The organism is Marinovum sp., assembly GCF_048263515.1.
Lineage (GTDB): Bacteria > Pseudomonadota > Alphaproteobacteria > Rhodobacterales > Rhodobacteraceae > Marinovum.
Map to the genome: position 1 here is coordinate 1 of NZ_JBLXEC010000023.1, position 54,282 is coordinate 54,282.

Here is a 54,282-nt window from a genome sequence, read left to right on the forward strand (position 1 = left end):
GCGCCCATATCGAAGCCTCGCAACGTCTGCGCATCCGCGCCCTGCGCGAACGCGACCGTGGCCAGGACGAGACCTGAAAGGACCCAGATGACCGACAGACCCGAGCCCTGTGACATCGCCGTCATTGGCGGCGGCAATGCCGCGCTCTGCGCTGCGATCACCGCGGCCGAGGCCGGCGCCCGCGTGCTGATCCTCGAGACCGCGCCGAAGCCCTATCGCGGTGGCAACTCCCGCCACACCCGCAACTTCCGCTGCATGCACCAAGGCCCGCTCGGCCCGCTGGTCGAGAGCTACAGCGAAGAGGAGTACTTCGGCGACCTGATGAAGGTCACCGGCGGCAAGACCGATGAACACCTCGCCCGCCTCGCCATCCGCACCTCGGAAGAGTGTCTGCCGTGGATGGAGGCGCACGGCGTGCGTTTCCAGCCTTCGCTCTCCGGCACGCTGTCACTGGCGCGGACCAATGCCTTCTTCCTCGGCGGCGGCAAGGCGCTGGTGAATGCCTATTACCGCACGGCCGAGGCGCTTGGCGTTCAGGTCGAATACGAAGCCGCGGTGACGCATCTGGAGCTTGACGGCGACCGGATCGTCCATGTCGACTACACGCAGAATAGCGAAAGCCATCGCATCATGCCGAAATCCGTCGTCGTGGCCTCGGGCGGGTTTCAGGCGGACACCGACTGGCTGGCCCGCGCCTGGGGGCCGGCGGCAAAGAACTTCCTGATCCGCGGCACGCCCTACAACCGCGGCGTGGTGCTGGCCGATCTGCTGGATCAAGGCGTCGAGCAAGTCGGCGACCCGACCCAATGCCACGCCGTGGCCATCGACGGCCGCGCGCCCAAGTTCGACGGCGGGATCGTCACCCGGCTGGACTGCGTGCCGTTTTCGATCGTCGTCAACAAGGACGGTGACCGCTTCTACGACGAGGGCGAAGACGTCTGGCCCAAACGCTACGCCATCTGGGGGCGTCTGGTGGCGGCACAGCCGGACCAAGTGGGCTATGTTGTCATAGACGCCAAGTCGCTGGAGCTGTTCATGCCTTCGGTCTTCCCGCCGATCAAGGCCGGCACCTTGGAAGATCTGGCTTTAAAGATGGGCCTGCCGCCCGACAAGCTTCGCGCCACGGTCGACACCTTCAACGCGGCCTGCGGCGATACCTCGGGGTTTCACCCCACGGAACTGGACGGCGTTTCGACCACTGGCCTCACGCCCCCGAAGACCAACTGGGCCCGCCCGATCACCGAGCCGCCCTTCTACGGCTACAGCCTGCGCACCGGTGTCACCTTCACCTACCTCGGGCTCAAGGTCGACGAAAACGCCCAGTGTCACGCAAACGGCAAACCCATCGCCAATCTCTGGGCCGCGGGCGAGACCATGGCGGGCTCGATCCTCGGGCAAGGCTACCTCGCCGGCTTCGGCATGACCATCGGCACCGTCTTCGGACGCATCGCAGGCAAGGAGGCCGCCGCCCATGCAAACTGATCTGCTTCAGGAAGCCCGCCGTCAGGCCGAGATCTGCAACGCCTGCCGCTATTGCGAAGGCTATTGCTCGGTTTTTCCGGCGCTCCACCGCGAACGCGCGTTCTCCGACGGGGACCTCACGCAACTGGCGAACCTCTGCCACAACTGCCGGGGCTGCTACTATGCCTGTCAGTACACCGCACCGCACGAGTTTGACCTGAACCTGCCGAAAGCCCTCGCCGAGGTGCGTCAGGACAGCTGGAAGGCTCACGCATGGCCGCGCGTCTTCGCCGATCTCTTCGACCGCTCCGGCGTGCTGATGGCCGCCGGGCTGGTGCTGGGCTTTGCGCTGATCTTCGTTCTTGCGCAAGCGATGCAACCCGAGAGCAGCGAGGGCTTCTATGCCTACATGTCGCACGGGCTGATGGTTGCGATCTTTGCTCCGGCCTTCCTGCTGCCGCTGGCCGCCATCGCGGTCTCGCTGCGCGGCTACTGGCGCACGGTGGGCGGCGGGACGTTGCGGCTTGGCGATGTCTGGCGCGCGATGCGGTCCGCCGGTCGCATGAAGAACCTCGAAGGCGGTCACGGCGACGGCTGCAATTTCGAAGATGAAGACCGATTCACCCACGCCCGCCGGCATTTCCATCAGGCGGTGCTCTATGGCTTCCTGCTGTGCTTTGCCTCCACCGCCAGCGGTACGCTGATGCATTACCTGCTGGGGTGGGAAGCGCCTTATGGCCTGTTCAGTCTGCCGAAACTGCTCGGTCTTCCGGGGGGTGTGCTGCTCTGCATCGGCACCGCAGGGCTGGCAGCGCTGAAGCTCAAGGCCGACCCGCAGCTTGGCGCGCCTGCGGCCTGGGGCGGTGAGATGGCGTTCATCCTCTTGCTCTTCATCGTCAGCGCGACCGGGTTGCTGCTCTTTGCGGCTACGGGAACGCAAATGGTTGGCTGGCTCTTGCCGCTTCACCTTGGCGCGGTGCTGACCTTCTTCCTGCTGACTCCCTATTCCAAGATGGCGCATGGCTTCTATCGTCTGGCCGCGCTGGCCCGGGAAGAAGCAACAAAATCGACGCGTCAGGCTCAAAGCGCCTCATGAGGTTCGGCGCCGACGCTTCCATTTCAGGTTGGCATGCTCGGCGAGCAGGGACTTTCAATCGCCCTCGGCCCCCTTCGGGGACCTCCTTGGGCTAGTCACTCCCGCGCCAACGCCCCGTTCGACAGCACCGTGAGCAGCGGGCAATCCGGTGTGTCAGACCCGCTGCATTGCGAGATCGTCTCTGCCAGCGTGGCCTCGATGTTCTGGAGATCGCGGATCTTGGCGCGCACCACGTCCAGATGATGCCGCCCGCGCTTTTCAACCTCGCCGCAGGTGTGGCTGCCGCGGTCGACCAGGCTCAGCAGGCCGCGGATTTCCTCCATGGTAAAACCCAGCTCGCGCGCTCGCATGATGAAGCCCAGCCGTTCGACATGCGCGGTGCCGTAGCGGCGGTGCCCGGCGGGGCTGCGCGGCGGATCGGGCATCAGGCCCACACCTTCGTAGTAGCGGATGGTCTCGAGGTTGCAGCCGGTCAGCCGCGCCAGGTCCGAGCGTTTGAGAGCGCTCGCAACTCCGTGATCCTCCGGCATCGGGTTTCTCCTTGATCCTGTAGCAGCTACAGACCCTATCTTGCCTGTCATCACTCCGCAACGCAGAGCAGGCCGATGACAGATCACACCATGGCGACCACAGAGCAACAGGAGGACCGGTCCGGCTGGCTTGCCACCGGCGCCGGTGTGATTGGCGCGCTGGCCATGACGTCCTGCTGCATCCTGCCGCTGGTTCTGGTCAGCCTCGGGGTGACCGGGGTGTTCATCGGTCAGCTCACCGCGCTTTATGCCTACAAATGGCTCACGCTGAGCTTTGCGGGGGCGGCGCTGGCCTACGGGTTCTGGAAGGCCTATCGCCCGGTGCCCACCGAGGCCTGCGCCGATGGCACCTGCGCCCGGCCCGTCGACCGCCGGGTGATGCGCGGGCTGCTCTGGGGCGCAACGGGCGTCGTGCTGCTCGCCCTGATCTTCCCGATGCTGTCGCCCTTTCTTCTGACATTCTGATCATGAGGTCCGCCATGAAGCTGCTTGTATCCACCACTGCCCTTCTCCTTTCTGCCAGCGCGGCGCTGGCGGCTGAGGCCACCACTCACATCGCCGTGGAGGGGCTGACCTGCCCCTCCTGCAGCTTCATCGTCACCACCACGCTGAAGCGGGTGGAGAGCGTCCAGATCCTCGAATTTACCGAGGGTGAGGCGGATACCGGTCTATATGTGGTGCGCTACGACGATGCGCTGACCGACCCCGCGGCCATCGTCGCTGCCGTGACCGGCGTGGGCTACGGCGCCAGCGTCGCCACGGAGACCGGCTCATGAAGGACGCTGACGCACCTGCTGGTCGCGACGGTTTGCTGAAGGTCGGGCTGATCGGCACGGTCGTCGTTGCGCTCTGCTGTGTCACGCCGGTGCTGGTGATCCTGCTCGGCGCGGTCGGATTGTCGGCGCTCTTGGGCTGGCTCGATTACGTGCTGCTGCCGGCGCTCGCGCTCTTCATCGGCATCATGATCTACGCGCTCTGGAGGCGCCGCAGCTCGGAGACCCCGTCATGAAAGACAGCAAGACACCTGAACGCGGGGCCTATGACATCGCCGTGATCGGGGCCGGGTCCGCCGGTTTTTCCGCCGCCATCACCGCCGCCGAGGCCGGGGCCCGCGTCGCGCTGATCGGGGCCGGCACGCTTGGCGGCACCTGCGTGAACGTCGGTTGCGTTCCGTCCAAGGCGCTGATCCGCGCCGTCGAGAGCCTGCATCACGCGCGGACCGTGACCCGCTTCCATGGGCTCGAGGCCGAGGCGCGCGTGGCCGACTGGGCCGCCACCGTGGCGCAGAAACAGGCGCTGGTCGATGAGCTGCGCCGGGCGAAATATGCCGATGTGCTGCCGCAACACGAGGGGGTGGACTACATCGAGGGCAGGGCGCGGTTTGACGACAACGGGCGGCTGACGGTCGATGGCAGCCTCTTTCCGGCGGCCAAGGTCATCCTTGCCACGGGTTCCCGCCCGCATGTTCCGGCGATCCCGGGGATCGAGGCGGTCGAGACGCTCGACAGTACATCGGCGCTGGAATTGACCGAGCTGCCAGCCTCGCTGCTGGTGCTGGGCGCCGGTTATATCGGCGTCGAGCTGGCGCAGCTTTTCGCCCGGGCCGGTGTCGCGGTGACGCTGGTCAGCCGCCGGGGTGTCCTGCCCGAGGCCGAACCGGAGGTGTCGGAGGCACTGGAGGGGTATCTGGCGGAAGAGCGCATCCGGCTGGTGCGCGCCAGCGGTTACGAACGAGTGTCGCAAGGCTCCGGCGGCACCTCGCTGCATCTGACCTCGGGGGAGGTGCTGAGCGCCGAGCGGCTGCTGCTGGCCACCGGCCGGGTGCCCGACAGTGACGGGCTGAACCTTGCCGCCGCCGGAATTGCCACCCGCGCGAACGGCGGCGTCGAGACCGATGCGCAGATGCGCACCGCCAATCCAGACGTCTGGGCCGCGGGCGATGTCACCTGCCGCGACCAGTTCGTCTACATGGCGGCCTACGGCGCCAAGATCGCGGCCCGCAACGCCGTGGCCGGCGAGGCGCGAACCTATGACAACGCCACCGTGCCCTGGGTGGTGTTTTCCGATCCGCAGGTGGCCGGTGTCGGGTTGAGCGCGGCGCAGGCCGGCGCCGCCGGTCATGAGGTCGTGACCTCGGTCCTGCCGCTCGACGCGGTGCCGCGCGCGCTGGCGGCGCGCGATACCCGCGGGCTGATCAAGCTGGTGGCCGACGCGCACAGCAAACGCCTGCTCGGCGCGCAGGTCCTCGCGCCCGAGGGTGCTGACAGCATCCAGACCGCGGCGATGGCGCTGAAGGCCGGGCTGACCTACGAAGAGCTCGGCGACACGATCATGCCCTATCTGACCACGGTCGAAGGGCTGAAGCTCGCGGCCCAGACCTTTGAAAAGGACGTGGCGGCGCTGTCCTGCTGCGCCGGGTGACGCGATGAGCGAACCCGCCGCCAAGGACCTGCTAGCAACCATGCTCAGCCGCATATTGGCCTGGTGGCTGCCGCTGGCGGCCATGCTTCTGGCGATCCCGCTGGGCGATGGCCCCAAGACCGTCGTCTGGTGCCTGGCGCTGGCGTGGATGGGCGGCGCGTGCCTTGCCAATGCCCGGCGTTGCGGGCGGGTGCATTGCCGCTACACCGGCCCCTTCCTGCTGGCGATGATTCTGCCGGTGCTGGGCCATGGCACCGGCGTGCTGTGGCTTGGCGACCAGGGCTGGCTCTGGCTGGGCGCGGCCACGGGCCTCGGGGTGGCGGCGATCTGGTGGCTCAGCGAGCAAATGCTCGGAAAATATCGGTAGGGCCCGATAGTGCCGCAGGGATCAACGCGTCAGGCGTAGAGCCCCGCAACCCGCCCGCGCAAAGCGATGAGCGAAAGCACAATGTCCAGCGTCGGGGTCGGCGTGTCGGTCAGCCGGCCGAGCTCCTGCACCGAGGCTACCAGCGCGTCGATCTCCATCGGCCGGCCGGCGTTCAGGTCCTGCCACATCGAGGTGCGATGCGCGCCCACCGCCGCGCCGCCGTCGATGCGGCGGTCGACGTCGATCGGGAACTTCACGCCCAGCTTTTCGGCGATCTCCTGCGCCTCGAACATCATGGCGCGGGCCACCGCGCGGGTGCCGGGATCGGTGCAGAGCACGTCGAGCGTGGCATGGGTCAGCGCCGAGATCGGGTTGAACGACAGGTTGCCCCAGAGCTTGACCCAGATCTCGTCGCGGATGCGGGGGCGGACCGGCGCCTTGAGACTGGCCGCCGAGAGTGCCTTGGAAAGCGCCAGCGCGCGGTCGGATTTCGAGCCGTCGGGTTCACCCAGCGAAAAGCGATTGCCCTCGATGTGCTTGATCACGCCGGGCTCGATCACCTCGGCGGCGGGGTAGACCACGCAGCCTAGCACCCGGTCGGGACCGAAGCCGTTCCACTGCGCGTCGCCGGGATCGACCGAGGCCAGCCGTGTGCCCTCGAACGCGCCACCGTGCTTGTGGAAGTACCACCAGGGCACGCCGTTGACGCCGCTGACGATGGTGGTCTCGGATCCGATCAGCGGCTGCATCCGCTCGACCACTGGCGGCACCGAATGTGCCTTGAGCGTGACGATCACGTAATCCTGCACACCCAGGGCTGCCGGGTCGTCAGAGGCGGTGACCGGCACGGTGACCGGGTCATTGCCCTCCTCATGCAGTGTCAGACCGTTGGCTTGCATCGCCGCCAGATGCGGGCCACGCGCCACAAGGCTGACATCGGCCCCGGCCTGCGCCAGCTTGACCCCCATGTAGCCGCCGATGGCACCGGCGCCGAAGATGCAGATCTTCATGGTCAGGCCTCCGTCAGGCCCAGCTTCTCGGCCATGCCGATCCGCTGGATCTTGCCCGTCGCGCCCTTGGGGATCTCCTCAAGCAGGATCACCCGGCGGGGCACCTTGAAATCGGCCAGCCGTTCGGCGGCAAAGGCGCGGATGCCGGCTTCGTCAAGCGACGAGCCGTCCGACAACACTGCCGCCGCCGCGATCTCTTCGCCGAGCTTCGGATGCGGCACCGCGAAACAGACGACTTGCGCGATCTCGGGGTGCGACAGCAGCGCGGCGTCGACCTCGAGCGGGCTGATCTTCTCGCCGCCGCGGTTGATGATCTCCTTCAGCCGGCCGGTCAGCCGCAGGTAGCCCTCTGCATCGAAGGCGCCCTGATCGCCGGTACGGAACCAGCGTTTGCCATCGGCTTCGAAGAAGTTCTCGGCATTGGCCTTGGCGTTGCCCTCGTAGCCCGGGGTCACGTTGGGTCCGCTGATGACGATTTCGCCGGTGGCAGAAGCGTCGAGCAGCCGGTTCTCGCCCTCGTCGGCGATGGCGACCTCGGGGCCGGCGGCGATGCCTACCGATCCGGGCTTCTGCGCGCGGGGTGGCAGAGGGTTGCAGCACATCTGGTGGGCGGCCTCGGTCATGCCATAGGCCTCGATCACCGGCGCGTTGAAGGTTGCGACCAGCTCCTCCATCACCGGCGCCGGCAGCGAGGCGGAGGACGAGCGCAGGAAGCGCAGCGGCGCGCGGTCGATGATCTCGCGATTGCGGGCGGCGCGGGCGAGGATCGCCTGGTGCATGGTCGGCACGGCGGTAAACCACGTGGGGCGGACCTCGTCGAGCTGGGCGAAGAACTTTAGCGCGTTGAAGCCCGGCGCACAGCTGATACGGGCGCCGGCAGCCAGCGAGGCCGAGACGGCTGCGATCAGCCCGTGGATGTGAAAGAGCGGCATCACGTTCAGGCAGCAATCGGCGGGGGTCAGGGCCAGCGAAGCGCTGACGTTCTGCGCCGAGGCGGCGACGTTGGATTGCAGCAGCGGCACGATCTTTGGGCGCGAGGTCGTGCCCGAGGTGTGCAGGATCAGCGCGATGTCGTCACCGCCCGGGGCAGATGTGTCGCAATCACCCGCCGCGCCTTCGGTCGACAGGGAGAAGTGGCCGGCGGGGCCGCTGTCTGAAGGGGTCAGCCGCAGCACGCGAATGCCGAACCTTGCGGCGGCGGGCAGGGCAGGGCCGTCGTAATCGTCGGCCACCACCAGCGCCTTGGCCTTGAGGTCTTCGAGGTAGAACTCGTATTCCTCCTGCCGATAGGCCGGGTTCAGCGGTGCCGAGGTCGCGGCCCCGGCGATGGTGACAAAGGCGGTGGCCATCTCCGGCCCGTTGGGCAGCACGATGGCCACCCGGTCGCCGCGGCCGATGCCCTGGGCGTGCAGCGCGCCGGTCACCTCGGCGCTCAACTCACGCAAGCCGCCGTAGGTCAGCCAGTCGCGCCCGGGCGCGCCGATGGCGGGGGCAGAGGCGTCATGCGCCGCGATCAGGGTGGCGAGGGTGTGGCTCATGGCAGGCTCCGCTTGTAGGTGGACCGCCCCGAGGGCGGCCCTGTCTGGCAATGCGGCTGAGGTCAGACGACCGGGATCTTCAGGCTGCCGAGGCCGTCGATGGTCAGCTCCATCACATCGCCCTTTTCAACCGGGCCGACACCGGCGGGGGTGCCCGACAGGATCACATCGCCCGGCGCCAGTTCGAAGTATTCCGAGAGGTAGGAGATCATTTCCGGCACCTTCCAGATCATCTGGTTCAGGTCGCCTTCCTGCTTTGTCTCGCCGTTCACCGTCAGCTCCAGCCGCCCCTCAGAGGGGTGGCCCACCTGCTCCACCGGCAGGATCGGCCCGATGGGCGCCGAGCGTTCAAAGGCCTTGCCGACCTCCCAGGGGCGGCCCTTCTTCTTGGCGGCGCCCTGCAGGTCGCGCCGCGTCATGTCGAGCGACAGGGCGTAGCCGAAGACATGGTCCAGCGCCTGGTCGAGCGGGATGTTGGTGCCGCCCTGCTTGAGCACCACGGCCATCTCGGCCTCGTAATGCACATCGTCGGACTGGCTGGGGTAGGGAAACTCGCCGGAGGGGTCGAGGTTGTCGGGGTTTTTCTGAAAAAAGAACGGCGGATCGCGGTCGGGATCATCACCCATCTCGATCGAATGCGCGGCGTAGTTGCGCCCGATGCAATAGACCCGGCGGACCGGGACAAGCGCATCGCTACCGGCGACCGGCAGCGCCACGGGCTGCGGCGGTTCGAAGACATATTCGGGCATGGATCCTCCAGGGATTTCGATTCGTTACCAAAAGTCATAGGCTCAGATCAATTTCGGATCAATCCGAAGGCGTCGCAATAATATCGATTTTATTTCTTGCAATGTGACATTGATCGGCCATACTCGCTGTAATACCCCCTGATTGGTAGACCAATATCGGGGTAAAGACGTAAAATGGACCAACCAATGCACATCAGCCGCCAGGCCAGCGTGGACAGTCTGAAAGCCTTCATCGACGCCGGTGGATATGCTCCGGGCGACCGGCTTCCGGCAGAGCGCGACCTGATCGGCGCATTGGGCATGTCGCGCACCAGGCTGCGCAAGGCGCTCGATGCGCTGGAGCGCGAGGGGCTGATCTGGCGGCACGTGGGCAAGGGCACCTTTCTGGCCGTGCCGGAGGACAAGCCGATCGTTCCGGAGATGCCCGACATCGGCCACCACCTGACACCGGTCAAGGTGATGCGCGCGCGGCTGAGCATCGAACCGGCTATCGCCCGCGAGGCGGCGGTCAATGCCTCGGGCAAGGCGGTGTCGCAGATCCTGCGCGCCGTCGAGGCCTGTGAAGAGGCCGAGACCTGGGCGGAATACGAGGCGCATGACGATGCCTTTCACCACGCCGTCGCGGTGGCTTCGGACAACCTGCTGCTGGTCACGCTCTACGACCAGATGAACAAGGTTCAGCGCAACGTGGCCTGGCGCCGGGTGGTGCGCGACAACATCCGCCCGCCGCGCAGCCACACCAGTTTCGAGGAGCACAGGAACATCGCCGCCGCCGTCGAGGCGCGCGATCCGATGGCGGCGCATGATTCCATGCGCCGGCACATCGGGTCGGTGTCGGCGCGCCTGTTCGGGGAGATCTGAGAGCAGGCCGGGGGCCGGAAGACGGAAAATCCGCGCCAGCCCGCCGGCAGGACCCAGAAACAAAAACCAAGGGAGGACAAGATGAAACATTTCTTTCGCAAGACCACGGCGTTCATCGCCGGGGCGGTGATGGCCGGCAGCCTGATGCTGCCCGCCGTGGCCCAGGCCGAGACGATCAAGATCGCCTTGGCCGAAACGCCGTCGGACGAACTGGCGGCCTTTTTCGTGGCGCTCGACCGGGCCAAGGCCAACGGCCTGGACTATGAATGGACCGCCTTTTCCGACGAGGAACTGGCAATCCAGGCGGTGCTGAGCGGCCAGATGGACATCGGATTCGGCACGCCCTACGCGGCGATGCAGCGCTCGAAGGCGCCGATCCGCATCATCTTCCAGCTGTCGAAGCTCAAGTTCTTTCCGGTCACCACCAAGAAATACGAAAAGCTCGAGGATCTGGATGGCGAGCCGATCCTGCTGCACTCGCGCGGCGGCGGCACCGATTCCATCGCCAACGTGATCGAGGACCGGCTCGGCATCAAATTCGGCGCCCGTTCCTACGTGCCCGGCTCATCCAACCGCGTGGCGGCGCTGCTGGGCGGTCAGGCCGATGCCACGATCATCGACCTGTCGAACACCAACAAGTTGATGCGCGGCCCGGCGGCCGACCGCTTCAACGTGCTCGAGATGTTCGAGGTCGAGGCTTCTGACGAGGCGCTCTTTGCCAACCTCGACTGGATCAAGAACAACGAGGAGGACGTCGAAATCTTCGTCAACGCGCTGCTCAGCGTCTATCGCGACATGCACGAGGACCCGACGATCATCCGGCGCGAGACCAACCCCGACGGCCCGATCGGCCAGCTGCCGAAAGAGATCCTCGACGAGCTTGACGGCTTCTACAGCGATGCGGTCGAGGCCGGGCTCTATTCGAAAAACGGAGGCGGCAAGGTCGCGGCGATGGCGGATCTCGAGTGGTACTCGGCCGCAGGCCAGCTCGAAGGCGACCCGTCCGAGCTGAACATCGAGGACTTCTGGTACATGGCGCCGCTCGACAAGGCGATGCAGTAAGGCCCGCGGCGACCGGGCCGGGCACAACCGGCCCGGTCGCCCCTTCTCCTTCCATGACACGGGACCACACCCCATGGCGCACCGCTCACTCTTTCTGAAATTCCTGTCGGCCTTCATCATCTTCGGGGCCTGGGAAATCGCTGGCCGGATCCCTGTCAGCTATGCCTTCCCGACCTTTCTCGAATCCATGACGGCGCTGGGCGAGATGGCCCTGGATGGCCGGCTCTGGCACGCCTATGCCGAAACCCTGAGACCGCTGGTCGTCGGCGTCGCGATCTCGACCGTGCTGGGCATTGCGCTGGGGCTCTGGATCGGGCTCAGCAAGTTCTTCGACTGGCTGGTGTCGCCGATCTTCATCGTCATGCAGTCGGCCCCGCTGGCCGCTCTGATCCCGCTGCTGGTCATGGCCTACGGCATCGGGCTGACCTCCAAGGTCTTCGTGGTCTGCATCATGGCCATGCCGGTGATCGTGCTGAACACCGCGGGCGCCGTGCGCCACACGCCGGAATCGATGAAGGAGATGTGTAAATCCTTCCTCGGCTCACGCACCGACATGCTGATCAAGATCATCATTCCCGCCGCTTCGCCGCTGATCTTCTCGGGTCTGCGTCTCGGCGTCTCGGCCGGCTTCATCGGCGCGATCCTGGCCGAGCTCAAGATCACGCCCACCGGCGTCGGCGACATCATCACCTTCAGCCGGTCGATTGCCGATTATCCCAGCATGTATGCGGCGATCTTCTCGATCATCGTGCTGGCCGTCCTGTTCCTGAACTTCCTGGAGCGCACCGAAAAATCTCTCTTCAAAGGACACGACCGTGGATATGTCACTGACTAAGGAAGCCACTGCCAAGGCAGAACCCGCCCTGAGCGAGATCGCAGTCTCGGTTCGCAACATTTCGAAGAACTACGGTGCGGTGGAGGCGCTGAAGGATCTGTCGCTGGAGTTTCCCCGCGGCCAGCTGACCTCGCTGCTGGGGCCCTCGGGCTGCGGCAAGACCACGCTGCTCAAGATCATCGCCGGTCTGCTGGATCCCACCTCGGGCGAGGTCGAGGTCAACGGCAAGCCGGTCACCGGCCCCGGTCCCAACCGCGCCTTCGTCTTTCAGGACTTTGCGTTGCTGCCCTGGGCCTCGGTCATGCGCAACGTGGCCTTCGGGCTGGAGTTGCGCGGCGTCAACAAGTCCAAGCGCGAGGATATCGCCGCGCGCTACATCAAGGAGGTCGGGCTGGCGGGCTTCGAGAACAGCTATCCGCACGAGCTGTCCGGCGGCATGCGCCAGAGGGTGGGTCTGGCGCGCGCGCTTTCGGTCGATGCCAAGGTGCTGTTGATGGACGAGCCGTTCTCGGCCGTCGACGAACAGACCCGCCGCAAGTTCCAGGAGGACCTGCTGGGCCTCGTTCAGAACGAGAACAAGACCTTCATCTTCGTCACCCACTCGATCGAAGAGGCGGTCTATGTCTCCGACCAGATCGCCATCCTGCTGCCACGCCCCAGCCGCGTCTCCGAGATCATCCGACCCTCGGGCTTCCGCCACAAGGAGATCAACAAGATCCGCCGCGACCCGGAATACCTCGATATCGTCGACGATATCTGGGCCTCGCTGCGCAGCTACGTGGAGTGATGTCATGAAGATCTACGGCTACACCCTGCCGGGCATGTCCTCGCTGATCATCTGGGGCCTGTTGTGGGAACTGATCGGCCAGCTCGATGCGACCTTCTTCATTCCACCGCTCTCAGAGGTGCTGGCGACACTGTTCGAGATCATCGGCACGCCGGCCTTCCTCAAGGCGCTGGGCGAGACCGCCTATGCCTTTTCGCTGGGGGTGTTCTTTGCCGTTGCCATCGGCATCCCGGTGGGCATCCTGATGGGCCGCTCGCGGCTGCTGGACGAGCTGCTGCTGCCCTGGGTCAACGTCTTTCTCAGCGCGCCGCTGACGGCGCTGGTGCCGGTGCTCATGGTGCTCTTCGGCTTCGGCATGAAGTCGATCATCATCACCACGACGCTGTTTGCGATCTGGATCATCATCCTGAATTCGCGCGCCGGGGTGAAGCAGATCAACCGCTCGCTGGTCGAGATGGCCAAGTCCTTCGGTGCCTCGCCCACCGATGCCTTCTTCAAGATCTACTTCTGGGCGGCGCTACCGGAAATCCTCGGCGGCGTGCGGATCGGCGTGATCCGGGCGGTCAAGGGCGTGATCATCGGCCAGTTGCTGATCTCTATCGTGGGTTTCGGGGCGCTCTTCGAACTCTATTCCTCGAACTTCCTGATGGCGCATTTCTGGGCGGTGCTGATCGTGCTCTTTGCCCTGGCCTTCGTCATCTCCGAGGTGCTGGCCTATCTCGAACGGCGCGTCGCCTATTACGCGGCCAAGCGCTGAAACCCGGTCCCCCGGCGGCGTCAGCCTCCGGGGGATGCGGCAGAGCCGGCCAGAAGCCCCCCGTCGATCGTCAGTTCCGCGCCGGTCATGTAGGCGGCCTCGTCAGAGGCCAGCAGCACCGCCAGCGCCGCCACTTCCTCGGGCGTGCCGAAGCGGCGCATCGGGGTGTCGGCGACCATGGCGGCCTCGCGCGCGGCCCGGTCGGGGCCGGTGCCCAGCATCGGTTCCCACATCGGGGTCATGATCGCCGCCGGGTGGATCGAGTTGCAGCGAATGGCGAGGCCTTGCGCCGCGCAATAAAGCGCCACGGATTTGCTGTGGTTGCGGATCGCCGCCTTTGACGCCGCATAGGCCGCCGCCATCGGAATGCCCACCAGGCCCGAGCGCGACGAGATGTTGATGATGCTGCCAGCACCCTTGGTCCGCATGGCACGGATCGCATAGCGACAACCCAGAAAGGTGCCGTCGGTGTTCACCGCATGCACCGCCCGCCAGTCAGCGAGGCTGGCATTCTCCGGGTCATGCGCCGGCGGGGCGCCGTCGAAGGGGCCTTCGAAGCCGGTGATGCCGGCATTGTTCACCAGCACGTCGAGGGCAGGGACCTGGCCCTCCAGCGCCTGCCACTGTGCCTCTGACGAGACGTCGAGTGGCAGGAAGCGCGCGCCGATCTCGGCGGCCTTGGCCTGGCCTGTCGTTTCGTCGATGTCGGTGAGGATGACATCGGCTCCCTCGTTGCGAAAGGCGGTGGCGATGGCGGCACCGATGCCGCGGGCACCCCCGGTCACGAGGGCGGTCTTGTCTGAAAGTCTGGGCATGAGAGCTCCGTAAGGTCTGTGAACGACGGAATTCGGGCGTCATCTGCCCGAGGCGCAGGGCCGCCCAGCGGGGCGGCGGGCCGGAATTACCGGGGGCGCTGGTCCATCGTCGTTCACTCCTCTGCCGATGAGAGAAGGATAAAAACCGCGGATTAGCCCGTCAAGCATGGCTTTTGGCAGCGCAAAACCCCCGAAACCTGCCCTAACGGCACGTTCGGGCGCTAGGGCTTTGCGTTGTCGGGCGACTTGCTCTAATCGGGACGCCCGCAACCCGGGTCGGCCCTTGAAGAGGATGTTGCCATGCAAACCCCCTTTTACCTGATCGACAAGTCTCGCCTGCTGACGAACCTCGAAAAGATCGCATGGCTGCGCGATGCCTCGGGCGCCAGGTCGCTTCTGGCGCTGAAATGCTTTGCCACTTGGTCGGTTTTCGACCTCATGGCGCAATACATGGATGGCTCGACCTCCTCCTCACTCTACGAGGTGCGGCTGGGGCACGAGGAATTCGGCGGCGAGACCCATGCCTATTCGGTGGCCTATGCCGACGACGAGATCGACGAGGTGCTGTCACATTGCGACAAGATCATCTTCAACTCGATCGGTCAGCTCGACCGCTTTGACGCGCATTCGCAGGGCCGGGTACGGGGGCTGCGGGTCAACCCCGGCGTCTCGACCTCTGACTTCGACCTCGCCGATCCGGCACGCCCCTTCAGCCGGCTGGGCGAACATGACCCGGCGCAGATCGCGGCGGTGTCCCATCGGATCAGCGGGCTGATGTTCCACAACAACTGCGAGAACGACGATTTCGACCGGTTCTCGGAGATGCTGACCCTGATCGAAGAGCGCTTCGGCGAGACCCTGCACCGGATGGAGTGGGTCAGCCTCGGCGGCGGCATCCATTTCACCGGCGAGGGCTATCCGCTGGACCGTCTGGCCGAGCGGCTGCGGCAGTTCGCGGAACGCTTCGGCGTGCAGGTCTATCTCGAGCCGGGCGAGGCCGCGATTACCGGGGCGGCGACGCTGGAGGTGACGGTGCTCGACACGCTCTTCAACGGCAAGAACCTCGCCATCGTCGACAGCTCGATCGAGGCGCATATGCTCGACCTGCTGATCTACCGTGAAAGCGCCAAGGTCACGCCCGACACCGGCCCGCATGAATGGATGATCTGCGGCAAGTCCTGCCTGGCCGGCGATATCTTCGGCGAGTTCCGCTTCGAGGCGCCGCTGAAGCCCGGCGACCGGCTCTCGTTCCAGGATGCGGCGGGCTACACGATGGTCAAGAAGAACTGGTTCAACGGCGTCCGGATGCCCGGCATCGCGCTGCGAGAACTGGATGGCAGCATCACCAAGGTGCGCGATTTCGATTATGCGGATTTCCGGTCCGCGCTTTCCTGACACGGGAACCCTTCTGGCAAACACAAGAGGTCTGTTGAACACATGAAACGCAATGTTGTTATCATCGGTGCCGGCGGCGTCGCTCAGGTCGTGGCGCATAAATGCGCGCAGAACAACGACGTGCTGGGCGATCTGCACATCGCCAGCCGCACGCAGTCGAAATGCGACGCCATCGTCGCGAGCGTGCAGGACAAGCAGGCGATGAAACAGGACGGCGTGTTCCAGACCCATGCGCTTGACGCGATGGACAGCGACGCGGTCGAGGCGCTGCTGAAAGAGACCGGCGCCGAGATCGTCATCAACGTCGGTTCGCCCTTCGTCAACATGACCGTGCTCGAGGCCTGCATCCGCACCGGCGCCGCCTATATCGACACCGCGATCCACGAGGACCCGACCAAGATCTGCGAGACCCCGCCGTGGTATGCCAACTACGAATGGAAGCGCCGCGAGGATTGCGCCAAATCCGGCACCACCGCGATCCTCGGCGCCGGCTTCGATCCCGGCATGGTCAACGCCTTTGCCCGCTTTGCCATCGACGAGTTCATGGACGAGGTCAAATCCATCGACATCGTCGACATCAACGCCGGCAACCACGGCAAGTATTTCTCAACGAACTTCGACCCCGAGATCAATTTCCGCGAGTTCACCGGCACGGTCTACAGCTGGCAGGACGGCGCCTGGCAGAGCAACAAGATGTTCGAGGTCGGTCGCGAATGGGACCTGCCGGTGGTGGGCAAGCAAAAGGCCTATATGTCCGGCCATGACGAGGTGCATTCGCTGGCGGTCAACTATCCCCATGCCGACGTGCGCTTCTGGATGGGCTTTGGCGATCACTACATCAACGTCTTCACCGTGCTGCAGAACCTCGGGCTCTTGTCCGAGCAGCCGGTCATAACCGCCGAGGGGCTCGAGGTCGTGCCGCTCAAGGTGGTCAAGGCGGTGCTGCCCGATCCCTCGACGCTGGCGCCGAACTATACCGGCAAGACCTGCATCGGCGATCTGGTCAAGGGCACCAGGGACGGCGAAGAGGTCGAGGTCTTTGTCTACAACGTCTCGGATCACGAGGCGGCCTATGCCGAGGTCGGCAGCCAGGGCATTTCCTACACTGCTGGCGTGCCGCCGGTGGCGATGGCGATGCTGATCGCCGATGGCACCTATGATCTGGGCAAGATGGTCAATGTCGAGGAACTCGACCCCAAGCCGCTGTTCGCGCTGCTCGACCGGATTGGCCTGCCGACCCGGGTCAGGGATGCCGCCGGCGACCGGGAATGGCACGCCTGACAGGCCCCCGGGCCGGCGCCTTTTGACGGCCCGGCCCGACGCCCTCGCTTAACCCGCGAAGAGGCCCTTGTACTGCTCGCGCAGGATGTTCTTCTGCACCTTGCCCATGGTGTTGCGCGGCAGTTCCTCCACCACGATCAGCTTGCGCGGATGCTTGAACCGCGCCAGCGACTGGCCCACCGCCGCCATCATCGCCTCGGTGTCCGGGGTGGCGCCGGGCGCGGGCACGATCACCCCCAGCACTGTCTCGCCGAAATCCGGGTGCGGCACGCCGATCACCGCGCTTTCCAGCACGCCGGGCTGGTCATCCAGTACCAGCTCGATTTCCTTGGGATAGATGTTGTAGCCGCCGGAAATGATCAGGTCCTTGTTGCGCCCGACGATATGGACATAGCCATCCTCGTCGATCCGCCCCAGATCGCCGGTGATGAAAAACCCGTCCTCGCGCAGCTCGGCGGCGGTCTTTTCCGGCATCTGCCAGTAGCCCTTGAAGACATTCGGCCCGCGCACCTCGATCTGGCCGATCTCGCCGTCTGGCAGGGACTTGCCGCTCTCGGGATCGGTGATCTTGAGCTCGACGCCGGGCAGGGGGAAGCCCACGGTGCCGGCGCGGCGCTCGCCGTCATAGGGGTTCGAGGTGTTCATGTTGGTCTCGGTCATGCCGTAGCGCTCGAGGATGCGGTGGCCCGTGCGCTCCTCGAACTGCACATGGGTTTCGGCCAGCAGCGGCGCAGAGCCTGACACGAAGAGCCGCATATGCGCCGCCAGATCGCGGGTGAAGCGCGCGTCGCCCAGGAGCCGTGTGTAGAAGGTCGGCACGCCCATCATCGTCGTGGCCTCGGGCATCCGGGCGATGATCTGGTCGAGGTCGAACTTCGGCAGAAAGATCATGCTGGCCCCGGCCGAGAGCACGATATTGGTCGCCACGAAGAGCCCGTGGGTGTGAAAGATCGGCAGCGCATGCAGCAGCACGTCATCCGACGTGAAACGCCATTCCTTGACCAGCGTCGCGGCATTGGACAGCAGGTTGTTCTGGCTCAGCATCGCGCCCTTCGAGCGCCCGGTGGTGCCGGAGGTATAGAGAAAGGCCGCGAGGTCCTCGCCATCGCGATCCACCGTCTCGAAGGTTTCGGGTTGCGCTGCCGCCTTGTCGGTCAGGCTGCCGCTGCCATCGGCATTCAGCGTCTCGCTCCGCGCGCCCAGACCCGCCGCCATTTCACCCAGACTGTCGGCACTGGCGCCATCGCAGACGATCAGCGCGGCGCCGCTGTTTTCGATGAAGTACCGCAGCTCGTCGACGGTATAGGCGGTGTTCAAAGGCAGAAACACCAGCCCGGCCTGCGCGCAGGCGGCATACAGCATCAGCGCTTGCGGTGATTTCTCGACCTGCGCCGCAACCCGGTCGCCCGGTTTCAGCCCCAGCGCGGCGGCGACATTGGCGATCTGCGCGCTCGCCGCGAGGAACTCGGCATGAGAGAGCACGCCGCCCTCGGGCAGATGCAGGAACGGCGTGGGCTTGCCGGCATGCAGGCCGAACAGGCCGTCATAAAGAGGGTTTGCCATGGGATCAGCTTTCTTGGATCGGAGTGAGGTCGGCGGTCTCGGCCAACGCCTTGACAGGCTTCGAGGCCACCACGTCGCGCGAGGTGACAAAGACCTCGTGGTTCTGCTCGACCCGCGCGAGGTCGTAAAGGTAGTTCACCATCGTGCCGCCCGATTGCGCGCGGCCCTTGTCGGATGTGTCGGCCTCGGCATGGACCGCATGCACCACCGCGCCATTGCCGAGATGGAAGCGCGCCACCGGATCGAAGGGCAGCCCGCCAGAGGATTTGGCCTTGAGCAGGTAATGCGCCGCCAGCGCCCTGATCCGCTCGGGGTCCTCGGCACTGGCGCTCAGGCCCTCCTGCTCGAGCCAGCGGGTCAGCCCCGGGATCGGTGACAGGGTGACAAAGGTCTTGAGCCCCGGCAGTTCGGCGGCAAGGTCGGCGGCCACCTGCTTTATCAGGGAGTTGCCGAAGGAGATGCTGGCCAGCCCGTCCTGACAGTTGGAGATAGAGTAGAACACCGCGGTGTCGGCGGCCCGCGCCGGCAGCGCCGTTCGATCCTGGGCCAAGAGCGCCTGGACAGAGCCGGGGATGCCGGTGGTCAGTGCCACCTCGACAAAGATCAAGGGCTCGTCCGGCATCGCCGGGTGAAAGAAGGCGAAGCAGCGCCGGTCGGTGGGCTCCAGCCGGCGGCGCAGTTCCGACCAGCTGTCGATCGCATGCACCGCCTCGTGGGCGATGATCTTTTCAAGGATATGCGCCGGGCTTTCCCAGCTGATCGGCCGCAGCACGAGGAAGCCGCGATTGAACCACGAGGCGAAGAGATGGCGGAAATCGAGGTCGAGCGCCGCCAGTTCCGGCTCGGTGCCGCCCAGCCTCAGCAGGTCGGCGCGCATCTTCACGAGCTCGCCGGTTGCGCCCTGCACCCGGTTCAGCCGGCGGATCAACTCTTGCCGGCGCGGCTCGGCGGCCTCGGCAAAGGCGCGGTAGCTGGCCTTCGAGGGCGCGCGCTCGTAGTCTTCGAGCCGGGTGCGCACTTCTTCGGGGTCGATGTTCATCTCGGTGGCGAGGTAGCGGAAGAAGTTGAGCTTCTGCGCATCGGGCAGGGGGCCAAAGCGCGACAGAATCTCCCGCGCCAGGGCGAGCCCCGAGGTCTCGCTGGCCGAGCCCACCAGATCGCTGGCCAGCGCAGTCAGGGGGCGGCCGTCCTGGTGCGGGCCATGCGCCTCGCGGCGGTAGCGCCGTTCGAAGACGGTGGACAGAAGGTCAGCCAAGAGGGTCATTCCGCATCTCCGGGGTTTGGCGCGTAGCAGCCGGGATTCCCTGCGCCGAGCTGGCAGGGGCTGGGCAGAGCCAAACACGTGATGTTTTTCCAGTCAAGCATCTTGTATACAAGAATTGTAATCTTGCGTTCAAAAAAACGGCGGACTAGGCTTGCCTCCATGGAGCAACGCCGGGCAGACAGCATCGCCGACGCGCTGGAAGAGCGGATCTTCGACGGCACCTATTCCGATGGGGACCGGCTGGACGAGGTGCGCCTGGCAGAGCAGTTCGGCGTCTCGCGCACGCCTTTTCGCGAGGCGCTGCAGCGGCTTGCACGCTCGGGGCTGGTCGAGCTGGTGCCGCGCCGTGGGGCTTTTGTGCGGCAGCCGGGACCGGTCGAGCTGCTCGAGATGTTCGAGGCCATGGCCGAGATCGAGGCGGTCTGCGGCCGTCTGGCGGCGCTGCGCATTTCCGACGCGGCGCTGGCGGCGCTGCAAGAGGCAAACGACACCTGCCAGCAGGCCATCGCCCGTCAGGACCCCGACAGCTATTACACCGAGAACGAGCGCTTCCACGCGATCATCTACCGCGAATCCGGCAATGGCTATCTCGCCGCACAGGCACAGGAACTGCACCGCCGATTGAAGCCCTTTCGCCGCCAGCAGCTACGCCTGCGCGGCCGCATGGCGCAATCCATGGCGGAACACCGCGCCATCCTCGACGCGCTGGACGCCGGTGACCCACAGGCGGCGGCAGAGGCGCTGCGCGGCCATGTGGCAATCCAGGGCGAGAAGTTCCACAGCCTGATGGCCGGGCTGAAAAGCGCGGCGCTGTGAGGGGGCCGCTGCGCCATTTCATTGGGCAGGCACCGGTCGGACGCAGGATTATCAAACGACATTTGAAGGCCTTGCCACCCGTTTTGCTCCGGCTCGCGTTGCGACAACCAGCTAATTGCGCTAGGTCAAAACGATAAATCAGGGAGAGGGCCGGAGAGGACATGTATCGCGTCTGGAATTTTCTGACCAACTATTCGCTGCTGTTGATCTTTGGCGCCTTGATCGCGCTGGTCTGGGCAAATCTGGACCTGATCGCCCCGGTGGCGGGCGATCCGCACTACTGGGCCGACGCCTATCACAACTTCGTCGAATTCGTGATCTGGGATCACGCGCCGATCGGCCATTACCACGCCGCCCATATCGCCGCGACAGACCCGACCTTTGCCGAGATGGTGGCCGCCGGTGCCGAGGTTCATACCGAGGCTGACGGCACGCAATTTGTCTATGGCGAGGGCCACCGCACGCTGACGCTGCACTACTTGGTCAACGATCTGCTGATGGCCTTCTTCTTTGCCATCGCCGCCAAGGAAGTCTGGGAAGCCGTGGCGCTCGAAAACGGCTCGCTGCGCGGCAAGAAGGCAGCGACGCCGCTCTTTGCCACTGCCGGCGGCATGTTCGGGCCGATTGCGGTCTATCTGGGCCTCGCGGCGGTCATGGGGTCCGAGACCTACAGCGCCGTGGCCAATGGCTGGGCCATCCCGACAGCCACCGACATCGCCTTTTCCTACCTGATCGGCCGACTGGTCTTTGGCGCCGGCCACCCGGCGGTGCGCTTCCTGCTGCTGCTGGCCATCGCCGATGACGCGGCGGGGCTGATCATCCTCGCGGTCTTCTATCCTTCGGGCGAGCTGGCGCCGGTCTGGCTGCTGCTGTCGCTGGGGGCTGCCGTCGCTGTCTTCCTGCTGGCCAACTGGCTGCCGCGCAAGCTGGATCGGGGCAACCAGGACCGGCCGAACTCGACCTGGGTGCGCAAGTACCTGTCGTTCTGGCCCTATCTGCTGGCCGCCGCCGCCAGCTGGTACGGCTTCATGATGTCGGGCCTGCACCCGGCGCTGGGGCTGCTGCCGATCGTGCCGACGATCCCGCACGCCGACCGCGCTTTCGGCATCTTCTCCGAGGCCGAGCAATATCTGACCGACCTGCTGAACATGATCGAACATGCGCTCAAGCACCCGGTCGAGATCGTGCTGTTCTTCTTCGGCCTGTTCAACGCCGGGGTCGAATTCTCGTCGATCGGGCCGGCGACATGGCTGGTTCTGGCGGGGCTGCTGATCGGCAAGCCGGTGGGCATCCTGCTGTTCGGCTGGGTCGCGGCCAAGCCGCTCAAGCTGGGGATACCGCAGGGTATGCGGATCATCGACCTCGTGGTGATCGGCTTTGTCGCGGCGATCGGCTTTACCGTGTCGCTCTTTGTCGCCTCGGTGGCCTTCCAGGCCGGGGCGGTGCAGGACGCCGCCAAGATGGGCGCGCTGTTCAGCTTTGCCGCCGCGCTGGTGGCGATCCTTGCGGGCAAGCTCTTCCGTGTGGAGAAGCAGAACTTCTGACGCCCACAGGGCAACGGACAGATCAGAAACCGGCGCGGGGGCCTCCCGCGCCGGTTTTTTCATGCGCGAGGGCGCCAAGCGGCACAGTCTGTGGGCGCACAGGTGTTCCGAGAGCGCAGAGGTCGGGCCAGTTCCGCGCAGGGTGTGGCGGGCGTGAGTGGCTCAACCGGGAGTGCGAAAAATGGACCGAAGGAGGCGAAAAGCGGGACGGATCCGCGTCCGGGATTGAAACAATCGACCCCGTTGAGCCATAATATAACCAAATTCGGGGTCTAACAATTAATCAATCAATCTCGACTAATTCGAGGTGTAGAGAGCCCCCGGGAGCCAGATCAGATGCTGGAATTCGACAACGTGAGCAAGTCCTTCTGGACTGGGACCCAGCGCAAGGTGATCCTTGACCGCGCGTCCTTTCGCGTTGACCTGGGAGAGTCACTGGGCATCCTCGCCCCCAACGGCACCGGCAAGACCACGTTGATCAAGATGATGGCCGGTCTGGAGAAACCCGACGAGGGCGAAATTCGCCGCGGTTGCCGGATCTCCTTTCCGCTGGGCTTCATGGGCGGCGTGGTGTCGAAGCATTCGGCGCATGAAAATGCCCGTTACATCGCCCGTCTCTATGGGCTCGACCCGGATTACGTGGAAGCCTATTGTCGTTGGCTCTGCGGGCTGGGAGAATACTTCGATCAGCCGCTGGGCACCTATTCCAGCGGCATGAAGGCGCGGTTCACCTTTTCGTTGATGCTGGCGCTCGACTTCGACATCTACCTGATCGACGAGGGCATGCCCAACTCGACCGACGTGGAATTCAACAAGAAGGCCGCAGCGATCCTGGCAGAGCGCCTGCGGACCACGACCATTGTCATTGTCTCGCACCAACCCGCGGTGCTGGAAAAATTCGCCCGCAAGGCCGGTGTTTTATTGAATGGCCAGTTGCATATGTTTGAAACCTTGGAGGAAGCGAAGCAACTCTATGACTACCAAACCCAAGGCTAAGAAATTTCGCGTCCGGCGCGCCCGTCCGGGCGCAGCCCAGGATATCGTCGGGCTGGAAGGTCCGGCCACCGAGGCCCCGACGCCGCCCCCGGCGGGCGGTGCCACCCCCGAGACCGAGAACCTGATCGGCCACATCCGCGCGCTCCGGCAGGAGCAGCCGGTGGCCACGCCCGACGAAGACGCCCCCGAGCCCGAAGCGCAGGCCGAGGCGGAACCGCAGGCCGCGGTCGCCGGCAGCCGCCAGCGCCAGACCGGCGCGACGATTGCCCGGATCACCACTGGCACCCGTTCCACCGCCGAGACAACGCCGCCCGCCCGCGAGGGCGAGGTCTCCTCTGCCGCGCAGGTCGCCGGCGAGACCGACATGGAGGCGATCCGCAAGGAAGGCCTCACCGGGCGTCAGCTGCGCATGGCGCGGCGGATGTCGCAGAAACACGGCTTGGCCGTGACCAGCGATTTCGATGCGGTGCGCCAGTTGCGCCAACGCGGTATCGACCCGTTCCAGCGCTCGAACATGCTGGAACTGGTGGTGCCCGCCAAGGACGAGGCCGAGACCCCCGCCAAGGACAAGGTGCAGCTGCCACAGACGGTGCCCGCGCCGGGCAAGACCCTGCCCTCGACCGAGACCTCCAGCCCGATGGATCGCCGCATCCGCGAGATCGGCGACATCCAGAAGGACATCGCCAAGCGCCGTCGCCGCAAGTCGATGCTGCTGCTCACCCGGCTGGCGTTCTTCGTCGGCCTGCCGACGCTGATCTGCGGCTGGTATTTCTACAACGTGGCGACGCCGATGTATGCCACCAAGTCCGAGTTCCTGATCATCGCAAATGATGGCGCCGGCGCCGGCGGCATGGGCGGGCTGCTGTCCGGCACACAGTTTGCCACCAACCAGGACGCGATCGCCGTGCAGAGCTACCTGATGTCGAAGGACGCGATGCTGCGGCTCGACCAGGACGTCGGCTTCCGCAGCCATTTCTCGCAGGACTGGATCGACCCGATCCAGCGGCTCGACGACACCGCCTCGAACGAGGCGTCCTACAAGCTTTACAAGAAGAACATCGAGATCGGCTATGACCCGACCGAAGGCGTGATCCGCATGGAGATCGTCGCCGCCGACCCGGCAGTCAGCGCGCAATACACCAAGGCGCTGATCGAATATGCCGAGGAACGGGTCGACAGCCTGTCGCAGCGCAAGCGCGAGGACCAGCTCGAAGGCGCCACCGCGGCGCTGGAAGAGGCCGAGGCCGCGCGCCGCGATGCGCAGCTGCGGCTGGTGGAACTGCAGCAGGTCTCGCAAGTGCTTGACCCCGAGGGGCGGATCGCCTCGCTCCGGCAGCAGATCGGCAATGTCGAGGTGCAGATCCAGGAGCGCGAGCTGCAACTGCAGGCGCTGCTCGACAACCCGCGGCCCAATGCGGCCAAGGTCGAGGGCGCGCGCGGCGACATCCGCCGGCTCAACGACCTGCTGGCGCGGTTGCAGGCCGACATGACCCAGGCCTCGGAAGGCGAGAATTCGCTGGCGCAGCTGTCGTCGGAGATCCAGATGGCCCAGGCCGATCTGGCGACCCGGGACCTGATGCTGCAGGAGGCTCTGACCTCGCTCAGCCAGACCCGCCGCGAGGCCAATGCCCAGGTCCGCTATCTGCAGACCGCGGTGGAGCCGGTGCCCTCGCAGGACCCGAGCTATCCGCGCAGTTTCGAGAACACCATTCTGGCCTTCCTGATCTTTGGCGGGATCTATCTGCTGATTTCTCTGACGGCCTCTATCCTGCGGGAGCAGGTGTCGAACTGAGGCTTTTGCCCGCGTGCCGGGCTTGTATCTGGCGTGGCGTACCGGGGGGCCAGCCCCCCGGACCCCCCGAGGGTATTTTCAAACAGAAGAAGCAGGGGGGGCGGGGCTTTTTGCCGGGCCCTTGTGCGTCAATAGCCGGCCTGGCGGTCGACCAAGTGCAGGAAAGGCTGGCCGGCCTCGCCGCGCAGGATGTTTTCGGCGATGACCTCGGCGCCCTGGGGGGCACGGGTTTCCGAGGCGACATGCGGGGTGACGGTGACGCCGGGGTGGGTCCAGAACGGGTGATCGGTCGGGAGCGGTTCGACGCGAAAGACATCGAGGGTGGCATGGGCCACTTGGCCACTGTCGAGGGCGGCAAGGAGGGCGCTGTCGTCGATCAGGGCACCGCGGCCGGGGTTGATGACGAAGGCGCCAGGAGCCGGCAGGGCCAGGGTCTCGGCGTTCAGGATATTTTCGGTGGCAGGGGTGTCCGGCAGGAGGAGCACCAGGATCTCGGCGCCTTTCAGGGCCTTTGTGAGGCCTTCGACACCATGCTGGGTGCGCAAGCCAGTGATCTTTTTAGGGCGGCGGCTCCAGCCGGTCACGTCGAAACCGAGGCCGGCAAGCTTCTCTGCCACCGCAGACCCTAGGGCGCCAAGGCCCAGTACGGTCACCCGGCGCTCGGAGGCCAGGGGCGGGGCAACGGGGTGCCAGCGGTGCTCGGGGTTGGCGATATGGGCATCCATGCCGAGATGGTGGCGCAGCGCGTGGCCCAGAACCCATTCCACCATACCCTCGGTCAATCCGCCGCCCACCATCCGTGCCAGCGGCTGGGTCAGGGTCTTGTTGCCGACGATGGCCTCGACCCCGGCCCAGATGTTCAGCACCGCCTTGCAGCGGCCGTAGGGCGTGAAGTCGCGCAGGGGGCTGTCAGGGGCGTAGACGATGTAGTCCACCTTCTCCGACGGCATCTCCTGCGCGAGCTCATAGGCCAGCCCGGCGCGATCCAACGCGGCGCGCAAGGGGGGCGCCCAGTCGTCCCAGCGGGCGGCTCCGGCGGCGAACAGGATGTTTGTCGTCATATTGCCCCGCGTGGCCTGTGAACATGCGCCGATTGCACCAGCCCGAAGCCGATCATCAGGATCAGCATCGCCGAGCCGCCGTAGCTGACCAGCGGCAGCGGCACGCCCACCACCGGCGCCAGCCCCATGACCATCGACATGTTCACCGCGAAGAACAGGAAGAAGGTGGTGGCGATCCCCAAGGTCAGCAGCGCCGCGAACCGGTCGCGGTTCTGCAGTGCCGAGGCGATGCAGAAGGCGATGATCAGCGCATAGAGGCTGAGCAGCGAGAAGGCCCCGACGAAGCCGAACTCCTCGGCCAGGGTGGTGAAGATGAAGTCGGTGTGTTTCTCCGGCAGGAAGTTCAGCCGCGACTGCGTGCCCTGCATGAAGCCGCGCCCGGTCCAGCCGCCGGAGCCGAGCGCGATCTTGGACTGGGTGATGTGATAGCCGGCGCCCAGCGGATCGGAGGAGGGGTCGAGGAAGGTGTCGATCCGGCGGAACTGGTAGTCCTTGAGCAACTGCCAATCGGTGCCACGGCTCTTGAACACCGCGGTCACCAGACCGCCGGCGGCGGCGATCACCGCGGCGAAATAGGCCCAGTGGACGCCGGCCATGAACATCACCAGCCCGCCGCCGGTCATCAGCAGAATGGCGGTGCCGAGGTCGGGCTGGCGCAGCACCAGAAACGTCGGCAGCAGCACCAGCATCACCGGCAAAAGCACCCAGAACGGCCGGGAGGTCTTCTTGATCGGGAGCCAGTCGTAATAGGCCGCCAGCAGCATCACCAGGGTGATCTTCATCAGCTCTGACGGTTGCAGCCGCATGAATCCGATGTCGATCCAGCGCTGCGCGCCCATACCGGTGACGCCGACGAATTCCACCGCCAGCAGCAGCACCACCGAGATGCAGTAGCCCACCACCGCCATGTTGCGCCAGAACCAGATCGGTACCAACGCGACCACCAGCATCAGCACGAAGCCCAGCGCAAAGCGCTTCATCTGCGGCTCGGCCCAGGGATTGAACGAGCCGCCGGCCACCGAATAGAGCATCAGAAAGCCGATCGAAGCGACCGAGACCAGCAGGATCGCCAGCGGCCAGTTCAGGTAGAGCACCTTGCGCGGCCCCGAGGGCACGTGTTTGACGTTGTACTCGAGATAGGACATCAGGCCTCTTCCTGACCCGGTGCGCCGCGCGCCCGACGCTCGCGCGCCAGCCGTTCCTGCTGCGCCTGGATGCGACTGCGGTCGGCGCTGGGATAGGCCTCGAGCGGCGGATCGTCGCCGTAGAGCGCCTGCAGGGTCACGTCGCGGGCAATCGGCGCCGCCGCTGTCGAGCCGCCGCCGCCGTGTTCCACCACAGTCGCAACCGCAATACGCGGATTGTCGTAGGGCGCGAAATTGACAAACAGCGCGTGGTCGCGGCGGTTCCACGGCAGGTCGGCGTTGTTGACGACGCCGGCGCGGCGCTCGGCGGCGGTGATGTTGCGGACCTGGCTGGTGCCGGTCTTGCCGGCCATGCGCATTTCGTCGGCGGCAATGCGGGTACGATAGGCGGTGCCGCGGCGGTTGTTCGAGACCTCGTGCATCGCCTTGCGGATCTGGCGCAGGTGGTTCTCGTTGAGCCCCAGGCTCTCGCCCCCGCGCGAGGGTTGTTCCACGCCGTCGATCCGCTTGATCAGCCGCGGCGAGAGGCTGCGGCCGGTGGCCAGCCGCGCCGTCATCACCGCCAACTGCAGCGGTGAGGCCAGGACAAAGCCCTGGCCGATCGAGGCGTTGACGGTGTCGCCCACCACCCAGTCTGACCCGCGGTTGACGAATTTCCAGTTCTTGTCCGGCACCAGCCCGTCGGTGACGGCCGACATCGGTACGTCATGCGCCTCGCCCATGCCGAGCCTGCGGGCCATGGCGGCGATGTTCTCGATGCCGACCTTGATGGCGAGATCGTAGTAATAGACGTCGCAGCTCTCGCGCAGGCTCTTTTCCAGGTTCATGTGGCCGTGGCCGGCGCGTTTCCAGCAGTGGAAGCGGCGGCCCGAAACCTCGAGGTGACCGGGGCACCAGACGGTTTCGGTGGGCGTGATCAGCCCGGCCTCCATCGCCGCCAGCGCGGTGACCATCTTGAAGGTCGAGCCCGGCGGATAGGCATCCTGGACGATCTTGGAGGCCAGCGGCCGGTGATCGTTCTCGCGCAGCACGCTGTAGTCGGCCACCGAAATGCCGCGCACGAACTTGTTGGGATCGTAGGAGGGCGAGGAACAGGCGGCCAGCACGTCGCCATGCTCGAGATCGAGCACCACGACGCTGGCGCTTTCCTGGCCCAGCCGGGCGGCGGTGTAGTTCTGCAGCGCGCTGTCGATGGTCAGCTGCACGGTGGCACCGCTGGTACCCTCGCGGCGGTCAAGCTCGCGCATGACGCGGCCGACGGCATTCACCTCGACCCGCTTGGCACCGGCCTGGCCGCGCAGCACCTCTTCGAGCTTGGTCTCGACGCCGACCTTGCCGATCTGGAACCGGGGAATGCGCAACAGCGGCGGCGGGTCCTCGTAGCGCGACAGGTCACGCTCTGACACCGGGCCGACGTAGCCCACAACATGCGCCAGGTCCTGGCGCAGCGGGTAGTGGCGCGACAGCCCGACCTCCGGCGTGACGCCGGGCAGGGCAGGGCCGTTGACGGCGACACGAGAGATATCCTCCCAGCTGACCCGGTCAGCGACGGTGACGGGGAGGAAGGGGGCCGAGCGCTTCATCTCGGCGCGGGCGCGCTCGACCTCTTCGGGGTCGAGCTTGACCAGCTGGCCCAGGCTTTCGAGCACCGCGTCGACGTCGCCGGCATCCTCGCGCACCATGGTGATGCGATAGGCCGGTGCATTGGCTGCCACGGCGATGCCGTTGCGGTCGAAGATCTCGCCCCGGGCCGGCGGGATCAGCCGGATGTTGATGCGGTTTTCCTCGGCGAGAAAGCGGAACTGATCGGCCTGTTCGACCTGCATGTGCCGCATCCGCCAGCCCAGAAGCCCGACAAAGCCGGCCTGAAGCCCGCCGACGACAAGACCGCGTCGACTGACCTTGCGGGCGCTTTCGATGGTGTCCTTGGGCGGGCGTCTCATGTCATCCTCCCGGCGGCAAGTTCGGCATTGGTGCGGGCGCGCACGCCGAGCAGCCACTCGGAGGCCAGCGCCACAACCGGATAGATGGCCACGGTAAAGAGCACCTGCAAGAGCGACATCCCCAGAAGCGGCCGCGGCAGCATGAAGACGGTCAGCGCCACCCGGTAGGCCAGCGCCACCGCCAGGATGGTCAGAGCCACGAGGATCAGCTCGGCGGCGAAGCCGGCGTCGCGCAGGCCGGGCCCACGCTTGCGCATCGCCTCGCAGGCCATGACGACGATCGCCGCCATCAGCCCCGGCGGGCGCTGAAAGAAGAAGTCGGTGAGCAGGATCGCCCCGCCAACGAACACCACCGGCACGTAGTCCGGCCGCCGCAGTGACCAGGCAAGGCAGAGCGCCAGCAGCACGTCGGGCGCCGGCCAGCGCACCGGCCCGGTTTCCAGCGGCAGCAGGCGGAAGAAGATGGTCAGCAGCGCCAGCCCGAGGAAGGTCAGGCGCATCAGCCAGAGCCGCGAGGCGAGATTCTCAGCCATCGGCGGCCTCCGCGGGTTCGGCCGGGAGATCGTCGGCCCCTTCCTCGACGGCACCCGGGGGCACCACGAGCGCGCCGGCGCTGCCGACCTCGGGGGTGCCGTGATCGCGCAGCACGCGCAGGAATTCGAGCCGTTCGATATCGGCCGAGAGCCGCACCCTGAGCCGCCCGCCCGGGTCCTTGGCCACTTGTCCGATCACCAGACCCGGCGGCAGCACGCCGGCATCACCCGAGGTGATCACCCGGTCGCCGGGGCGCACCTGGTCGGCATCTTCGAGAAAGTCGATCGGCGGCGCCATGGAATTGTCGCCCACCACCAGCGCCCGCTGCCCCGAGGGCTGGATCAGCGCCGGAACCTTGGAGGACGTGTCGGTCAGCATGATCACCCGGCTGGTGCGTTCGCCCACGCCGGAGATGCGGCCCACCAGCCCCAGACCGTCCATCGCCGCCCAGCCGTCCTGGATGCCGTCACGCTTGCCGACGTTCAGAAGCAGCGATTGCCGGAAGGGCGAGCCGCTGTCGGCCAGCACCACGCCGGTGACATAAGTCAGCTGCGGGTCGAGACGCACGTTGTTGAGGTCGAGCAGGCGGGCGTTCTCCTGCTCGAGCTGTAGCGCCGCTTCCTTCCAGCTCTTCATCTGCTGCAGCTCGCGGCGCAGCTCCTGGTTCTGTTCGTAAAGCGAGTGATAGGACTGGAAATCGCGGATCAGGTTGACCGAAGCGGTAACCGGCGCCATCGCCCAGGAAAACCCCGGCATCACCCGATCGATCACCTGGGCGCGAAAGCGTTCGACCCGCGGACTGTCGATCCGCCAGAGGATGAAAAGACCGATCAGGCAGAGCAGCACGACAAAGGTCACGAGCCGCCGGAGCGGGCCAACATAATCCTCTTGCTGCGCGCGATCTCGGGCCAACGCGGGGTCTCCGGTCTTCTTGTTTGTCCGTCATACCACGGGCGGCCCGGCGCAATCCAGCCGGCGCGCGTTCACGAAACGGCAAGCCTTTGCGCCCTGCGGGGCCGGGCCTGCGCCCGGCGCGCCGCTCAGCTGTCGTAGTCGATGGCGTGACGCAGCTGCTTTTCGTATTCCAGCGCCTTGCCGGTACCCAGGGCCACGCAGTTCAGGCTCTCGTCGGCGATCGAGACCGCCAGGCCGGTCTGCTCGCGCAGCGCCAGGTCGAGATCGCCCAGAAGCGCGCCGCCACCGGTCAGCATCACGCCACGGTCGACGATGTCGGCGGCGAGGTCCGGCGGCGTGGTCTCCAGCGCGGTCATCACAGCTTCGCAGATCGCCTGCACCGGTTCCGACAGCGCCTCGGCGACCTGCGCCTGGGTGACTTCGGTCTCCTTCGGGACGCCGTTCAACAGATCGCGTCCGCGCACCTGCATGCTGGCGCCGCGGCCGTCGTCGGGCATGCGAGCTGTGCCGATCGAGGTCTTGATACGCTCGGCTGTCGACTCACCGACGAGGATGTTCTGCTGGCGACGCAGGTAGTTGACGATGGCCTCGTCCATCCGGTCGCCACCGACGCGGACCGAGCGGGCATAGACGATGTCGCCCAGCGACAGCACGGCCACTTCGGTGGTGCCGCCACCGATATCGACCACCATGTTGCCGGTGGGATCGGTGATCGGCATGCCGGCGCCGATGGCGGCGGCGATGGGTTCGGCGATCAGCCCGGCCTTGCGCGCCCCGGCCGACAGCACCGACTGGCGAATGGCGCGTTTTTCCACCGGGGTGGCGCCATGCGGCACACAGACGATGATCTTGGGCTTGGAGAAGGTCGAGCGCTTGTGCACCTTGCGGATGAAGTGCTTGATCATCTCTTCGGCCGTATCGAAGTCGGCAATCACCCCTTCGCGCATCGGGCGGATCGCCTCGATGCTGCCGGGGGTCCGGCCCAGCATCAACTTGGCGTCTTCGCCGACGGCGAGCACCTTCTTGACACCGTCCTTGACATGGTAAGCCACCACGGAGGGCTCGGCCAGAACGACACCCTTGCCCTTGACGTAGACCAGCGTGTTGGCCGTGCCGAGGTCAATGGCCATGTCGGCCGAAAACATACCGGTCAAATCTGACAGTGAGAACATTTCGAGGTGCGCCTTTGCCTTGGTGCAGACGATCGCGGGTGTCAAAAAAGCATTTGGCCGCGACTCTGCACCAGATCACGGCCAAATCGCTTATACGCAGGCGCTCTCATGGGCGAAAGGGCAAGCTGTCTCCGATCAGCGCCTTTCTGCCAGAGCGCCGGATTTCGGCGCGATTTCGGGCAGTGGCGGCGTAGAGTAGTTTTGAGGAGTATGTTCGGTATGGAGCATTCTTGTCGAATTTTGTGGCGTGAATCAGTGTGAATTGTTGACTATGGCCAAGTTGGGTCGCTTGCTGCTGCGCTTTTCGGCCTGTGGATAAATATCTGGAAAGGCTGCGCCCGAGGCTCTCCTCGCCCCGGATGTCGCCATTTCCGAACTGCGGCACCGCGTCGCGTCACGGGGCGCATGGCAGGGGGCTCACCCGGTATCAAGGCCCTCCGAGCGGCTCGAAATGGCGTATTTTGGAAAGTCTGGAGTAGTCTCGACCAAGGCCAGCTCACGCGCTTCCGGCCATAGATGTCCCTGAACCACCCCACGCGATCCATCCACAAAAGCCCTCTGTTTCGCCAAACCCCGCCGCGAATGTCGCTTTCCTTCCTTCACTGGTCGGGCTGGTTTTGCAGCGCCGGCGCGCGGGGCGCTATCCACGGGTCAAAGCCCTCTGGAGTGAGCCCGTCATGAAGACCCATGTAAAAGCGCTTGTCGTCGGTGGGGGTGCCGTTGGCACCTCGATCGCCTATCACCTGGCCCGTGCGGGCTGGTCCGATGTCATGCTGCTCGAGCGTGACGAGCTGACCTCGGGCTCGACCTGGCATGCGGCGGGGCTCTTGCCGCTATTCAACATGGGCTATGCCACCAGCCACATCCACGACTATTCGGTCAGGTTCTACAAGACGCTGGAGGAAGAGACCGGGCTCAACGCCGGCTTCTACGTGGTGGGCAACCTGCGCATGGCGCAGAGCCGTGAGCGGATGGATGAATTCGAGCTCTATGCCTCGACCGCCGAGACCGTGGGCATCCCCTATGAATGGATGAGCCCCGAGCAGATCAAGGAACGCTGGCCGCTGGTGCGCACCGAGGACCTGCAGGGCGCGCTCTATCATCCGACCGACGGCTACATCAATCCGGCCGACGTCACGCAAGCCATGGCCAAGGGCGCGCGGCAGCGGGGCGTCACCATCGAGCGGCGCTGGCAGGTGGACGGTTACGCATGGACCGGCTCGGAATGGCAGGTCTCGGTGACGAAGATGGTTGAGAAGGGCGGCAACCTCGTGCCGTCGGAAGAGTCCGCCGTCATCACCGCCGAACATGTGGTCACCGCCACCGGCAACCACGCGCAGCGCACCGCGCGGCTGTTGGGGCTGAAGATCCCGGCGATCCCGGTCGAGCACCAGTACATCGTCACCGAGCCCGACCCGGCGCTGGCCGAGTGGCGCGCCTCGAACCCCGAGCACCCGGTGCTGCGCGATGCCGATGCCAAGTGGTACGTCCGCGAAGAGCGCAAGGGCTGGATTCTCGGTCCCTACGAGCGCAACGCCCCGGCGCGCTTCCTCTATGACGTGCCCGAGAGCTTCCGCGCCGATCTGTTCCCGCTCGATCTCGACCGGATCGAAGAGGAATACATGTCGATGATCCACCGCATCCCCTCGTCAGAGACGGTGGGGCTGAAGGACGATTTCAACGGCCCGATCTGTTACACGCCCGACGGCAACCCGCTGGTGGGCCCGGCGCCGGGCCTGCGCAACATGTGGCTGGCCGAGGGCTTCAGTTTCGGCATCACGGCGGCCGGCGGCACCGGGTATTACCTGGCGCAGATGATGGTCGAGGGCGAGGCCGAGATCGACATGGCGAGCCTCGACCCCAAGCGTTACGGCCGCTGGATGACCACCGAATACGCCGCGCGCAAGAACGAGGAGTGCTACGAGCACGTCTACATCCTGCACCACCCGGACGAAGAGCGCGAAGCCTGCCGCCCGCTGCGCACCGCGCCCTGCTATGACCGGATGAAGGCCCGCGGCGCGCAGTTCGGCTGCGTCAACGGTTTCGAGCGGCCGAACTACTTCGGCCCGCTGGATGCGCCCGAGAGTTTCGACCATGACGCCCGGTCCTTCCGGCGCGGCGGCTGGTGGCAATACGCGGTCGACGAGGCCCGCGCGGTGCGTGAAGGCGTCGGCATGATCGATGCCTCGGCCTTTACCAAACACGCGGTGACCGGGGCTGGGGCCGAGGAATTCCTCGACTGGTTCACCACCAACAAGCTGCCCAAGGTGGGCCGCATCAACCTGACCTATGCGCTGACCGGGGCCGGCACCACGCGCACCGAATACACCATCGTGCGGCGCGGTGATCAGGATTTCTACCTCGTCTCCGCCGGGGCGCTGACCGACTACGACGGCGACTATCTGCGCAAGTCGGCCGAGGATTTCATGGAACGCAGCGGCAAGCTGGTGATCGTTCAGGACGTGACCACGCAATACGGTGTCTTTGCCGTCGCCGGCCCGAAATCCCGCGCGCTGCTGCAGGAGGTGATCAAGGATGCCGCGCCGGAAACCGCGCTGTCGAACAAGCGCTTCCCCTGGCTCTCGATGCGGCAGATCGAACTGGGCATGTGCCCGGTGATGGCGATCCGCGTGGCCTATACCGGCGAGCTGGGCTGGGAGCTGCATCACCCGATCGAAATGCAGAACTACCTGTTCGATCTGCTGGAGAAGGCCGGTGAAGCGCACGGGCTGAAGCTGGTGGGTGCCCGGGCGCAGAACTGGCTGCGGCAGGAGAAGAGCTATCGCGCCTTCGGCAACGAGCTCGGCCGGGATGCGACGCCGCTGGAGGCGGACCTGCCGCGGTTTGTCGATCTCGACAAGGACTTCCGCGGCAAGGAGGCGATGCAGGCGCTGGGCGTGCGATCGAAGTGCTGCACGCTGCTGATCAATGGGCCCGCGGATGCCGATCCCTGGGGTCGCGAGGCGCTCTACCACGACGGCGAGAAGGTTGGGCGGTTGACCTCGGGCGGCTACTCGGTGGCCTTCGGCAAGTCGATCGGCATGGGCTATGTGCGGCCGGAGCTGGCGGTCGAGGGGGTGAAGCTCAAGGTGCGGATGCAGGGGCAGCTCTGGGACGCCGAGGTGACCTGCGATTCGCCTTATGATCCGAAGAACGAGGTGATCCGGAAGGACGGGTAAGTGGCGGCTTGGTGGGGTTGGCGGTGAGGTCCCGGATCAAGTCCGGGACGTTGGGGGACTTGGGGCGGGAGGCTGATAATCAACTTCCCTGTCCCACTCTCCCTTAAAGCCTGACAGCAAAGCCCCGGCGCGGAATCAAGGCCGCAGGCCGCCGCGCCATCGCCGACCCGCCCCCCGGGGCGGCGATTTTGTGAGGTACAGCGCACCGCTCGGATGTATTCCGGATTTGGTAGGGATTAAGTGCTGCAGAACTGAGCTGGGATCGCCACCCCGCGGGTCGGCGATGGCGCGGCTTGTGGCTTGGGGCGTAGGTGGGGTGGTCCTGGTGACACACGCCCCGGACGCGATCCGGGGCCTCCACCGCACACATGAGGTCCCGGATCAGGTCCGGGACGGCGGAGCGCCTGGGCCCGGCCGGAGCCGGTCGCTCAGCCGTTGCCCTGTTGCAGACGTTCGGCGTAGGCGCGCAGCTCTTCGGCCTCGTGGCGGGCGTCGCGCAGGCCTTCCATGGCGGCGGTCAGCTCGGCCTCGGTCTGGGCCAGCTGGTTGGTCAGCTCGGCCTCGCGCTGCTGCAGGTAGGTGATCGCCTGATCGCGGGTCTCTTCGGCCTCGTGCAGCTCCTGGCTCATCCGCTCGAGCTCGCCGACGTCGGATTTCGACACGGCGGTGAACCGATGCAGCAGCCAGTTGGCAAACCATCCAAGGCAGAACGCCACGAACAGAATGATCGCCGTCGCGATGACAAATTCGGTCCTACTCATCCGCGGCGTCCTCCGTGCCAGAAGCGCCGTCTTCTTCTACGGATTCCTCAGTGTTTTCAAGCTCTGATTCGCCCTCGTCTTCAGTCTCGACCTGCTGCAGCCGGAATTCGATCCGGCGATTGGCCTCGCGGCCCTCTTCGGTGTCGTTGCTTTCGATCGGCTGGGTCTCGCCATAGCCCTTGGCGCGGAAGGTCGACGTCAGCACGCGGCGGTTGCGCAACTCGGTCAGGATGGCGTCGGCGCGGGCCTGGCTGAGCTCGAGGTTCATGCTCTCGCGGCCCTGGCTGTCGGTGTGGCCGGCGATCTCGAGGTTGATCTGGCCGCAGCCGCCCAGCACTTCGGCGATATCGTCGAGGATGTCCTTGCCGGCGGCGTCGAGCGTGTTCGAGCCGGGCTCGAAGCTGAGCTTGCGGTCGCCCAGAACGGTCTCGATGCGCGACAGGCATTCCTCGGGCGTCGGCAGGGCGGCCAGCGGGTCGAGCGCCTCGACATATTCGACGTCGATGATGAATTCGGCACGTTCGCCCAGCTTTTCGGTCATCAGCGCGGCCATGGCGGCGCTGGCGCCTTCGCTGCCGGTGCGGCCGGTGATGCGTACCTCGTCGGGGGTGACGGTCACGGCACCATTGGCGAGGTAGGACAGCGCCTCGATCGCCGCCAGCACCCGCACCGGCCAGCCGCCGGGCAGGTTCTCGTCAACCCGCGCGGTGGTGCGCACGGCACCGCTGGCAAAGGCCGCCTTGGCATAGCTCTCGGCGGTCTGGCGGGTCATCTCGCTCGACACGCGTCCACGCAGCAGCACCTGGCCCTCGGGGCTCAGGGTGGCGACAAACTCGGGCGGGCCGTCGTCATTGGCGGCGGGGGTCTCGGGCAGAACGGCGGTCAGGTCGAAGACCGGCGGCAACCCGTTTTCCAGCTCGCCCACGGTCTGATCAAAGAGGTCCTGATCGGTGCCCTCGGGCACGATCATGGAAATTTCGGTGTCGGTCATGGTCACCGTGCCGCCACCCAGGGTGTCGAGCGCGGCAATCGACAGCTCGGCGGCCTCGGCCCAGCGCTTGGTCGGCACGCCAAGGCCGACCCGGCACTCGGTGCCGCGAATCCGGCCCTGCGCCGCATCGGCGGCGTCGAGGATGCGCTGGCGCGCCTGGTCGGTGTCGGCGGAACAGACGTCGAAGCTGCCGCCGGCCTCTTCGATGACATAGCGCAGGGTGAAGGGCGTGATCACCGGGCGTGGCGCCGAGATCGCCAGCTCGACCCTGACCGTCTCGGGCACGGCCTTGAGCAGCGCCGCCTCGGTCTTGATGCGTTCGTCCTCGCTGTCGGCCATGGCGGTGACATGCACCCGCGCCGGCTCGACCGAGATCTTCGAGCGCGGCAGGCGGGTCAGCGCCTCGAGCGCAAAGCGCATGGCGGCGTCCCAGCCTTCGGGCACGGCGTGTTCGGCGGTCTCCATCAGGTCGGCGACATTCTCCTTGCCGACGATCCGGCCCATGCGGCTGACCATCTCGTCATGCTTGGCGCCCTTGGGCACCAGGCCGATCAGCGAGACGCCGGAATCGTTGCGCAGGATCTCCATCGAGAATTTCGGCGGCGCCAGGTCCTGGGTGTCGACCACGTCCATCTGGTCGATCACCCGGGCGGCATCGACCACCTGCCCGGCGTTCGACAGGGCGCGGAAGCGCGCGGCCTCGGTCGGCGCGGTGCCGAAGAGATAGACCTGCAGGCCGGTGGCATCGACCGAGGCCCAGGTCAGACCGGCGGTCTGGAACTGCTCGGTGACGGCTGCCTCTGACGCGTCCTCGACCAGGGTGACGGCGAACCCCGCGGCGACGATGGACAGAACCCCCGCAATTGCAAAGGAAGAGACGGGCAGCACATAAGTCGAAAGACGCATTCGTCGGGTCCGGACTGTGAACGGTTTCCGAGGCATACGCGCCCCGGTGACCGGTTTCAATCACGCCGCGAGAGCGACGGCGAAAAACAGCACAGGCAGCAGCCCGGCGTTGCGGTTGGAGCGGAACAGCATAAGCAGCCGGTCCATGTCGTCCATCCGCAGCATCCGCATCTGCCAGACCATGTGCCAGCCAAAGGCCCAAGGCCCGCCAAGCGCGATCACCAGCGCCAGAAGCATCGCCTTGGGCACCGCCATCACGATGGCCAGCGCCATCAGGCTGACCGCCGCCACCAGAAAGCGGGTGAGCCATTTCGGCGTCGCCGCACCAAACAGCCGCGCGGTGGATTTCACCCCGATCAGCGCGTCGTCTTCCTTGTCCTGGTGGGCGTAGATCGTGTCGTAGAACAGCGTCCAGGCGATGCCGGCGAGGTAAAGCACCAGCGCCGGTGCCTCGAGTTGCCCGGTATGCGCTGTCCAGGCCAGCAGCGCGCCCCAGTTGAAGGCGATGCCGAGAAAGACCTGCGGCCACCAGGTGAAGCGCTTGGCAAAGGGATAGACCGCCACCGGCGCCAGCGCGAGAATGCCCAGAACGATGGCGGCGGTGTTGAAGGTCAGCAGGATGGCAAAGGCCACAAGCGCCTGCGCCGCCATCCAGGCCACTGCGCCGGTGACGCTGACTTGGCCTGAGGGGATCGGCCGCGAGGCCGTGCGCGCCACCGAGCCGTCGATATGGCGGTCAGTAATGTCGTTCCAGGTGCAGCCGGCGCCGCGCATCAGCAGCGCGCCCAGCCCGCAGCCGACAAAAATCCACAGGTCGTGCCAGCGCGCGCTGTCGGTGTGCAGCATCGCCAGCAACAGCCCCCACCAGCAGGGCAGCAGCAGCAGCCATGTGCCGATCGGCCGGTCGGCGCGGCTGAGGCGCAGGTAGGGCCGTGTGGCGGCCGGGGCCAGCCGGTCGACCCAATTGCCCCGCACCGCGTCGGAAACCTGTCCCGTGGCCTCTGGCGTCGGGCTTTGCTCTGTCATATCTGTCATCCCATGAGTGGCACGGTCAGGCTGTATGTAGATCACCCGTTGGGGCAGGGGCAAACCATTCCTCTGGAACGTCCGCAGGCGCATTACCTCTTCGGGGTGATGCGGCTCGAGGCGGGGGCGGAGCTTTTGCTGTTCAACGGCCGCGACGGCGAATGGCGCTGCGAGGTGGCCCAGGCCGGCAAGCGTGGCGGGCTGCTGGTCTGTCAGGAGCAGAGCAAGCCGCAGGCGGCACCGCCCGACCTCTGGCTGGTCTTTGCCCCGGTCAAGAAAGCGCGCACCGATTTCATCGTCGAAAAGGCGGTGGAGATGGGGGTGCGGCGGCTGGTGCCGGTGCAGAGCGACTTCACCAATTCCGAGCGCATCCGCGCCGACAAGCAGCGGGCGCATGCCATCGAGGCCGCCGAGCAATGCGGCGCGACTTTCGTGCCCGAGGTGGCCGAGATCCAGAAGCTCTCGCGCCTGCTGGACCACTGGCCCGCCGAGCGCCACCTGCTGTTCTGCGACGAGGCGCAGGCAGGGGGCTCTTCGGCCCTTGCGGGCCTCCTCGCGCTGCAAGAGGCAGGCCGCGGTCCCTGGGCCATCCTGATCGGCCCCGAGGGCGGGTTCTCCGAGGCCGAACGGGCGCGGCTCCATGGCTTCGACTTCACCCACCCGGTGGCGCTCGGTCCGCGCATCCTGCGCGCCGAGACGGCGGCGGTGGCGGCGCTGACGCTCTGGCAGGCGGTGCTGGGGGATTGGCAATGATGCGGGAGGCCGTTGCGCGCGACGTTCCCGCCCTGCGGGCCTTTCTGCAGCAGCATATCGAGACATCGATGTTCCTGCTCGGCAACCTCGAGGCGCATGGGCTGGGCTCCGATCACGATCACGCGACGCGGTACTTCCTGTGCCATCGCGGTGACGAGATCACGGGCGTCTTTGGTGTCACGCGCGGCGGGTTCCTGATGTGCCAGATGCCGCGGGTGTCCGAGCGCGAAGCCCGGGCATTCGTGCAGGCCCTGAGCGGCAGCTCCGTGCGCGGCATGACGGGGGCGTCGGAGCAGGTGCTGGCGGTGCTGGAGGCGCTGGCGATCCCGAGAGAGCGCTGGCAATTCTCGGACACGCAGCCGCTTTATGGTGTGCGCTGCGCAGCGCTGCCCGACGAAGATGCGGTGGTCCTGCGCCGGGCCGAAGAGGCGGATCGTCGGCTGCTGGAGGGATGGTTCACGGCGCTGGGGCTGGAGACCGGGCTGGTTGCGGGCGAAGCCGCGATTGCCGATGGCAGGGCGCGCGCCGACGCCGCCATCGGCAGCGACAGGTTCGTGCTCATGATCGAGGCGGAAAAGCCCGTCGCAATGAGTGCGATCAACGCGCGCGCCGGCGACGCGGCGCAGGTGGGAGGCGTCTTCGTGCCGCCGGAGTTGCGCGGTGCGGGCCGGGCCGGGCGCATCGTCGCGCGGCAATTGCGCGATCTGCAGGCCAGCGGGATCGACCGCGCGATCCTCTTTGCCGCCTCGGACAAGGCCGCCAAGGCTTACGAGCGTATCGGCTTTGGTCGGCTTGGCGATTACCGGGTCGCCATGTTGAAAGACAGCGTCACGCTGGGGGGCACGGTATGAGCTTTGTCCGCCCGCAGGCGCGCGCTGCGCTCTGGCGCTGGCGCGAGGTGCTGGCCGGGGCGCTGCTCTTAGCGCTGGGGCTCTGGTGGGGCTTTGGCGCCATCGGCTGGATGATCAACTGGCTGGGCTACGCCGTGGCGCTGATGGGCGCCGCATTGCTGGTCCTCGGCCTGCAACGGGCGCGCTTTCGCGATGGCTCTGACGGGCCCGGGGTGGTGCAGATCGTCGAGGGCCGCGTCGGCTATTTCGGCCCGCTCACCGGCGGCGCGGTGGATATCGCCGATCTCAGCCGGCTCAGCCTCGACCGGCGGATGCATCCGGCGCATTGGGTGCTGAGCCAGCCGGGGCAGGACCCGCTTCACATTCCCGTCACTGCCAAGGGCGCCGATGAGCTGTTCGACGCCTTTACCACCCTGCCGGGGCTGCGCACCGAGTATATGCTGCGCGAGCTGCGCAGCGACACCTCGAGCGAGAGCGTGATCTGGCAGCGCCCGTCGCGCACACCCGCCCTGCATTGACAGACCGGGCGTTTCCGCCCATCCCTTGCACACCCTTGAAGGCCACAATCGGAGCTGCGCCCATGTCCATTCCTCAATCCGGCGGCGGTGTGATCGAACGCCCCGAGCAGCTGGCCGAATACCTTGCCGAGGGCTGCAAGCCCAAGGAAAACTGGCGCATCGGCACCGAGCACGAGAAGTTCGGATATTGCAAGGACACGCTCAAACCGCTGCCCTACGAGGGTGCGCGCTCGATCGAGGCGGTGCTGTCGGGCCTGCGCGACCGCCATGGCTGGGCGCCGGTGACCGAGGGCGGCAAGCTGATCGGGCTGGAGAAGGACGGCGCCAACGTCAGCCTCGAGCCCGGCGGGGCGCTGGAGCTGTCCGGCGCGCCGATGGAGACCATTCACCAGACCTGCGACGAGGTGAACATCCACCTGCGCGAGGTCAAGGATATCGCCGACGAGATCGGTGTCGGCTTCATCGGTCTGGGTGCCGCGCCGATCTGGGAGCATGAGCAGATGCCGCTCATGCCCAAGGGGCGCTACAAGCTGATGGATGCCTACATGGGCAAGGTCGGCACCATGGGCCGGTCGATGATGCGGCGGACCTGCACGGTGCAGGTGAACCTCGACTTCGGGTCAGAGGCCGACATGGTGCAGAAGATGCGCGTGGCGATTGCCCTGCAGCCGGTGGCGACCGCGCTTTTCGCCAATTCGCCCTTCTTCGAGGGCAAGAAGAACGGTCACAAGTCCTGGCGTTCGCGGATCTGGCGCGATCTCGACGATGCGCGCACCGGCATGGTGCCCTTCGTGTTCGACGAGGGCTTCGGCTTCGAGCGCTGGGTGCAATATGCGCTCGATGTGCCGATGTATTTTGTCTACCGCGACGGCCAGTATATCGACGCGCTGGGCCAGTCGTTCCGCGATTTCCTCAAGGGCGAGCTGCCGGCGCTGCCCGGCGAGAAGCCGTTGATGAGCGATTGGGCCGACCATCTGACCACGCTTTTCCCCGAAGCGCGGGTCAAGAAGTTCATCGAGATGCGCGGCGCCGATGGCGGCCCTTGGCGCAGGCTCTGCGCCCTGCCGGCCTTCTGGGTCGGTCTGACCTATGACCAGGGGGCGCTGGATGCGGCCTGTGATCTGGTCAAGGGCTGGGATGCCGAGACCCGCGAAGGGCTGCGGGTGGCGGCCTCGGTCGACGGGCTGCAGGCCGAGGCCGGAGGTGTGAAGATGCACGACCTGGCGCGCGAGGTTCTGGCGATTTCCGAGGCCGGTCTGACGGCCCGGGCGCGGCCGGGCTCCGGCGGGCTGGTGCCTGACGAGACGCATTTCCTGAACGCCCTACGCGAGAGTGTGGAGAGCGGCAAGGTGCCGGCGGATGAGCTGCTCGAGGCGTATGACGCCGAATGGGGCGGTGACCTGACGCGGATCTACGCGGCGCATTCCTACTAGGCTTGGGGCGAGCCAGGCTTGGGGCGAGGTCCCGGATCAAGTCCGGGACGTGAGCCGCGGAGCGACGGGCCGCGGTGCGGCGAACCGAGGTGGGTTCGGCAGCGCTTTATCCCCGCCAAGTCCGGAAGACATCAGATCGGCGCGCTGGTGGTAGCCAAATCGCCGCGCCGGGGGGCGGCCCGGCGATGCGCGGCGGCCTGCGGCCGCTGTTAACGCGCTAGGCCCAATAACCAGTGGTGCGACTGTGTGAAGCCCTGGAAATGTGTGTCAGTTGGCTTCCGGTGTGAGCCGCGGATCGACGGGCCGCGGTGCGGCAAACCGAGGTGGGTTCGCCTGCGCTTTATCTCAGCCAAGTTCGGAAGACATCAGATCGGCGCGCTGGTGGTAGCCAAATCGCCGCGCCGGGGGGCGGCCCGGCGATGCGCGGCGGCTTGCAGCCGCTGTTAACGCGCTTAGCGCGATGAACCCGGGGATTGGTGGTGTGATACCGGCTGACGGGTCCTGTGGCCGCTGTTAACGCGCTGGGGCTTCAGACCATAGGGGAAGGCAAAAGCACGCCCCCGGCCTCACGCCAACACCCGCAGGAAGTCGTCAATCTGCTCCCCTGTCACCGACCAATCACAGACAAACCGCGCGCGCACCGGTTCATCCGCGTCACCCTCGAGCGTCCCGAACAGCGTGTACTGCGCCCCGGCCGCCTGCAGCTTGCGGTGCAACCGGCGCGGCAGGGTAGCGAAGATCATGTTGGCCTGCGGCTCGTAGAGGAACGCCACCTCGGCACAGCTGCGCAACCCCTCCGCCAGCCGCGCGCCATGGGCGTTGGCCTGCGCGGCCATCTCCAGCCACAGACCCTCTTCGAGATAGGCCAGCATCTGCGCCGCGAGGTAGCGATGCTTGGAGAACAGATGCGCCCCGCGCTTGCGTCGCAGCTCGAACTCGCGCGCCCTGGCGGGATCGAAGAGCACCACCGCCTCGACCCCCATCAAACCGTTCTTGGTGCCGCCAAAGCTCACCGCGTCGACACCAAGCTTCCAGGTCATCTCGGCCGGCGTACAACCCAGCGCGGCGATTGCATTGGCAAACCGCGCACCGTCGAGATGCACCGCGCTGCCGTGCCGCTGCGCCACATCACAAAGCGCGCGCAGCTCGTCCAGCGCATACAAACGACCGTTCTCGGTCACCTGGGTCAGGCTCACCGGCCCGGACTGCGCGATATGAACATCGCCGGAGCCGTGGTGTGTGAGGGCCGCCTCCAGCGCCTCGGGCGTCATCTTGTCGGCCGCGCCCACAAGCGAGAGCTTGGCGCCGCCGGTGTAGAACTCCGGCGCGTTGCATTCATCCACCTGCACATGCGCCTCAGGCGTGCAGAACACCGTGTCCCAGGGGTTGGTGAGACAGGCCAGCGCCAGCGCGTTGGCCGTGGTGCCGGTGGCCACCAGATAGACGGCGGCCTCGGGCGCCTCGAAGACCTCGCGGATACGCGCCTCGGCCGCCCGGGTCAGATCGTCGGTGCCATATGACGGCACATGTCCGGTGTTGGCGCGCATGAGCGCCTCCATCACCCGGGGATGCACGGGGCCGGTGTTGTCCGAGGCGAAAAACATCTCAGGTGGGCTCCTCGATGATGTGGTCTTCCCAATCGTCTTCGTCGATCTCGAATTCCGGCACCGTCCGGCCCTGCATCGAGACGCCGGCGGCATGAACGCTCTCGGGCGTGCCGGTCAGCAGCGGGTGCCACTCGGGCAGGGGCTTGCCGCGCCACAGCAGCCGATAGGCGCAGGTCTGCGGCATCCAGTAGGCGTGGGTGTCGATGTTCTCGGGCGTCAGCACGATGCATTCCGGCACGAACTGGTGGCGGATCTCGTATTGCGAACAGCGGCAGGTGCTGTCGTCGAACAGCCGGCAGGCGACACAGGTCAGCTCGACCTCGCCGGTGTCCTCGTCCTCGAGCTTGTTGAGGCAGCACTTGCCGCAGCCGTCACAAAGCGCCTCCCACTCTTGCGGGCTGAGCTTCTTCAGTGGCTTGGTCTCCCAGAACCGGGGAGGCAGCCCCTTGCGGTCGATCGGATCACTCATGCCCTGGCCAATATCTCGCGGGCGCGGTCGCAGTCGGCCTGCATCTGGGCGACAAACGCCTCCTGGCTGTCAAAGGTCGCCTCGGGGCGCAGGTAGGACACCAGCCCGACCGAGAGATGCGCGCCGTAGAGATCGCCGGAGAAATCGAAGATGAAGGTCTCGAGGTTGGGCACCTCGCCGCCGTATTGCGGCCGCACGCCCAGCGAAGCGGCGCCGCGATAGCTGCCCTTGTGCGGCCCGTCGGTGACATCGACCAGCACGGCGTAGACGCCGAAGGCCGGCAGGTGCAGCCCGGTCAGGTCCATGTTGGCGGTGGGAAAGCCCAGGGTCCGCCCGCGCTGCTCGCCACCCACCACGGGGCCGGCGATGCGGTGCCAATGGCCCAGCATCTCGGCGGCCAGCTCGGGCTTGCCATCGGACAGCGCCTGACGGATCGCGGTGGACGAGACCTGCGCCGTGCCTTCCTGCAGCAGCGGCGCGATGGTGACGTCAAAGCCCATCTCGCGACCGAACCGCACGAGGTCCTGGGCGTTGCCGGCGCGGGCCTTGCCGAAGCAGAAATCCGCGCCCACCACCACATGGCTCAACCCCAGCCCGTCGCGCAGCACGCGGGCGCAGAATTCCTCGGGCGTCAGCCCGGCAAGGGCGTGGTTGAAGTTCAGCTCGTAGAGCACGTCGACTCCCAGCTTGGCCAGTCGCGCGGCGCGGGCCTCGGGCGACATCAGCCGAAAGGGCGGCGCCTCGGGGGCAAAGAATTCGCGCGGGTGCGGCTCGAAGGTGAGAATGCCCAGCGGCGCATCGGGCCGGCGGGCAAGGTCGATCACCGACAGGTGGCCACGGTGCACGCCGTCGAAGTTGCCGATGGCAACGCTGGCGCCCCGATCGGGCGGCTGGGTGAACTGATAGTCGCGGATGATACGCATGGCGCAGGGGTAGCCTCGCGGCTTCCCGCTGACAAGAGGCGGCGTGGGCCCGCCGCCTCTGGCCAAAGCGTCAGGACGCGGCGCCTATTTCTGGCGCGGGCCGCGCATCCGGTGAATGGTTTCGCGCACGCGCGCCCAGTCCCTGGCTTCGTCGAGCTTGCCGCGGGCCTCGCACTCACGCATCTTTTCGGACACTTCGAGAATGGCCTTGGCGCCATGTGCGGACACAAGGCGGCTGGCGTAGTCGGTGACTTGAATGGCGTCCATGGGTTACCTCCAGATACCGTACAGACTCAGGTGAGGGAGGGCAGAATACCACATTTCGGCGAGTTTGCGACGATCAGCTCCAATTGTAATTGAAGCTGATGGAAATCCTGTGATCTTCCGAGGTGTTCATCGGCACTTCATGGCGCAGCCAGCTCTCCCAGAGCAGAACTTCGCCGACCTCGGGCGATTCGTAGACAAAGGTGCGCAAGTCCTCGCGCGCTTCCTTGCGCCGGGGCGGGGCCGCCATCATCCGGGCCGAGCGCGGATCCTCGAGCTTGAGCGCGCTGGCGCCCTCGGGCATCGAGACATAGGTCGTGCCGGAAATCACCGAATGCGGGTGCAGGTGCGACGAATGGAAACCGCCCTCGGGTAGGATGTTGATCCAGAGGTCCTCGAGCTTGAGCTGGCGTTCGTCGAGGTTGAATTCCAGATCCTCGGCAAAGGCCGCCACATGGGCATCCAGCGATGTCACCAGATCGGCAAAGATCGGAAACCGCCAGGGCAGGTCGCTGAGCGAGGCATAGGAGGTGTAGCCGGGATAATCATTGGCCTCGCACCATTCCTGACCGGCCTCGTCATCCTCGGCAATCGAGAGACAGGAGGCTTCCAGTTGGCCGGCGTCGATGGCCGGGTCCTGCTCTGACAGGGCGGCGCGATAGAGGCGGGTGACGAAGAGCGATCGGATATGTGCCATGCCCTCCGATTAGCGCGTGTCGCGCCGGGATGCGAGAGGTTTGAGCGCGCGCCGTCGCAGGTTTGACACAACTGGGAGTCTAGAATATCAGGTTGAGAATGCCCCCAGCCGAGGTCCTGCCCATGTCCCTGAACGATCCCGATCGTCTGTTTCCGGTCAACGACAGCCTGCGGGGGCTTTGCCGCGCGCTTTACGGCAGCGTCAAGGATCTGCCGATCATCAGCCCGCATGGCCATTGCGACCCGCGCTGGTTTGCCGAGAACACCCGCTTTCCCAATCCGGCCGAGCTCTTCGTGGTGCCCGATCACTATGTCTTCCGGATGCTGGTGAGCCAGGGCGTGACGCTGAGCGATCTGGGGGTGCCGCGCACCGACGGTGGCCCGGTCGAGACCGACCCGCGCCGTATCTGGCGGCGGTTTGCCGAGAATTTCCACCTGTTTCGCGGCACGCCGTCGTCGATGTGGCTGGATCATTCATTCGAGCATGTCTTCGGCCTCGACGTGCCGCTGAGCAGTGAGACCGCCGACCTCTATTACGATCATATCGAGGCGCGGCTGGGCGAGCCCGAGTTCCTGCCCCGCGCGCTTTTCGAGCGGTTCAATATCGAGGCGCTGGCGACGACCGAAGGCGCGCTGGACGATCTGCGCTGGCACAGGATGATCGCCGAGAGCGGCTGGCAGGACCGGATCGTCACCACCTATCGCCCCGACGCGGTGGTCGATCCCGAGTTCGAGGGCTTTGCCGACAACCTCGTGGCGCTGGGCGAAATGACCGGCGAGGACACCGGCACCTGGGCCGGCTATCTCGCTGCGCACCGGGCGCGCCGGGGCTATTTCAAGGCGCAGGGCGCCACCGCCTCGGACCACGGCCACCCCTCGGCGCAGACCGCCGATCTCGCGCCCGCCGAGGCCGAGGCGCTGTTTGACAAGGTGTCGCGCGGTGAGGCCACGGCGCAGGAGGCCGAAACCTTCCGTGGCCAGATGCTGACCGAGATGGCGCGGATGAGCCTCGAGGACGGGCTGGTGATGCAGATCCACCCCGGCAGCCGCCGCAACCACAGCGCCGGGATCTTCGCCCAGTACGGCCGCGACAAGGGCTTCGACATCCCCGGCCGCACCGATTACGTCGCAGCGCTCAAGCCGCTGCTGGATGCCGTGGGCATGGAGCCCGACCTCACCATCATCCTCTTCACCCTCGACGAGACCGCCTATGGCCGCGAACTGGCGCCGCTGGCCGGCGCCTATCCGGCGCTGCGGCTGGGGCCGCCCTGGTGGTTCTTCGACAGCTACGAAGGCATCAAGCGCTTCCGCGAGGCCACCACCGAGACCTGCGGCTTCTACAACACCGCCGGTTTCAACGACGACACCCGGGCCTTCTGTTCGATCCCGGCGCGCCACGACGTCGCCCGCCGCTCGGACTGTGCCTACCTGGCCGGGCTGGTCGGCACCGGCCGGCTGCGCGAGGCCGAGGCCTTCGAACTGGCCCACGACCTGACCTATCGCCTGGCCAAGGACGCCTACAATCTCTGATCTGAAAGGACGATCATGACTTCCGCCGAAACCCGCTATGCCATCGATCCCGAGACCGCCAAGGGCTTTGACACAGACAAGCTGCGCGAGCATTTCCATGTCGGCGGGCTGTTTGCCGACGGCGAGATCAAGCTGGTCTATTCGCATTACGACCGGCTGATCCTCGGCTCGGTGGTGCCCGAAGGCGAAGCGCTGACGCTCGATCATGTGCCCGAGACCGGCACGCCGTCCTTTCTCGACCGGCGCGAGATGGGCATTCTGAACCTCGGCAACAGCGGCGAAGTCAGCGTCGGTGGCGAAAGCTATAATCTGGGCCGTGGAGAGGTGCTCTACATCGGCATGGGCGCGGGCGGGGTCACTTTCAGCGGCGGGCGGTTCTACGTGCTCTCGGCGCCGGCACACCGCAGCTGCCCGACCAAGCTGATCCGCCTGGAAGATGCCCGCCGCGTCGAGATGGGCGCGCGCCAGACCGCCAACGAGCGGGTGATCATCCAGTTCCTGCACCCCGAGGTTTGCGACAGCTGCCAGCTGCTGATGGGCTATACCCAGTTCGCCCCCGGCTCGGTCTGGAACACCATGCCGGCCCATACCCATGATCGGCGGATGGAGGCCTACCTTTATTTCGACGTGCCGCAGGACGCGCGGATCTTCCACTTCATGGGCACGCCTGACGAGACCCGGCATATCGTCATGAGCAACGAAGAGGCGGTGATCTCTCCGCCCTGGTCGATCCACTGCGGCGCTGGCACGGCATCCTACACCTTCTGCTGGGCGATGGCCGGCGACAACGTCGATTTCACCGACATGGACATGATCCCGATGGAGGACCTGCGATGAGCGGCGCCTTCACGCTCTTCGGCAAACGCGCGCTGGTCACCGGGGCCAATACCGGCATCGGCCAGGCGATTGCCTTGGGACTTGCCGAGGCGGGCGCCCATGTGGTGGCCGCCGGTCGGTCGTCCTGCGACGAGACGGTGTCGATGATTGCCGACGCCGGCGGCTCGGGCGAGGAGATGACGCTTGATCTGTCCGACGTCACCGCCGCCGCCGCGCGGCTGGGCGAGGCGGGCGCGCTGGATATTCTGGTCAACAACGCCGGCATCATCCGCCGCGCAGATTCGGTGGACTATACCGAGGCCGACTGGGACGACGTGATGGACGTGAACCTCAAGGCGGTCTTCCTGATGTGCCAGGCCTTCGGCAAGGCGGCCATCGCGCGGGGGCAGGGCGGGCGGATCGTCAACATCGCGTCGCTGCTGAGCTTTCAGGGCGGCATCCGCGTGCCGGCCTATACCGCCTCGAAGCACGGGGTAGTGGGGCTGACCAAGCTGCTGGCCAACGAATGGTCGGCGCACAACATCAACGTCAACGCCGTGGCGCCGGGCTATATCGCCACCAACAACACCGCCGCCCTGCGCGAAGACCCCAAGCGCTCGGCCGAGATCCTCGGGCGCATCCCGGCGGGCCGTTGGGGCGATCCGGCGGATATCGCGGGCGCCGTGGCGTTCCTCTGCATGCCGGCGTCGAACTACGTCACCGGTGCAGTGTTGAACGTCGACGGCGGCTGGCTGGCGCGCTAAGCGCCTCTCACCACGAAAACACCTGTCCTCCGCGCGAAAGCGCCGGAGGGCAAAGTCGTGTCCTGCGCATGCGCGCCGGGGAGGGCGCTGTCACATCATTTTCGGGGTGGTAAATGGTGCTGCTGGAGAGAATTGAACTCTCGACCTCTCCCTTACCAAGGGAGTGCTCTACCTCTGAGCTACAGCAGCGCCGGTGTGCCTTGGCGAAGCGCCTCGGCTGGTGTGGCGGGTGATTAGACGCAAACGCGCAGCAGTGCAAGGGCAATCTGGACCCTTTTTTGCACTTGCGATACCACGGGGCCATGACCCGTGATAGCGACACCAAAACACCCGGCAAAAAGCCCCGCCCAGACGACCGCGATGCGCGGCTCAAGGCGGCATTGAAAGCGAATCTGGGGCGCAGAAAGGCGCAGGCCCGGGCCAGGGCGGCGCAGGACGACGTTTCAGACGACAAGACCAATAAAAAGGACGGATAGAGGCATGGATTCGATTATCGTGACGGGCAACGGCCCGTTGAAGGGGCAGATCCCCATTGCCGGCGCCAAGAATGCCTGCCTGACGCTGATGCCGGCGACGCTGTTGAGCGAAGAACCGCTCACCCTGACCAATGCGCCGCGGCTGTCTGACATCAAGACGATGACCACGCTGCTGCAGTCGCTAGGCGCCGAGGTGTCGCAGTTGCAGGACGGTCAGGTGATCGCCATGTCGAGCCACGATCTCGACAATCACACCGCGCATTACGACATCGTGCGCAAGATGCGCGCCTCGAACCTCGTACTCGGCCCGATGCTGGCGCGGCTGGGGCAGGCGATAGTCTCGCTGCCCGGCGGTTGCGCCATCGGTGCCCGGCCGATGGACCTGCACATCACCGCGCTCGAGGCGCTGGGCGCCGAGATCGAGCTGAAGGACGGCTACCTGCATGCCAAGGCCAAGGGCGGCGGGCTCAAGGGTGCAGTGCACGAGCTGCGCTTTGCCTCGGTCGGTGCGACCGAGAACTTCGTGATGGCGGCGACGCTGGCCAAGGGCACTTCGGTGCTCAAGAACGCCGCGCGCGAGCCCGAGATCGTCGACCTGGTGCGCTGCCTGCAGAAGATGGGCGCGCAGATCGACGGTGAAGGCACCGATACCATCACCATCCAGGGTGTCGACCGGCTGCACGGCGCCACCCACCCGGTGGTGACCGACCGGATCGAGCTGGGCACCTACATGATCGCCCCGGCGATTGCAGGTGGCGAGGTCGAATGCCTCGGCGGCAAGCTGGAACTGGTGCAGGCCTTTGCCGAAAAGCTGGACGCCGCGGGCATCTCGGTGGAAGAGACCGACAAGGGCCTCAAGGTCGCGCGCCGCAATGGCCGGGTCCGGGCGGTGGACGTCAAGACCGAGGTCTTCCCCGGTTTCCCCACCGACCTGCAGGCCCAGATGATGGCCCTGATGTGCACCGCCGAGGGCACCGCGACACTTGACGAGACGATCTTCGAGAACAGGTTCATGCATGCGCCCGAGCTAAGCCGCATGGGCGCCGAGATCGAGGTGCACGGCGGCCAGGCCAAGGTGCACGGGGTCGAGCGGCTCAAGGGCGCGCCGGTGATGGCCACCGATCTGCGCGCCTCGGTGTCGCTGATCCTGGCCGGGCTGGCGGCCGAGGGCGAGACCCGGGTCAGCCGCGTCTACCACCTTGATCGAGGGTACGAGAACGTGGTCAGCAAGCTGCGCAGCGTGGGGGCCAAAATCGAGCGGGTAAAGGAAGAATGAGCCGCGACGCCACATTCGAAGAAGGCCGCGAGACACCGCTTTATCTCGCGGCGCTTGACCTCGAGGACCTGCAGGTGCTGTCGGCGCTGTCGCAGGATGCGGTCTTTCCGATCACCGAGATGCGCTGGCAGGCGCGGGCGCGCCGCTTTGCCCTGCTGCTCAACCGTTTCCGCTGGGAGGACCTGCCCGCCGCCGAGCGTCACAAGCGCACGCCCGAGCGGGTGCAGACGCTCTTGGTGATCGACAATGTGCTCAAGGTTTCGAGCCAGGGCATCGACCGCAGCGACAAGGACCTGATCCTGTCGCTGCTCGCCGTCACCTTTACCCCCGGCGAGGACGGCATGGGCGAGGTGCTATTGACGCTGGCCGGTGATGGCGCGCTCCGGCTCGAGGTCGAGGCGCTGGAGGTCACGCTCAAGGATGTCACCCGGCCCTATGTCGCGCCCTCGCGCAAGGTGCCGAAGCACCCCGAGTAAGGCGCGTCAGCGTCCCACAGCCAGGTAAACTCCGGGGTCCGGGGGCCCAAGTCCCCGACCGCCCCGCCCAATTCCCGCGCACCAGCCCGGGCGGAGCCGCAATGCCCGACGATTTCGAGATCTTCCTCGCCTGCCCGCCGGGGCTCGAGCCCATGTTGCGCGACGAGGCCCGCGAGGCGGGCTTTGCCGCGCCCGCTTGCACCCCCGGCGGGGTCACCCTGCGCGGCGGCTGGCCCGAGGTCTGGCGCGCCAATCTGGTGCTGCGCGGCGCCAGCCGGGTGCTGGCACGGATCGGTGAATTCCGCGCCATGCATCTGGCGCAGCTCGACAAGCGGGCGCGCAAGATCGACTGGCCGGCGGTGCTGCGCCGCGACATGCCGGTCAAGGTCGAGGCGACCTGCCGCAAGTCCAAGATCTATCATGCCAAGGCCGCCACCCAGCGGGTCGAAGGCGCGCTCGAGGCGGCGGGCATTCCGCTGAGCCCCGAGGCCGCGCTGGTGCTGCGGGTGCGGATCGAGGACGATCTCTGCACCTTCAGCGTCGATACCTCTGGCGAGCTGCTGCACAAGCGCGGCTTCAAGACCGGCACCGGCAAGGCCCCGATGCGCGAGACGCTGGCGGCGCTGTTCCTGCGGTCGGCTGGTTATGACGGCAGGATGCCGGTGGTCGACCCGATGTGCGGCTCCGGCACCTTCGTGATCGAGGCGGCGGAAATGGCCATGGGCCTCGCCCCCGGGCGCGGCCGCAGCTTTGCCTTCGAACGGCTGGCCAGCTTCGACGCCGAGGCTTGGGAGGCGCTGCGCGCCGCGCAGAGCTCGCAGGCGACCGCGCTGACATTCCACGGCTCCGACCGCAATGAAGGCGCGATTGCCAATGCCCGCGAAAACGCCCTGCGCGCCGGGGTCGAGGACATCACTGTCTTTACCCATCACGCGATCAGCGACCTGACCCCGCCGGACGGGCCCAAGGGTCTGGTCATCGCCAACCCGCCTTATGGCGGCAGGATCGGCAACAAGAAGCTGCTTTACGGGCTTTACGGCAGCTTCGGCACGGTGCTGAAAGAGCGCTTTGCCGGCTGGCGCGTCGGCGTCGTCACCAGCGAAGCCGGGCTGGCCCGCGCCATGGGCATCAAGACCGATCCCGGCCCGGTGATCGATCACGGCGGCATCCGCGTCCGTCTGTACCAAGGCCGCATTGTCGGCTGATTTTCCACGGAGACATTCTCATGAGCAAGATTCTCGCCATCGGCAATTACAACGACGCAGAGCGCAAGGCGCTCGAGGCGCAGTTCGACTGCCTTGTGCTGGCGCGCGAAGACGAAGTCGCTGGCCTGCCGCAGGAGGTTCGCGAAACGGTCACGGCGGTCGGCTACAAGGGGCATCACGGCTTTGGCGCCGAACAGATGGACCTGCTGCCGACCCTCGGCCTGATCGCGAACTACGGTGTCGGCTATGATGCCATCGACACAAGGACCGCCAGCGCCCGCGGCATCAAGGTGACCAACACCCCCGATGTGCTTAACGACGATGTGGCCGATCTGGCCATTGCGCTCTGGCTGATGCAGGGGCGCGAGCTGGAGCAGGCCGCCACCTGGACCCGCGCCGGCAACTGGGCCAGCGGCGGGACCTACGGTCTCGCGCGCAAGCTCAGCGGTGGCAAGGTGGGGGTGGTGGGCCTCGGCCGGATCGGGCGCGAGATCGCCGATCGGCTGGCGGCCTTCAAATGCGAGGTGCACTACCATTCGCGGTCGGAGAAGGAGACCCCGGGCTGGACCTATCACGCCGATCCGGTGGATCTGGCCGCGGCGGTGGATGTGCTCTTCGTCGCGCTGGTCGGCGGGCCGGAAACCGAAGGCTATGTCTCGAAAGAGGTGATCGCGGCGCTGGGGTCGCGTGGCGTGATCGTCAATATCTCGCGCGGGTCTACGGTGGACGAGGCAGCGATGCTGGATGCTCTGGAGGCGGGCGAACTGGCCGGGGCGGGGCTCGATGTCTTCGTGAACGAGCCTGATATCGATCCGCGGTTCTTCGATCTGCCCAACGTGGTGATCCAGCCGCACGTCGGCTCGGCCACGGTCGAGACCCGCGCCGCCATGGCAGCGCTGCAGCGCGACAACCTTCAGGCCTTTCTCACCGGCGCCGATCTGCTGACGCCGGTCAACTGAGGCAAGGTCGCGGCGGCCTCAATGGCCGCCGTGAGCTTTCATGCGAACTTGCCGCTGTCGAAGATTTCCGGCACCAGCGCGCCGGGGGCCTGGATCACCTGACCCGCCAGCGCCATGGCGCGGGTGGCGGCGGCTTCGAGGTCATGACCGGTGGCCAGCGAGGCCAGAAGCCCGGCGGCAAAGCTGTCGCCGGCGGCGGTGGTGTCCACCGGCGAGACCTTCTGCGGCTGCAGGGTGACGATGCCGGTCTCTTCGGTCCAGAGCGTCAGCGGCCCGCCGCCATCCTTGACCGCGATCAGCCGCGCGCCGCCGTCGCGGTAGCGTTTCACCGTGTCCTCGGGCGTGGCATCCCCGAAGAGCGCGGTTTCCTCGTCGAACGACGGCAGCACCACATCGGCCACCGAAGCGCCCAAAGTGAGCCCCTCGCGCATGGCGTCCTCGGAGCCCCAGAGCTTGGGCCGCAGGTTGGTGTCAAAGGCCACCTGCGCGCCGGCCTTGCGCGCCTTGGTCAGCACGTCGCAGAAGGTCTGGCGTTGTTCCGGCGGCAGGATCGCCAGGGTGATGCCCGAGAAGTGGAGGATGTCGCGGTCCTTGGTGATCTCTTCCAGCCATGTGGGGTCTTCGGCCATCGCCCGCGCTGCCGACTGGCCGCGCCAGTAGGAGAAGCTGCGCTCGCCATCCTCGACCGAGATC

General features: G+C 66.3%; 54 protein-coding genes and 1 tRNA gene (1 of these 55 only partly in view). 32 read left to right on the plus strand and 23 right to left on the minus strand.

Features of this window, described 5'->3' with window-relative positions:
* Nucleotides 1-87: 87 nt before the first annotated feature.
* Both tcuA and tcuB read left to right on the plus strand, forming a co-directional pair.
* A complete protein-coding gene (gene tcuA, locus ACN0SE_RS17225) occupies nucleotides 88-1,482 on the plus strand; it encodes an FAD-dependent tricarballylate dehydrogenase TcuA (RefSeq protein WP_417525767.1) in 1,395 nt (464 codons plus the stop codon).
* On the plus strand, nucleotides 1,472-2,557 hold the full coding sequence (tcuB, locus tag ACN0SE_RS17230; protein ID WP_417525768.1) for a tricarballylate utilization 4Fe-4S protein TcuB: 1,086 nt from the start codon (nucleotides 1,472-1,474) through the stop codon (nucleotides 2,555-2,557). The genes tcuA and tcuB overlap by 11 nt, the downstream gene beginning before the upstream one ends.
* Before the next feature lie 95 nt (nucleotides 2,558-2,652).
* Here tcuB and ACN0SE_RS17235 read toward each other — a convergent pair whose 3' ends face one another.
* On the minus strand, nucleotides 2,653-3,087 hold the full coding sequence (locus ACN0SE_RS17235; RefSeq protein ID WP_417525769.1) for a MerR family transcriptional regulator: 435 nt from the start codon (nucleotides 3,085-3,087) through the stop codon (nucleotides 2,653-2,655).
* Between the two features lie 75 nt (nucleotides 3,088-3,162).
* Here ACN0SE_RS17235 and ACN0SE_RS17240 point away from each other — a divergent pair, with 75 nt between their 5' ends.
* From ACN0SE_RS17240 to ACN0SE_RS17260, 5 genes are read left to right on the plus strand one after another with little or no spacing between them, the layout of a single operon-like run.
* Nucleotides 3,163-3,552, plus strand: coding sequence for a mercuric transporter MerT family protein (locus tag ACN0SE_RS17240; protein ID WP_417525770.1), 390 nt, complete (start codon nucleotides 3,163-3,165; stop codon nucleotides 3,550-3,552).
* Nucleotides 3,553-3,554: 2 nt separating this feature from the next.
* Nucleotides 3,555-3,863 carry a heavy-metal-associated domain-containing protein gene (locus ACN0SE_RS17245; RefSeq protein WP_417525771.1) on the plus strand — a complete coding sequence of 103 codons (309 nt, stop codon included), beginning with the start codon at nucleotides 3,555-3,557 and terminating at the stop codon, nucleotides 3,861-3,863.
* Nucleotides 3,860-4,096, plus strand: a complete 237-nt coding sequence (gene merF, locus ACN0SE_RS17250) for a mercury resistance system transport protein MerF (protein ID WP_417525772.1) — start codon at nucleotides 3,860-3,862, stop codon at nucleotides 4,094-4,096. Before ACN0SE_RS17245 ends, merF begins: the two co-directional genes overlap by 4 nt.
* Entirely contained in the window at nucleotides 4,093-5,508 is a 1,416-nt protein-coding gene (gene merA / locus ACN0SE_RS17255) for a mercury(II) reductase (protein ID WP_417525773.1), read from the plus strand. The genes merF and merA overlap by 4 nt, the downstream gene beginning before the upstream one ends.
* A gap of 4 nt (nucleotides 5,509-5,512) precedes the next feature.
* Nucleotides 5,513-5,875 carry a hypothetical protein gene (locus ACN0SE_RS17260; RefSeq protein ID WP_417525774.1) on the plus strand — a complete coding sequence of 121 codons (363 nt, stop codon included), beginning with the start codon at nucleotides 5,513-5,515 and terminating at the stop codon, nucleotides 5,873-5,875.
* A 29-nt stretch (nucleotides 5,876-5,904) separates the two neighbouring features.
* Here ACN0SE_RS17260 and ACN0SE_RS17265 read toward each other — a convergent pair whose 3' ends face one another.
* The 3 genes from ACN0SE_RS17265 to ACN0SE_RS17275 all read right to left on the minus strand — a co-directional run bounded on the left by ACN0SE_RS17265 (nucleotide 5,905) and on the right by ACN0SE_RS17275 (nucleotide 9,172).
* Nucleotides 5,905-6,885, minus strand: a complete 981-nt coding sequence (locus ACN0SE_RS17265) for a 2-dehydropantoate 2-reductase (protein ID WP_417525775.1) — start codon at nucleotides 6,883-6,885, stop codon at nucleotides 5,905-5,907.
* Between the two features lie 2 nt (nucleotides 6,886-6,887).
* A complete protein-coding gene (locus tag ACN0SE_RS17270; protein WP_417525776.1) occupies nucleotides 6,888-8,423 on the minus strand; it encodes an acyl--CoA ligase in 1,536 nt (511 codons plus the stop codon).
* 62 nt (nucleotides 8,424-8,485) lie between these two features.
* Nucleotides 8,486-9,172: a fumarylacetoacetate hydrolase family protein gene (locus tag ACN0SE_RS17275; protein WP_417525777.1), complete on the minus strand. Its 687-nt coding sequence runs from the start codon at nucleotides 9,170-9,172 to the stop codon at nucleotides 8,486-8,488.
* Nucleotides 9,173-9,382: 210 nt separating this feature from the next.
* On the opposite strand from ACN0SE_RS17275, the gene ACN0SE_RS17280 reads away from it, so the two are divergent.
* The 5 genes from ACN0SE_RS17280 (at nucleotide 9,383) to ACN0SE_RS17300 (ending at nucleotide 13,474) form a co-directional block, all read left to right on the plus strand.
* Nucleotides 9,383-10,033, plus strand: a complete 651-nt coding sequence (locus ACN0SE_RS17280) for a FadR/GntR family transcriptional regulator (protein ID WP_417525778.1) — start codon at nucleotides 9,383-9,385, stop codon at nucleotides 10,031-10,033.
* 81 nt (nucleotides 10,034-10,114) lie between these two features.
* Nucleotides 10,115-11,095 (plus strand): ABC transporter substrate-binding protein, encoded by a 981-nt coding sequence (locus tag ACN0SE_RS17285; protein ID WP_417525779.1) that lies wholly within the window; start codon nucleotides 10,115-10,117, stop codon nucleotides 11,093-11,095.
* 73 nt (nucleotides 11,096-11,168) lie between these two features.
* Entirely contained in the window at nucleotides 11,169-11,930 is a 762-nt protein-coding gene (locus ACN0SE_RS17290; protein ID WP_417525780.1) for an ABC transporter permease, read from the plus strand.
* Nucleotides 11,917-12,717, plus strand: a complete 801-nt coding sequence (locus ACN0SE_RS17295; protein WP_417525781.1) for an ABC transporter ATP-binding protein — start codon at nucleotides 11,917-11,919, stop codon at nucleotides 12,715-12,717. Before ACN0SE_RS17290 ends, ACN0SE_RS17295 begins: the two co-directional genes overlap by 14 nt.
* A 4-nt stretch (nucleotides 12,718-12,721) precedes the next feature.
* A complete protein-coding gene (locus ACN0SE_RS17300) occupies nucleotides 12,722-13,474 on the plus strand; it encodes an ABC transporter permease (RefSeq protein WP_417525782.1) in 753 nt (250 codons plus the stop codon).
* 20 nt (nucleotides 13,475-13,494) lie between these two features.
* Here the strand turns inward: ACN0SE_RS17300 and ACN0SE_RS17305 are convergent, their stop codons facing one another.
* Complete coding sequence (locus ACN0SE_RS17305) at nucleotides 13,495-14,289, minus strand: SDR family oxidoreductase (protein ID WP_417525783.1); 795 nt, start codon at nucleotides 14,287-14,289, stop codon at nucleotides 13,495-13,497.
* A 300-nt stretch (nucleotides 14,290-14,589) separates the two neighbouring features.
* Between ACN0SE_RS17305 and ACN0SE_RS17310 the strand changes: the two genes are divergently transcribed.
* The gene (locus tag ACN0SE_RS17310) at nucleotides 14,590-15,684 is read left to right on the plus strand and encodes a carboxynorspermidine decarboxylase (RefSeq protein ID WP_417525784.1); all 1,095 of its coding nucleotides are present in this window, start codon (nucleotides 14,590-14,592) and stop codon (nucleotides 15,682-15,684) included.
* 42 nt (nucleotides 15,685-15,726) lie between these two features.
* The gene (locus tag ACN0SE_RS17315; RefSeq protein WP_417525785.1) at nucleotides 15,727-16,965 is read left to right on the plus strand and encodes a saccharopine dehydrogenase family protein; all 1,239 of its coding nucleotides are present in this window, start codon (nucleotides 15,727-15,729) and stop codon (nucleotides 16,963-16,965) included.
* Nucleotides 16,966-17,013: 48 nt separating this feature from the next.
* Here the strand turns inward: ACN0SE_RS17315 and ACN0SE_RS17320 are convergent, their stop codons facing one another.
* Entirely contained in the window at nucleotides 17,014-18,528 is a 1,515-nt protein-coding gene (locus ACN0SE_RS17320; protein WP_417525786.1) for a malonate--CoA ligase, read from the minus strand.
* 4 nt (nucleotides 18,529-18,532) lie between these two features.
* On the minus strand, nucleotides 18,533-19,792 hold the full coding sequence (locus tag ACN0SE_RS17325; protein ID WP_417525787.1) for a malonyl-CoA decarboxylase: 1,260 nt from the start codon (nucleotides 19,790-19,792) through the stop codon (nucleotides 18,533-18,535).
* Nucleotides 19,793-19,951: 159 nt separating this feature from the next.
* Here ACN0SE_RS17325 and ACN0SE_RS17330 point away from each other — a divergent pair, with 159 nt between their 5' ends.
* The 4 genes from ACN0SE_RS17330 to ACN0SE_RS17345 all read left to right on the plus strand — a co-directional run bounded on the left by ACN0SE_RS17330 (nucleotide 19,952) and on the right by ACN0SE_RS17345 (nucleotide 24,940).
* Complete coding sequence (locus ACN0SE_RS17330; RefSeq protein ID WP_417525788.1) at nucleotides 19,952-20,608, plus strand: GntR family transcriptional regulator; 657 nt, start codon at nucleotides 19,952-19,954, stop codon at nucleotides 20,606-20,608.
* A gap of 161 nt (nucleotides 20,609-20,769) precedes the next feature.
* Nucleotides 20,770-22,152: a Na+/H+ antiporter NhaA gene (locus tag ACN0SE_RS17335; RefSeq protein WP_417525789.1), complete on the plus strand. Its 1,383-nt coding sequence runs from the start codon at nucleotides 20,770-20,772 to the stop codon at nucleotides 22,150-22,152.
* Between the two features lie 336 nt (nucleotides 22,153-22,488).
* Nucleotides 22,489-23,148 (plus strand): ABC transporter ATP-binding protein, encoded by a 660-nt coding sequence (locus ACN0SE_RS17340; protein WP_417525790.1) that lies wholly within the window; start codon nucleotides 22,489-22,491, stop codon nucleotides 23,146-23,148.
* Complete coding sequence (locus ACN0SE_RS17345) at nucleotides 23,126-24,940, plus strand: capsule biosynthesis protein (RefSeq protein ID WP_417525791.1); 1,815 nt, start codon at nucleotides 23,126-23,128, stop codon at nucleotides 24,938-24,940. Before ACN0SE_RS17340 ends, ACN0SE_RS17345 begins: the two co-directional genes overlap by 23 nt.
* A gap of 128 nt (nucleotides 24,941-25,068) precedes the next feature.
* Here the strand turns inward: ACN0SE_RS17345 and ACN0SE_RS17350 are convergent, their stop codons facing one another.
* The 6 genes from ACN0SE_RS17350 to ACN0SE_RS17375 form a co-directional block, all read right to left on the minus strand.
* A complete protein-coding gene (locus ACN0SE_RS17350) occupies nucleotides 25,069-26,001 on the minus strand; it encodes a 2-hydroxyacid dehydrogenase (RefSeq protein WP_417525792.1) in 933 nt (310 codons plus the stop codon).
* On the minus strand, nucleotides 25,998-27,146 hold the full coding sequence (gene rodA, locus ACN0SE_RS17355; protein WP_417525793.1) for a rod shape-determining protein RodA: 1,149 nt from the start codon (nucleotides 27,144-27,146) through the stop codon (nucleotides 25,998-26,000). Before rodA ends, ACN0SE_RS17350 begins: the two co-directional genes overlap by 4 nt.
* Nucleotides 27,146-29,089 carry a penicillin-binding protein 2 gene (gene mrdA / locus ACN0SE_RS17360; protein WP_417525794.1) on the minus strand — a complete coding sequence of 648 codons (1,944 nt, stop codon included), beginning with the start codon at nucleotides 29,087-29,089 and terminating at the stop codon, nucleotides 27,146-27,148. The genes rodA and mrdA overlap by 1 nt, the downstream gene beginning before the upstream one ends.
* Entirely contained in the window at nucleotides 29,086-29,622 is a 537-nt protein-coding gene (locus tag ACN0SE_RS17365; protein ID WP_417525795.1) for a rod shape-determining protein MreD, read from the minus strand. The genes mrdA and ACN0SE_RS17365 overlap by 4 nt, the downstream gene beginning before the upstream one ends.
* A complete protein-coding gene (gene mreC / locus ACN0SE_RS17370; RefSeq protein WP_417525796.1) occupies nucleotides 29,615-30,535 on the minus strand; it encodes a rod shape-determining protein MreC in 921 nt (306 codons plus the stop codon). Before mreC ends, ACN0SE_RS17365 begins: the two co-directional genes overlap by 8 nt.
* A 128-nt stretch (nucleotides 30,536-30,663) precedes the next feature.
* A complete protein-coding gene (locus ACN0SE_RS17375; RefSeq protein WP_417525797.1) occupies nucleotides 30,664-31,710 on the minus strand; it encodes a rod shape-determining protein in 1,047 nt (348 codons plus the stop codon).
* Between ACN0SE_RS17375 and ACN0SE_RS17380 the strand changes: the two genes are divergently transcribed.
* Nucleotides 31,661-31,909 carry a hypothetical protein gene (locus ACN0SE_RS17380; protein ID WP_417525827.1) on the plus strand — a complete coding sequence of 83 codons (249 nt, stop codon included), beginning with the start codon at nucleotides 31,661-31,663 and terminating at the stop codon, nucleotides 31,907-31,909. The two genes, ACN0SE_RS17375 and ACN0SE_RS17380, sit on opposite strands and share 50 nt — an antisense overlap.
* Nucleotides 31,910-32,387: 478 nt before the next feature.
* Nucleotides 32,388-34,889, plus strand: coding sequence for a GcvT family protein (locus tag ACN0SE_RS17385; RefSeq protein ID WP_417525798.1), 2,502 nt, complete (start codon nucleotides 32,388-32,390; stop codon nucleotides 34,887-34,889).
* Nucleotides 34,890-35,317: 428 nt separating this feature from the next.
* Here the strand turns inward: ACN0SE_RS17385 and ACN0SE_RS17390 are convergent, their stop codons facing one another.
* The 3 genes from ACN0SE_RS17390 to ubiA are packed head-to-tail and all read right to left on the minus strand — an operon-like array spanning nucleotide 35,318 to nucleotide 38,573.
* Nucleotides 35,318-35,650 (minus strand): hypothetical protein, encoded by a 333-nt coding sequence (locus tag ACN0SE_RS17390; protein WP_417525799.1) that lies wholly within the window; start codon nucleotides 35,648-35,650, stop codon nucleotides 35,318-35,320.
* The gene (locus ACN0SE_RS17395; RefSeq protein ID WP_417525800.1) at nucleotides 35,643-37,547 is read right to left on the minus strand and encodes an OmpA family protein; all 1,905 of its coding nucleotides are present in this window, start codon (nucleotides 37,545-37,547) and stop codon (nucleotides 35,643-35,645) included. The genes ACN0SE_RS17390 and ACN0SE_RS17395 overlap by 8 nt, the downstream gene beginning before the upstream one ends.
* A 60-nt stretch (nucleotides 37,548-37,607) precedes the next feature.
* Complete coding sequence (gene ubiA, locus ACN0SE_RS17400; protein ID WP_417525801.1) at nucleotides 37,608-38,573, minus strand: 4-hydroxybenzoate octaprenyltransferase; 966 nt, start codon at nucleotides 38,571-38,573, stop codon at nucleotides 37,608-37,610.
* 12 nt (nucleotides 38,574-38,585) lie between these two features.
* Between ubiA and ACN0SE_RS17405 the strand changes: the two genes are divergently transcribed.
* The 4 genes from ACN0SE_RS17405 to ACN0SE_RS17420 all read left to right on the plus strand — a co-directional run bounded on the left by ACN0SE_RS17405 (nucleotide 38,586) and on the right by ACN0SE_RS17420 (nucleotide 42,128).
* The gene (locus tag ACN0SE_RS17405; RefSeq protein WP_417525802.1) at nucleotides 38,586-39,326 is read left to right on the plus strand and encodes a 16S rRNA (uracil(1498)-N(3))-methyltransferase; all 741 of its coding nucleotides are present in this window, start codon (nucleotides 38,586-38,588) and stop codon (nucleotides 39,324-39,326) included.
* Nucleotides 39,326-40,177, plus strand: a complete 852-nt coding sequence (locus tag ACN0SE_RS17410) for a GNAT family N-acetyltransferase (protein ID WP_417525803.1) — start codon at nucleotides 39,326-39,328, stop codon at nucleotides 40,175-40,177. The genes ACN0SE_RS17405 and ACN0SE_RS17410 overlap by 1 nt, the downstream gene beginning before the upstream one ends.
* Nucleotides 40,174-40,695, plus strand: coding sequence for a hypothetical protein (locus tag ACN0SE_RS17415; RefSeq protein WP_417525804.1), 522 nt, complete (start codon nucleotides 40,174-40,176; stop codon nucleotides 40,693-40,695). The genes ACN0SE_RS17410 and ACN0SE_RS17415 overlap by 4 nt, the downstream gene beginning before the upstream one ends.
* Before the next feature lie 62 nt (nucleotides 40,696-40,757).
* Entirely contained in the window at nucleotides 40,758-42,128 is a 1,371-nt protein-coding gene (locus ACN0SE_RS17420) for a glutamate--cysteine ligase (RefSeq protein ID WP_417525805.1), read from the plus strand.
* A 566-nt stretch (nucleotides 42,129-42,694) separates the two neighbouring features.
* Here the strand turns inward: ACN0SE_RS17420 and ACN0SE_RS17425 are convergent.
* The 5 genes from ACN0SE_RS17425 to ACN0SE_RS17445 all read right to left on the minus strand — a co-directional run bounded on the left by ACN0SE_RS17425 (nucleotide 42,695) and on the right by ACN0SE_RS17445 (nucleotide 46,088).
* Complete coding sequence (locus tag ACN0SE_RS17425; RefSeq protein ID WP_417525806.1) at nucleotides 42,695-43,732, minus strand: threonine aldolase family protein; 1,038 nt, start codon at nucleotides 43,730-43,732, stop codon at nucleotides 42,695-42,697.
* A gap of 1 nt (nucleotide 43,733) precedes the next feature.
* A complete protein-coding gene (locus ACN0SE_RS17430) occupies nucleotides 43,734-44,204 on the minus strand; it encodes a YcgN family cysteine cluster protein (protein WP_417525807.1) in 471 nt (156 codons plus the stop codon).
* Nucleotides 44,201-45,127: a bifunctional riboflavin kinase/FAD synthetase gene (locus tag ACN0SE_RS17435; protein ID WP_417525808.1), complete on the minus strand. Its 927-nt coding sequence runs from the start codon at nucleotides 45,125-45,127 to the stop codon at nucleotides 44,201-44,203. The genes ACN0SE_RS17430 and ACN0SE_RS17435 overlap by 4 nt, the downstream gene beginning before the upstream one ends.
* A gap of 84 nt (nucleotides 45,128-45,211) precedes the next feature.
* Nucleotides 45,212-45,394, minus strand: a complete 183-nt coding sequence (locus tag ACN0SE_RS17440) for a hypothetical protein (RefSeq protein ID WP_417525809.1) — start codon at nucleotides 45,392-45,394, stop codon at nucleotides 45,212-45,214.
* A 73-nt stretch (nucleotides 45,395-45,467) separates the two neighbouring features.
* Nucleotides 45,468-46,088 carry a TIGR02466 family protein gene (locus ACN0SE_RS17445; RefSeq protein ID WP_417525810.1) on the minus strand — a complete coding sequence of 207 codons (621 nt, stop codon included), beginning with the start codon at nucleotides 46,086-46,088 and terminating at the stop codon, nucleotides 45,468-45,470.
* A 122-nt stretch (nucleotides 46,089-46,210) separates the two neighbouring features.
* Between ACN0SE_RS17445 and uxaC the strand changes: the two genes are divergently transcribed.
* From uxaC to kduD, 3 genes are read left to right on the plus strand one after another with little or no spacing between them, the layout of a single operon-like run.
* The gene (gene uxaC, locus ACN0SE_RS17450; RefSeq protein WP_417525826.1) at nucleotides 46,211-47,617 is read left to right on the plus strand and encodes a glucuronate isomerase; all 1,407 of its coding nucleotides are present in this window, start codon (nucleotides 46,211-46,213) and stop codon (nucleotides 47,615-47,617) included.
* 15 nt (nucleotides 47,618-47,632) lie between these two features.
* Nucleotides 47,633-48,454, plus strand: a complete 822-nt coding sequence (gene kduI / locus ACN0SE_RS17455; protein ID WP_417525811.1) for a 5-dehydro-4-deoxy-D-glucuronate isomerase — start codon at nucleotides 47,633-47,635, stop codon at nucleotides 48,452-48,454.
* On the plus strand, nucleotides 48,451-49,197 hold the full coding sequence (gene kduD, locus ACN0SE_RS17460) for a 2-dehydro-3-deoxy-D-gluconate 5-dehydrogenase KduD (protein WP_417525812.1): 747 nt from the start codon (nucleotides 48,451-48,453) through the stop codon (nucleotides 49,195-49,197). Before kduI ends, kduD begins: the two co-directional genes overlap by 4 nt.
* 114 nt (nucleotides 49,198-49,311) lie before the next feature.
* On the opposite strand, the gene ACN0SE_RS17465 is transcribed toward kduD, so the two are convergent.
* Nucleotides 49,312-49,386 (minus strand) — tRNA-Thr (locus tag ACN0SE_RS17465).
* Nucleotides 49,387-49,499: 113 nt separating this feature from the next.
* Between ACN0SE_RS17465 and ACN0SE_RS17470 the strand changes: the two genes are divergently transcribed.
* The 5 genes from ACN0SE_RS17470 to ACN0SE_RS17490 all read left to right on the plus strand — a co-directional run bounded on the left by ACN0SE_RS17470 (nucleotide 49,500) and on the right by ACN0SE_RS17490 (nucleotide 53,589).
* A complete protein-coding gene (locus tag ACN0SE_RS17470) occupies nucleotides 49,500-49,673 on the plus strand; it encodes a hypothetical protein (protein WP_417525813.1) in 174 nt (57 codons plus the stop codon).
* A 4-nt stretch (nucleotides 49,674-49,677) separates the two neighbouring features.
* Nucleotides 49,678-50,949, plus strand: a complete 1,272-nt coding sequence (gene murA / locus ACN0SE_RS17475; RefSeq protein WP_417525814.1) for a UDP-N-acetylglucosamine 1-carboxyvinyltransferase — start codon at nucleotides 49,678-49,680, stop codon at nucleotides 50,947-50,949.
* Nucleotides 50,946-51,425, plus strand: a complete 480-nt coding sequence (locus ACN0SE_RS17480; protein ID WP_417525815.1) for a DUF2948 family protein — start codon at nucleotides 50,946-50,948, stop codon at nucleotides 51,423-51,425. Before murA ends, ACN0SE_RS17480 begins: the two co-directional genes overlap by 4 nt.
* Before the next feature lie 101 nt (nucleotides 51,426-51,526).
* Nucleotides 51,527-52,630 (plus strand): THUMP domain-containing class I SAM-dependent RNA methyltransferase, encoded by a 1,104-nt coding sequence (locus ACN0SE_RS17485; RefSeq protein WP_417525816.1) that lies wholly within the window; start codon nucleotides 51,527-51,529, stop codon nucleotides 52,628-52,630.
* A 20-nt stretch (nucleotides 52,631-52,650) separates the two neighbouring features.
* Nucleotides 52,651-53,589, plus strand: coding sequence for a 2-hydroxyacid dehydrogenase (locus ACN0SE_RS17490; protein ID WP_417525817.1), 939 nt, complete (start codon nucleotides 52,651-52,653; stop codon nucleotides 53,587-53,589).
* 38 nt (nucleotides 53,590-53,627) lie between these two features.
* On the opposite strand, the gene ACN0SE_RS17495 is transcribed toward ACN0SE_RS17490, so the two are convergent.
* On the minus strand, nucleotides 53,628-54,282 hold the 3' portion of the coding sequence (locus ACN0SE_RS17495) for a sugar kinase (protein ID WP_417525818.1). It continues 263 nt past the right edge of the window; 655 of the gene's 918 nt are visible here — the last part of the coding sequence; the start codon falls outside the window, past its right edge — the gene reads right to left on this strand; it ends in the stop codon at nucleotides 53,628-53,630.

Excerpts from the sequence above, each read along its gene's own strand:
- ACN0SE_RS17390 (WP_417525799.1), bottom strand. The coding sequence starts at position 35,650 with ATGAGTAGGACCGAATTTGTCATCGCGACGGCGATCATTCTGTTCGTG.
- ACN0SE_RS17445 (WP_417525810.1), bottom strand. The coding sequence starts at position 46,088 with ATGGCACATATCCGATCGCTCTTCGTCACCCGCCTCTATCGCGCCGCC.
- ACN0SE_RS17485 (WP_417525816.1), top strand. The coding sequence starts at position 51,527 with ATGCCCGACGATTTCGAGATCTTCCTCGCCTGCCCGCCGGGGCTCGAG.
- ACN0SE_RS17265 (WP_417525775.1), bottom strand. The coding sequence starts at position 6,885 with ATGAAGATCTGCATCTTCGGCGCCGGTGCCATCGGCGGCTACATGGGG.
- ACN0SE_RS17245 (WP_417525771.1), top strand. The coding sequence starts at position 3,555 with ATGAGGTCCGCCATGAAGCTGCTTGTATCCACCACTGCCCTTCTCCTT.
- ACN0SE_RS17335 (WP_417525789.1), top strand. The coding sequence starts at position 20,770 with ATGTATCGCGTCTGGAATTTTCTGACCAACTATTCGCTGCTGTTGATC.
- ACN0SE_RS17270 (WP_417525776.1), bottom strand. The coding sequence starts at position 8,423 with ATGAGCCACACCCTCGCCACCCTGATCGCGGCGCATGACGCCTCTGCC.
- tcuA (WP_417525767.1), top strand. The coding sequence starts at position 88 with ATGACCGACAGACCCGAGCCCTGTGACATCGCCGTCATTGGCGGCGGC.
- ACN0SE_RS17350 (WP_417525792.1), bottom strand. The coding sequence starts at position 26,001 with ATGACGACAAACATCCTGTTCGCCGCCGGAGCCGCCCGCTGGGACGAC.
- ACN0SE_RS17315 (WP_417525785.1), top strand. The coding sequence starts at position 15,727 with ATGAAACGCAATGTTGTTATCATCGGTGCCGGCGGCGTCGCTCAGGTC.
- merF (WP_417525772.1), top strand. The coding sequence starts at position 3,860 with ATGAAGGACGCTGACGCACCTGCTGGTCGCGACGGTTTGCTGAAGGTC.
- uxaC (WP_417525826.1), top strand. The coding sequence starts at position 46,211 with ATGTCCCTGAACGATCCCGATCGTCTGTTTCCGGTCAACGACAGCCTG.
- ACN0SE_RS17285 (WP_417525779.1), top strand. The coding sequence starts at position 10,115 with ATGAAACATTTCTTTCGCAAGACCACGGCGTTCATCGCCGGGGCGGTG.
- ACN0SE_RS17425 (WP_417525806.1), bottom strand. The coding sequence starts at position 43,732 with ATGTTTTTCGCCTCGGACAACACCGGCCCCGTGCATCCCCGGGTGATG.
- kduI (WP_417525811.1), top strand. The coding sequence starts at position 47,633 with ATGACTTCCGCCGAAACCCGCTATGCCATCGATCCCGAGACCGCCAAG.
- ACN0SE_RS17310 (WP_417525784.1), top strand. The coding sequence starts at position 14,590 with ATGCAAACCCCCTTTTACCTGATCGACAAGTCTCGCCTGCTGACGAAC.
- ACN0SE_RS17435 (WP_417525808.1), bottom strand. The coding sequence starts at position 45,127 with ATGCGTATCATCCGCGACTATCAGTTCACCCAGCCGCCCGATCGGGGC.
- mrdA (WP_417525794.1), bottom strand. The coding sequence starts at position 29,089 with ATGAGACGCCCGCCCAAGGACACCATCGAAAGCGCCCGCAAGGTCAGT.
- ACN0SE_RS17380 (WP_417525827.1), top strand. The coding sequence starts at position 31,661 with ATGGCCATGTCGGCCGAAAACATACCGGTCAAATCTGACAGTGAGAAC.
- murA (WP_417525814.1), top strand. The coding sequence starts at position 49,678 with ATGGATTCGATTATCGTGACGGGCAACGGCCCGTTGAAGGGGCAGATC.
- ACN0SE_RS17405 (WP_417525802.1), top strand. The coding sequence starts at position 38,586 with ATGAGTGGCACGGTCAGGCTGTATGTAGATCACCCGTTGGGGCAGGGG.
- ACN0SE_RS17260 (WP_417525774.1), top strand. The coding sequence starts at position 5,513 with ATGAGCGAACCCGCCGCCAAGGACCTGCTAGCAACCATGCTCAGCCGC.
- ACN0SE_RS17240 (WP_417525770.1), top strand. The coding sequence starts at position 3,163 with ATGACAGATCACACCATGGCGACCACAGAGCAACAGGAGGACCGGTCC.
- ACN0SE_RS17340 (WP_417525790.1), top strand. The coding sequence starts at position 22,489 with ATGCTGGAATTCGACAACGTGAGCAAGTCCTTCTGGACTGGGACCCAG.
- kduD (WP_417525812.1), top strand. The coding sequence starts at position 48,451 with ATGAGCGGCGCCTTCACGCTCTTCGGCAAACGCGCGCTGGTCACCGGG.
- ACN0SE_RS17385 (WP_417525798.1), top strand. The coding sequence starts at position 32,388 with ATGAAGACCCATGTAAAAGCGCTTGTCGTCGGTGGGGGTGCCGTTGGC.
- ACN0SE_RS17430 (WP_417525807.1), bottom strand. The coding sequence starts at position 44,204 with ATGAGTGATCCGATCGACCGCAAGGGGCTGCCTCCCCGGTTCTGGGAG.
- ACN0SE_RS17415 (WP_417525804.1), top strand. The coding sequence starts at position 40,174 with ATGAGCTTTGTCCGCCCGCAGGCGCGCGCTGCGCTCTGGCGCTGGCGC.
- ACN0SE_RS17325 (WP_417525787.1), bottom strand. The coding sequence starts at position 19,792 with ATGACCCTCTTGGCTGACCTTCTGTCCACCGTCTTCGAACGGCGCTAC.
- ACN0SE_RS17410 (WP_417525803.1), top strand. The coding sequence starts at position 39,326 with ATGCGGGAGGCCGTTGCGCGCGACGTTCCCGCCCTGCGGGCCTTTCTG.
- ACN0SE_RS17395 (WP_417525800.1), bottom strand. The coding sequence starts at position 37,547 with ATGCGTCTTTCGACTTATGTGCTGCCCGTCTCTTCCTTTGCAATTGCG.
- ACN0SE_RS17320 (WP_417525786.1), bottom strand. The coding sequence starts at position 18,528 with ATGGCAAACCCTCTTTATGACGGCCTGTTCGGCCTGCATGCCGGCAAG.
- ACN0SE_RS17345 (WP_417525791.1), top strand. The coding sequence starts at position 23,126 with ATGACTACCAAACCCAAGGCTAAGAAATTTCGCGTCCGGCGCGCCCGT.
- tcuB (WP_417525768.1), top strand. The coding sequence starts at position 1,472 with ATGCAAACTGATCTGCTTCAGGAAGCCCGCCGTCAGGCCGAGATCTGC.
- ACN0SE_RS17300 (WP_417525782.1), top strand. The coding sequence starts at position 12,722 with ATGAAGATCTACGGCTACACCCTGCCGGGCATGTCCTCGCTGATCATC.
- ACN0SE_RS17480 (WP_417525815.1), top strand. The coding sequence starts at position 50,946 with ATGAGCCGCGACGCCACATTCGAAGAAGGCCGCGAGACACCGCTTTAT.
- ACN0SE_RS17295 (WP_417525781.1), top strand. The coding sequence starts at position 11,917 with ATGTCACTGACTAAGGAAGCCACTGCCAAGGCAGAACCCGCCCTGAGC.
- merA (WP_417525773.1), top strand. The coding sequence starts at position 4,093 with ATGAAAGACAGCAAGACACCTGAACGCGGGGCCTATGACATCGCCGTG.
- ACN0SE_RS17275 (WP_417525777.1), bottom strand. The coding sequence starts at position 9,172 with ATGCCCGAATATGTCTTCGAACCGCCGCAGCCCGTGGCGCTGCCGGTC.
- rodA (WP_417525793.1), bottom strand. The coding sequence starts at position 27,146 with ATGTCCTATCTCGAGTACAACGTCAAACACGTGCCCTCGGGGCCGCGC.
- ACN0SE_RS17235 (WP_417525769.1), bottom strand. The coding sequence starts at position 3,087 with ATGCCGGAGGATCACGGAGTTGCGAGCGCTCTCAAACGCTCGGACCTG.
- ACN0SE_RS17440 (WP_417525809.1), bottom strand. The coding sequence starts at position 45,394 with ATGGACGCCATTCAAGTCACCGACTACGCCAGCCGCCTTGTGTCCGCA.
- ACN0SE_RS17375 (WP_417525797.1), bottom strand. The coding sequence starts at position 31,710 with ATGTTCTCACTGTCAGATTTGACCGGTATGTTTTCGGCCGACATGGCC.
- ACN0SE_RS17490 (WP_417525817.1), top strand. The coding sequence starts at position 52,651 with ATGAGCAAGATTCTCGCCATCGGCAATTACAACGACGCAGAGCGCAAG.
- ubiA (WP_417525801.1), bottom strand. The coding sequence starts at position 38,573 with ATGACAGAGCAAAGCCCGACGCCAGAGGCCACGGGACAGGTTTCCGAC.
- ACN0SE_RS17330 (WP_417525788.1), top strand. The coding sequence starts at position 19,952 with ATGGAGCAACGCCGGGCAGACAGCATCGCCGACGCGCTGGAAGAGCGG.
- ACN0SE_RS17305 (WP_417525783.1), bottom strand. The coding sequence starts at position 14,289 with ATGCCCAGACTTTCAGACAAGACCGCCCTCGTGACCGGGGGTGCCCGC.
- ACN0SE_RS17420 (WP_417525805.1), top strand. The coding sequence starts at position 40,758 with ATGTCCATTCCTCAATCCGGCGGCGGTGTGATCGAACGCCCCGAGCAG.
- ACN0SE_RS17470 (WP_417525813.1), top strand. The coding sequence starts at position 49,500 with ATGACCCGTGATAGCGACACCAAAACACCCGGCAAAAAGCCCCGCCCA.
- ACN0SE_RS17365 (WP_417525795.1), bottom strand. The coding sequence starts at position 29,622 with ATGGCTGAGAATCTCGCCTCGCGGCTCTGGCTGATGCGCCTGACCTTC.
- ACN0SE_RS17290 (WP_417525780.1), top strand. The coding sequence starts at position 11,169 with ATGGCGCACCGCTCACTCTTTCTGAAATTCCTGTCGGCCTTCATCATC.